Source organism: Acinetobacter sp. YH12235, assembly GCF_013417705.1.
Taxonomy (GTDB): Bacteria; Pseudomonadota; Gammaproteobacteria; order Pseudomonadales; family Moraxellaceae; genus Acinetobacter.
Genome location: NZ_VPDL01000011.1, coordinates 57,672 through 112,115 on the forward strand (window position 1 = coordinate 57,672; position 54,444 = coordinate 112,115).

General features: G+C 43.1%; 52 protein-coding genes, 1 rRNA gene and 4 pseudogenes (1 of these 57 cut by a window edge). 37 read left to right on the top strand and 20 right to left on the bottom strand.

Annotated elements, in window-relative coordinates:
* Positions 1-182: the 3' portion of a threonine transporter RhtB gene (locus tag FTV13_RS07595; RefSeq protein ID WP_166134737.1), read on the top strand. Its footprint begins 412 nt before the window's first position; only the last 182 of its 594 coding nucleotides appear in the window; the start codon falls outside the window, past its left edge; it ends in the stop codon at positions 180-182.
* A gap of 25 nt (positions 183-207) precedes the next feature.
* Here FTV13_RS07595 and FTV13_RS07600 read toward each other — a convergent pair whose 3' ends face one another.
* Complete coding sequence (locus FTV13_RS07600) at positions 208-846, bottom strand: DedA family protein (RefSeq protein ID WP_034704672.1); 639 nt, start codon at positions 844-846, stop codon at positions 208-210.
* Between the two features lie 481 nt (positions 847-1,327).
* On the opposite strand from FTV13_RS07600, the gene guaA reads away from it, so the two are divergent.
* Complete coding sequence (gene guaA, locus FTV13_RS07605; RefSeq protein WP_180011589.1) at positions 1,328-2,896, top strand: glutamine-hydrolyzing GMP synthase; 1,569 nt, start codon at positions 1,328-1,330, stop codon at positions 2,894-2,896.
* A gap of 93 nt (positions 2,897-2,989) precedes the next feature.
* Entirely contained in the window at positions 2,990-3,922 is a 933-nt protein-coding gene (locus tag FTV13_RS07610; protein WP_004780654.1) for a restriction endonuclease, read from the top strand.
* A 52-nt stretch (positions 3,923-3,974) separates the two neighbouring features.
* Here the strand turns inward: FTV13_RS07610 and FTV13_RS07615 are convergent, their stop codons facing one another.
* Positions 3,975-5,042: a GGDEF domain-containing protein gene (locus FTV13_RS07615; protein ID WP_373687237.1), complete on the bottom strand. Its 1,068-nt coding sequence runs from the start codon at positions 5,040-5,042 to the stop codon at positions 3,975-3,977.
* A gap of 315 nt (positions 5,043-5,357) precedes the next feature.
* Entirely contained in the window at positions 5,358-6,710 is a 1,353-nt protein-coding gene (locus FTV13_RS07620) for a GGDEF domain-containing protein (RefSeq protein ID WP_159124121.1), read from the bottom strand.
* A gap of 495 nt (positions 6,711-7,205) precedes the next feature.
* Here FTV13_RS07620 and FTV13_RS07625 point away from each other — a divergent pair, with 495 nt between their 5' ends.
* From FTV13_RS07625 to FTV13_RS07635, 3 genes are all read left to right on the top strand, one after another.
* A complete protein-coding gene (locus FTV13_RS07625; protein WP_180011639.1) occupies positions 7,206-8,153 on the top strand; it encodes a pirin family protein in 948 nt (315 codons plus the stop codon).
* 34 nt (positions 8,154-8,187) lie between these two features.
* Positions 8,188-8,586 carry an OsmC family protein gene (locus FTV13_RS07630; protein WP_180011591.1) on the top strand — a complete coding sequence of 133 codons (399 nt, stop codon included), beginning with the start codon at positions 8,188-8,190 and terminating at the stop codon, positions 8,584-8,586.
* 120 nt (positions 8,587-8,706) lie between these two features.
* The gene (locus FTV13_RS07635) at positions 8,707-9,357 is read left to right on the top strand and encodes a glutathione S-transferase (protein WP_180011593.1); all 651 of its coding nucleotides are present in this window, start codon (positions 8,707-8,709) and stop codon (positions 9,355-9,357) included.
* 52 nt (positions 9,358-9,409) lie between these two features.
* On the opposite strand, the gene phoR is transcribed toward FTV13_RS07635, so the two are convergent.
* From phoR to FTV13_RS07650, 3 genes are all read right to left on the bottom strand, one after another.
* Entirely contained in the window at positions 9,410-10,768 is a 1,359-nt protein-coding gene (gene phoR / locus FTV13_RS07640; RefSeq protein ID WP_004780666.1) for a phosphate regulon sensor histidine kinase PhoR, read from the bottom strand.
* Between the two features lie 24 nt (positions 10,769-10,792).
* Entirely contained in the window at positions 10,793-11,503 is a 711-nt protein-coding gene (gene phoB / locus FTV13_RS07645; RefSeq protein WP_180011595.1) for a phosphate regulon transcriptional regulator PhoB, read from the bottom strand.
* 221 nt (positions 11,504-11,724) lie between these two features.
* Complete coding sequence (locus FTV13_RS07650) at positions 11,725-12,417, bottom strand: TetR/AcrR family transcriptional regulator (RefSeq protein ID WP_179992733.1); 693 nt, start codon at positions 12,415-12,417, stop codon at positions 11,725-11,727.
* Between the two features lie 219 nt (positions 12,418-12,636).
* Between FTV13_RS07650 and FTV13_RS07655 the strand changes: the two genes are divergently transcribed.
* From FTV13_RS07655 to FTV13_RS15750, 11 genes are all read left to right on the top strand, one after another.
* Positions 12,637-13,485, top strand: a complete 849-nt coding sequence (locus FTV13_RS07655; protein ID WP_180011597.1) for an SDR family oxidoreductase — start codon at positions 12,637-12,639, stop codon at positions 13,483-13,485.
* Positions 13,486-13,670: 185 nt separating this feature from the next.
* A complete protein-coding gene (locus FTV13_RS07660) occupies positions 13,671-14,612 on the top strand; it encodes a TauD/TfdA family dioxygenase (RefSeq protein WP_171505607.1) in 942 nt (313 codons plus the stop codon).
* A 118-nt stretch (positions 14,613-14,730) separates the two neighbouring features.
* Positions 14,731-15,435 (top strand): Crp/Fnr family transcriptional regulator, encoded by a 705-nt coding sequence (locus FTV13_RS07665; RefSeq protein ID WP_180011599.1) that lies wholly within the window; start codon positions 14,731-14,733, stop codon positions 15,433-15,435.
* A 110-nt stretch (positions 15,436-15,545) separates the two neighbouring features.
* Positions 15,546-15,761, top strand: a complete 216-nt coding sequence (locus FTV13_RS07670) for a molybdopterin-binding protein (protein WP_159124130.1) — start codon at positions 15,546-15,548, stop codon at positions 15,759-15,761.
* 13 nt (positions 15,762-15,774) lie between these two features.
* Positions 15,775-17,262 carry a hypothetical protein gene (locus tag FTV13_RS07675; protein WP_180011601.1) on the top strand — a complete coding sequence of 496 codons (1,488 nt, stop codon included), beginning with the start codon at positions 15,775-15,777 and terminating at the stop codon, positions 17,260-17,262.
* Positions 17,263-17,286: 24 nt separating this feature from the next.
* Positions 17,287-18,354 (top strand): ABC transporter substrate-binding protein, encoded by a 1,068-nt coding sequence (locus FTV13_RS07680; RefSeq protein WP_180011603.1) that lies wholly within the window; start codon positions 17,287-17,289, stop codon positions 18,352-18,354.
* Between the two features lie 27 nt (positions 18,355-18,381).
* Positions 18,382-19,236, top strand: a complete 855-nt coding sequence (locus FTV13_RS07685; RefSeq protein WP_180011642.1) for an ABC transporter permease — start codon at positions 18,382-18,384, stop codon at positions 19,234-19,236.
* A 10-nt stretch (positions 19,237-19,246) separates the two neighbouring features.
* A complete protein-coding gene (locus FTV13_RS07690) occupies positions 19,247-20,008 on the top strand; it encodes an ABC transporter permease (protein ID WP_159124133.1) in 762 nt (253 codons plus the stop codon).
* An 18-nt stretch (positions 20,009-20,026) separates the two neighbouring features.
* On the top strand, positions 20,027-20,839 hold the full coding sequence (locus FTV13_RS07695) for an ABC transporter ATP-binding protein (protein WP_166138948.1): 813 nt from the start codon (positions 20,027-20,029) through the stop codon (positions 20,837-20,839).
* 337 nt (positions 20,840-21,176) lie between these two features.
* Complete coding sequence (locus tag FTV13_RS07700; RefSeq protein WP_257218501.1) at positions 21,177-21,812, top strand: ABC transporter ATP-binding protein; 636 nt, start codon at positions 21,177-21,179, stop codon at positions 21,810-21,812.
* The gene (locus tag FTV13_RS15750) at positions 21,802-21,978 is read left to right on the top strand and encodes a hypothetical protein (RefSeq protein ID WP_257218502.1); all 177 of its coding nucleotides are present in this window, start codon (positions 21,802-21,804) and stop codon (positions 21,976-21,978) included. The genes FTV13_RS07700 and FTV13_RS15750 overlap by 11 nt, the downstream gene beginning before the upstream one ends.
* A 148-nt stretch (positions 21,979-22,126) precedes the next feature.
* Here the strand turns inward: FTV13_RS15750 and FTV13_RS07705 are convergent, their stop codons facing one another.
* From FTV13_RS07705 to FTV13_RS07715, 3 genes are all read right to left on the bottom strand, one after another.
* Positions 22,127-23,494, bottom strand: a complete 1,368-nt coding sequence (locus FTV13_RS07705) for an LLM class flavin-dependent oxidoreductase (RefSeq protein WP_180011605.1) — start codon at positions 23,492-23,494, stop codon at positions 22,127-22,129.
* 162 nt (positions 23,495-23,656) lie between these two features.
* Positions 23,657-25,021 (bottom strand): MATE family efflux transporter, encoded by a 1,365-nt coding sequence (locus FTV13_RS07710; protein WP_180011608.1) that lies wholly within the window; start codon positions 25,019-25,021, stop codon positions 23,657-23,659.
* 103 nt (positions 25,022-25,124) lie between these two features.
* Positions 25,125-26,279, bottom strand: a complete 1,155-nt coding sequence (locus FTV13_RS07715) for a methionine aminotransferase (RefSeq protein ID WP_180011610.1) — start codon at positions 26,277-26,279, stop codon at positions 25,125-25,127.
* 273 nt (positions 26,280-26,552) lie between these two features.
* Between FTV13_RS07715 and FTV13_RS07720 the strand changes: the two are divergent.
* A pseudogene (locus FTV13_RS07720) lies at positions 26,553-28,718 on the top strand (type VI secretion system Vgr family protein); the annotation flags it as partial.
* Here FTV13_RS07720 and FTV13_RS07725 read toward each other — a convergent pair.
* Positions 28,708-28,827, bottom strand: a pseudogene (locus FTV13_RS07725) (IS982 family transposase); the annotation flags it as partial. The pseudogenes FTV13_RS07720 and FTV13_RS07725 overlap by 11 nt on opposite strands.
* A gap of 97 nt (positions 28,828-28,924) precedes the next feature.
* Between FTV13_RS07725 and FTV13_RS07730 the strand changes: the two are divergent.
* Positions 28,925-29,614 (top strand): hypothetical protein, encoded by a 690-nt coding sequence (locus FTV13_RS07730; protein ID WP_180011612.1) that lies wholly within the window; start codon positions 28,925-28,927, stop codon positions 29,612-29,614.
* Positions 29,615-29,667: 53 nt separating this feature from the next.
* On the opposite strand, the gene FTV13_RS07735 is transcribed toward FTV13_RS07730, so the two are convergent.
* Positions 29,668-30,588: a Dyp-type peroxidase gene (locus tag FTV13_RS07735; RefSeq protein WP_180011614.1), complete on the bottom strand. Its 921-nt coding sequence runs from the start codon at positions 30,586-30,588 to the stop codon at positions 29,668-29,670.
* 160 nt (positions 30,589-30,748) lie between these two features.
* Here FTV13_RS07735 and FTV13_RS07740 point away from each other — a divergent pair, with 160 nt between their 5' ends.
* The gene (locus FTV13_RS07740; protein ID WP_179992718.1) at positions 30,749-31,369 is read left to right on the top strand and encodes a LysE family transporter; all 621 of its coding nucleotides are present in this window, start codon (positions 30,749-30,751) and stop codon (positions 31,367-31,369) included.
* Positions 31,370-31,408: 39 nt separating this feature from the next.
* Here the strand turns inward: FTV13_RS07740 and FTV13_RS07745 are convergent, their stop codons facing one another.
* Genes FTV13_RS07745 through FTV13_RS07760 form a run of 4 tightly spaced genes read right to left on the bottom strand, consistent with a single transcriptional unit; the run spans position 31,409 to position 33,948 of the window.
* On the bottom strand, positions 31,409-31,879 hold the full coding sequence (locus FTV13_RS07745) for a DUF523 domain-containing protein (RefSeq protein ID WP_180011616.1): 471 nt from the start codon (positions 31,877-31,879) through the stop codon (positions 31,409-31,411).
* A gap of 3 nt (positions 31,880-31,882) precedes the next feature.
* Positions 31,883-32,683, bottom strand: a complete 801-nt coding sequence (gene znuB, locus FTV13_RS07750) for a zinc ABC transporter permease subunit ZnuB (protein WP_180011618.1) — start codon at positions 32,681-32,683, stop codon at positions 31,883-31,885.
* Between the two features lie 3 nt (positions 32,684-32,686).
* Complete coding sequence (gene znuC, locus FTV13_RS07755; RefSeq protein ID WP_180011620.1) at positions 32,687-33,469, bottom strand: zinc ABC transporter ATP-binding protein ZnuC; 783 nt, start codon at positions 33,467-33,469, stop codon at positions 32,687-32,689.
* Positions 33,451-33,948: a transcriptional repressor gene (locus tag FTV13_RS07760; protein WP_005233384.1), complete on the bottom strand. Its 498-nt coding sequence runs from the start codon at positions 33,946-33,948 to the stop codon at positions 33,451-33,453. Before FTV13_RS07760 ends, znuC begins: the two co-directional genes overlap by 19 nt.
* Positions 33,949-34,093: 145 nt before the next feature.
* On the opposite strand from FTV13_RS07760, the gene FTV13_RS07765 reads away from it, so the two are divergent.
* The 12 genes and pseudogenes from FTV13_RS07765 to FTV13_RS15865 all read left to right on the top strand — a co-directional run.
* Positions 34,094-34,933, top strand: coding sequence for a metal ABC transporter solute-binding protein, Zn/Mn family (locus tag FTV13_RS07765; RefSeq protein WP_180011622.1), 840 nt, complete (start codon positions 34,094-34,096; stop codon positions 34,931-34,933).
* Positions 34,934-35,103: 170 nt separating this feature from the next.
* Entirely contained in the window at positions 35,104-35,502 is a 399-nt protein-coding gene (locus FTV13_RS07770; RefSeq protein WP_166139355.1) for an ATP synthase subunit I, read from the top strand.
* A 104-nt stretch (positions 35,503-35,606) separates the two neighbouring features.
* The gene (gene atpB, locus FTV13_RS07775; protein ID WP_004780701.1) at positions 35,607-36,482 is read left to right on the top strand and encodes a F0F1 ATP synthase subunit A; all 876 of its coding nucleotides are present in this window, start codon (positions 35,607-35,609) and stop codon (positions 36,480-36,482) included.
* Between the two features lie 82 nt (positions 36,483-36,564).
* Positions 36,565-36,810, top strand: a complete 246-nt coding sequence (gene atpE / locus FTV13_RS07780) for a F0F1 ATP synthase subunit C (RefSeq protein ID WP_000424060.1) — start codon at positions 36,565-36,567, stop codon at positions 36,808-36,810.
* A gap of 39 nt (positions 36,811-36,849) precedes the next feature.
* Positions 36,850-37,320, top strand: coding sequence for a F0F1 ATP synthase subunit B (locus tag FTV13_RS07785; RefSeq protein ID WP_004780703.1), 471 nt, complete (start codon positions 36,850-36,852; stop codon positions 37,318-37,320).
* A 14-nt stretch (positions 37,321-37,334) separates the two neighbouring features.
* The gene (locus FTV13_RS07790; RefSeq protein ID WP_004970141.1) at positions 37,335-37,871 is read left to right on the top strand and encodes a F0F1 ATP synthase subunit delta; all 537 of its coding nucleotides are present in this window, start codon (positions 37,335-37,337) and stop codon (positions 37,869-37,871) included.
* Between the two features lie 46 nt (positions 37,872-37,917).
* A complete protein-coding gene (gene atpA / locus FTV13_RS07795; RefSeq protein ID WP_004780707.1) occupies positions 37,918-39,462 on the top strand; it encodes a F0F1 ATP synthase subunit alpha in 1,545 nt (514 codons plus the stop codon).
* 88 nt (positions 39,463-39,550) lie between these two features.
* Positions 39,551-40,420 carry a F0F1 ATP synthase subunit gamma gene (gene atpG, locus FTV13_RS07800; RefSeq protein WP_004780708.1) on the top strand — a complete coding sequence of 290 codons (870 nt, stop codon included), beginning with the start codon at positions 39,551-39,553 and terminating at the stop codon, positions 40,418-40,420.
* Between the two features lie 30 nt (positions 40,421-40,450).
* Positions 40,451-41,845, top strand: coding sequence for a F0F1 ATP synthase subunit beta (atpD, locus tag FTV13_RS07805; protein ID WP_004780710.1), 1,395 nt, complete (start codon positions 40,451-40,453; stop codon positions 41,843-41,845).
* A 26-nt stretch (positions 41,846-41,871) separates the two neighbouring features.
* Positions 41,872-42,291, top strand: a complete 420-nt coding sequence (locus FTV13_RS07810; protein WP_004780711.1) for a F0F1 ATP synthase subunit epsilon — start codon at positions 41,872-41,874, stop codon at positions 42,289-42,291.
* Positions 42,292-42,637: 346 nt separating this feature from the next.
* Positions 42,638-43,558 (top strand): annotated as a pseudogene (locus tag FTV13_RS15595) (aldehyde dehydrogenase family protein); the annotation flags it as partial.
* Positions 43,559-44,371: pseudogene (locus FTV13_RS15865) on the top strand (zinc-dependent alcohol dehydrogenase); the annotation flags it as partial.
* Between the two features lie 76 nt (positions 44,372-44,447).
* Here FTV13_RS15865 and FTV13_RS07820 read toward each other — a convergent pair.
* Positions 44,448-45,023: a hypothetical protein gene (locus FTV13_RS07820; RefSeq protein WP_179992710.1), complete on the bottom strand. Its 576-nt coding sequence runs from the start codon at positions 45,021-45,023 to the stop codon at positions 44,448-44,450.
* 409 nt (positions 45,024-45,432) lie between these two features.
* Positions 45,433-45,978, bottom strand: coding sequence for a glutathione peroxidase (locus tag FTV13_RS07825; RefSeq protein WP_180011626.1), 546 nt, complete (start codon positions 45,976-45,978; stop codon positions 45,433-45,435).
* A gap of 191 nt (positions 45,979-46,169) precedes the next feature.
* Between FTV13_RS07825 and FTV13_RS07830 the strand changes: the two genes are divergently transcribed.
* Positions 46,170-47,069: a DMT family transporter gene (locus FTV13_RS07830; RefSeq protein ID WP_180011628.1), complete on the top strand. Its 900-nt coding sequence runs from the start codon at positions 46,170-46,172 to the stop codon at positions 47,067-47,069.
* A 436-nt stretch (positions 47,070-47,505) separates the two neighbouring features.
* Here FTV13_RS07830 and FTV13_RS07835 read toward each other — a convergent pair whose 3' ends face one another.
* Genes FTV13_RS07835 through FTV13_RS07845 form a run of 3 tightly spaced genes read right to left on the bottom strand, consistent with a single transcriptional unit; the run spans position 47,506 to position 50,467 of the window.
* Positions 47,506-48,075, bottom strand: coding sequence for an L-threonylcarbamoyladenylate synthase (locus FTV13_RS07835; protein ID WP_034171542.1), 570 nt, complete (start codon positions 48,073-48,075; stop codon positions 47,506-47,508).
* A gap of 40 nt (positions 48,076-48,115) precedes the next feature.
* Positions 48,116-49,255, bottom strand: coding sequence for a DNA-processing protein DprA (gene dprA, locus FTV13_RS07840; RefSeq protein ID WP_180011629.1), 1,140 nt, complete (start codon positions 49,253-49,255; stop codon positions 48,116-48,118).
* A 57-nt stretch (positions 49,256-49,312) separates the two neighbouring features.
* The gene (locus FTV13_RS07845) at positions 49,313-50,467 is read right to left on the bottom strand and encodes a LysM peptidoglycan-binding domain-containing protein (protein WP_104426934.1); all 1,155 of its coding nucleotides are present in this window, start codon (positions 50,465-50,467) and stop codon (positions 49,313-49,315) included.
* A gap of 120 nt (positions 50,468-50,587) precedes the next feature.
* Here FTV13_RS07845 and def point away from each other — a divergent pair, with 120 nt between their 5' ends.
* The 4 genes from def to FTV13_RS15605 form a co-directional block, all read left to right on the top strand.
* A complete protein-coding gene (gene def / locus FTV13_RS07850; RefSeq protein ID WP_004780730.1) occupies positions 50,588-51,118 on the top strand; it encodes a peptide deformylase in 531 nt (176 codons plus the stop codon).
* A gap of 92 nt (positions 51,119-51,210) precedes the next feature.
* Complete coding sequence (locus tag FTV13_RS07855; RefSeq protein WP_180011631.1) at positions 51,211-51,621, top strand: DUF2946 family protein; 411 nt, start codon at positions 51,211-51,213, stop codon at positions 51,619-51,621.
* A gap of 71 nt (positions 51,622-51,692) precedes the next feature.
* Complete coding sequence (locus FTV13_RS07860; protein ID WP_180011633.1) at positions 51,693-53,780, top strand: TonB-dependent copper receptor; 2,088 nt, start codon at positions 51,693-51,695, stop codon at positions 53,778-53,780.
* A gap of 594 nt (positions 53,781-54,374) precedes the next feature.
* A 16S ribosomal RNA gene (locus FTV13_RS15605) occupies positions 54,375-54,444 on the top strand; the annotation flags it as partial.

Genomic DNA, 54,444 nt, shown 5'->3' on the forward strand with positions numbered 1-54,444 from the left:
TTGTTCTGATCTTTGCCATTTTTACTGGGATTGCCTTGCTGGTTGCGTTGTTCTGGATGATCTTCGGACAGGCGATTCTGGCGGGAGAGTCGGCAAAAAGAAAAGCCGACCTGATTTATAAAGGGTCGGCTCTGTTTTTACTGCTTTGTCTGGTGCCCTTGCTGATTAATTGGCTGGAGTAAATGTTCACTCAACACTTCTAGGCTTTCAGGCGATTTTATTTTTCTTAAGTTTCTGCTGAATAAAGCCAATCACACCTGGCATAACACTTAAAATAATGATGCCAAAAATCAGATGAGTGAAATTATCTTTGACGATTGGCATATTGCCGAATAGATAACCCAGGATCACAAACGAACTGATCCAGAGAAAGCCACCGATCATATTGTAAGTCAGGAAATATTTGTAATTCATACTTCCCGCACCGGCAACAAAAGGTGCAAAGGTACGTGCGAAAGGAATGAAACGGGCAAAAATAATGGTTTTACCACCGTGTTTCACAAAGAACTGCTGGGTAGCCAGCAAATGCTTTTTATTAATAAAACGTGATTCAATCTCAAATACACGTGGCCCAATATATTTACCAATATGATAATTCAGGGTGTCGCCCAGCACTGCCGCAGTGAACAGTAGCGGAATCAGTACCCATGGATCCATAGCACCCGTTGAAGCCGCAAGCGCACCTGAAGCAAATAACAGACTGTCTCCCGGCAGGAACGGCATCACCACCAGTCCCGTTTCAACAAAAATAATCAGGAAAAGAATGCCATAAATCCAGATGCCGTAATTGGTAATGAATTCGAGCAGGTGATCATCAACGTGGAGGATAAAATCAAGCAGTTCCATAGGGAAAAAACAAGCGAAAAGGTGATCAAATCCTAACAGTCTGGGGCATGAAAGTCAGTACCGAAAAGGAAAATAATTGCCTGCTCATCCCTGATGGGTGAATTAAAAATTTATCTTACAAACTAGCGGTGAATTCCTGCGAAAACAGGCTTAGCATGAAAACGTCATTAAAATAAAAATCAAAAGGTGGCTCCCATTTTCAATCCTAAACGCTATCAAATGAAGACAGTGATAGAGATAGATGAAATAAACTTTCAATAGCCACTTAACTGGCCGATCCTAAAATATTCAAATTCAAATAGCGTAAATACGCTGAATTCCGTGGAGAGAAGGGAAAGCTCTCTTGCTGAATCGAAAGCTTAATTCTATTTAAAGAAATAAACCGCTTAATTATTATGCTGATGGGAATAGTGTGCTTAAGCCTAATAAAAATGCTAGAATACGGCGCTTATCTTTCGTTTGCCTTTCATAGTTGTTTGTCATGACTACCAATACTCAAATTACTGAAGATCGTATCCTGATTCTGGATTTCGGTTCTCAATATAGTCAGCTCATCGCACGTCGTGTCCGTGAAGCTGGTGTATATTCTGAAATGTATGCCTATGACATGTCTGAAGAAGACATTCGCGCATTTAATCCAAACGGTATCATCTTGTCTGGTGGACCTGAAAGTGTTCACCTGGAAGGCAGCCCGCGTGCGCCGCAAGTGGTATTTGAGTTAGGTGTACCTGTACTGGGTATCTGTTATGGCTTGCAAACCATGTGTGAACAGCTTGGCGGTAAAGTTGAGCCAGGTAGTGTACATGAGTTCGGTTATGCAGAAGTGGATATCGTGGTACGTGACCAGCTGATTGGTCAGCTGCAAGACCGTGAAAACCAGCTGCATGTCTGGATGAGTCATGGTGACAAGGTTGCACGTATTCCAGAAGGCTTCCAGGTGACTGCAAGCACGCCAAGCTGCCCGATTGCCATGGTGTCTGATGAAACTCGCCGTTTCTATGGGATCCAGTTCCACCCTGAAGTAACACATACTTCGAAAGGTGCAGAATTACTGTCTAACTTCGTACACCAGATTTGTGGGTGTCGTGGTCTGTGGACACCAGAACATATTATTGACCTGCGTGTAGAACAGCTTCGTGCACAGATTGGCAATGAAAAAGTATTGTTAGGTCTTTCAGGTGGTGTCGATTCATCGGTTGTAGCGGCACTTCTACACAAGGCAATTGGCGATCAGTTGACTTGTGTATTTGTAGACAACGGTCTGCTTCGTTTGAACGAAGGCGATCAAGTGATGCAGATGTTTGCAGACAACATGGGGATCCGCGTGATCCGTGCTGATGCTGAAGATCGTTTCCTTTCTGCATTGGCTGGAGAAGTTGATCCAGAGAAAAAACGTAAAATCATCGGTCGTGAATTTATTGAAGTCTTTGCTGAAGAAGCGCGTAAGCTCGATGGCGTAACCTTCCTTGCACAAGGTACGATTTATCCAGACGTGATTGAATCTGCTGCCAGCAAACAAGGCAAGGCACATGTCATCAAGTCGCACCACAACGTAGGTGGCTTGCCAGAAGATTTGGCATTTGACCTGGTTGAACCATTGCGTGACCTGTTTAAAGATGAAGTACGTAAATTAGGTACGACTCTAGGCTTGCCACACAGCATGATCTACCGTCATCCGTTCCCAGGTCCAGGCCTTGGTGTTCGTATCTTAGGTGAAGTGAAAAAAGAATATGCAGATATTCTTCGTCTTGCTGATGACATCTTCATGCAAGAGCTTCGCGCAAGCGGTTGGTACGACAAAACTGCTCAAGCCTTTGCCGTATTCCAACCAGTGAAATCTGTGGGTGTGGTCGGTGATGGCCGTCGTTATGCATGGGTAATTGCACTTCGTGCAGTTGAAACCATCGACTTCATGACAGCTCGTTTTGCACATCTGCCATATGACTTGGTTGACCGTATTTCTACACGTATCATGAACGAAATTGCTGAAGTTTCTCGTGTGGTGTATGACGTTTCATCTAAGCCACCAGCAACAATTGAATGGGAGTAATTTTCTAACGAAAATTACCTATAAAAAAGAGCGCTTAGGCGCTCTTTTTTTCATTTATACTCAAGAAAAATTAATTCTTAAGCTAAAAAATATATGTCATTACCTACTTATGATCAGTTAATGCTGCCTTTGATGAAATTATTATCAGAAATAGAAGGGCCAATTAAAATTTCAGATGCCGCCAATATCCTAGCTGAGCGTTCTGGCTTACCTGAAGAAGATCTAAATAAGGTACTACCAAGTGGTAAAAATATATTTAAAGATCGAGTTGCTTGGGCAAAGACATACTTAGTCAAAGCAGGTTTAATTCATCAACCAAAACGAGCATATTGTGAAATTAGCGATTTAGGAAGAAAAATTGATTTAAAAAACTTAGAAGCAATAACTAATGAATTTCTAGCACAGTTTGATGGATTTATAGATTTTAAATTTGGAAAGAAAAACGAAGAGGGATTAGAGGTCGAAATTTTAAAAAATTTTGAAAACTCAAATAAATTACAAGAAACACAAACACCTGAAGAAACAATTCAGACTACGACTGAATTATTAAGGTTCAATTTGAAAAGTGATTTACTTCAAATGGTAAAGGAAAAGTCTCCTTCATTTTTTGAGAGACTTGTTGTAGATCTGCTTGTTGCTATGGGCTACGGTGGTTCACATCAAGATGCAGCCCAAGCAATTGGTAAAACTAACGATGGTGGAATTGATGGAGTCATCAGTGAAGACCGATTAGGGTTAGATAAAATTTATATTCAAGCAAAACGTTGGGAAAATACAGTAGGACGTCCTGATATTCAGCAGTTTAAAGGAGCTTTGGCGGATCAGGTTGCCAAGAAAGGCGTATTTATTACTACTTCTAATTTTAGTAAAGAGGCAATTGAATCTGCAAAGAAGTCGGGAATTGTATTAATTGATGGTGATAAGTTAACGTCTTTAATGATTGAATTCGGTTTAGGCGTACAAATAGAACGTAGTTTTCATATCTATAAAATTGATCAAGATCGTTTTGATGAAGATAATTTTTAACTCATAAAAAAGAGCGCTTCGGCGCTCTTTTTTATTATTTTTCAAATGACATTTAAGCCGGTTTAACCTGCCAGTTTTGAAGTTCTCCAAGCAAACCTTGGTCAAGTTCAGGATCATAACACTCGACCCGGTTCCGGCCATTGGCTTTAGCCTGATACAGGGCAATATCAGCCTGTTTAATCAACGCCATTAAATCCGTTTCACTACTTTCCAGAATGGCCGCACCTATTGAAATGGTGAAATCGAGACGATGGCCAAGTTCCAGATCGACCACAATATTCTCGATTTTGTGTCTTAAACGCTCGGTAATTTTTAACGCATCATCTAGTGAAGTTTCAGGCAGGCATGCGATAAATTCTTCACCCCCATACCGTGCCAGCACATCATGGCGTCGCATTTCATTGCGTGTAGTCTGTGCAATCATCTGCAATACCTGATCTCCAACATCATGCCCATAACGGTCATTGATCTGTTTAAAGTGATCGACATCAAAGACCAGCAAACTGATTGGAGCAGGCTGTTTGAGATTCTTTTGGATCAGCTGTTGCACCAGATATTCAAAACAGCGTCTATTATTCAGGCCTGTCAGCGAATCAGTATGGGCGAGATTTTCAAAGGTCTGACGATGATATTCATTCAGGGTATGTTGCAGGAATACTAAACGGGATTTTAGTGTAGAACTCCAGCTGATATATAAACTGAAGGTCAATACCGGCATATAGATCAGGGAAAACAAGAACATCTGATACAGATCAGCTTGGGTATTGAAATACACACCAATATAAATCACCAGTGTAATCAGACCGGAATTAATTAGGCTAGGCCAGAAGCGGATCTGTACACATAAATTGGCCAGGACAATAAATACCAGTGAAGCATATTGATAAATGAGCGTATGCGGACTTTCAGACTGGTTTAGATTAAAAAACCAGATTGCACTTGCTCCGATAATCGAGGTCGGCAACAGCAGGTCAAATACAGGCAAATTCCGGTAAAAATGATACATCCAGATGGTTATCAGCACGATCACCAAGGTATAGCCTAGTTTGGTCAGAATGAGCAAATTCATAATGTCATTCAGTACCAGAATATCGGCAAGGGTGTAGGAGGCATATGCCACCTGTGCAAATAGGTTTACCTACAACAAATATTTTAGAGTGAGCTGTTTCTGATGCCTAAAGTAGGCAGGTTTTAAAGACCCAGGAATACGAACAAGAGGATCGTGAAGGGCATCCTGAAGCAGGAGGCGAGCTTCTTCTTCATATTTATCTGGCATATCGCCTTCCCACATTAAATCCAAAGAAATGAATAAGATGAATATTTATATTTGTATGAAAAATATTCTATTCTTTTAGAAATTATTTGAAAAGCATCACAAACAGATTTAGGCCTAATTCTTAAATTCTTGTCTAATAATCTTGATTTTGCTATCAGATTACAAAGCAGACCAAGACTGTTTCGCTTTATGATGAGCGCCAGACTGCTCCTGTTTATTCAAAGGTTTAAATACATTCCAGGGATTTGGAGAGAGCGGTTTAGTCGGTTGCAGCATATTAGGATGATAGACCCTAATCCGGTTTCTTCCCGCTTTCTTAGCTTCATAAAGCGCAATATCTGCATGCTTAATCAGGTCTTCAAGCTCCTGTTGCGGAGATTCAAGTTCAGCAATACCAATAGAGATCGTGAACTGGATTTTCTGGTCGGGATTGATGTGCATCACCTGCTTTTGAATCGAACAGCGAATCCGTTCTGCAATCATCAGGCAGTCCTGTAGCTGGGTATCTTCCAGCAAGGCAATAAATTCTTCTCCACCAAAACGTGCCAGTACATCGCTAGAGCGCATTTCTTTACGGGTAATTTCAGCAATCAGTTGTAGCACCCGGTCACCCACATCATGGCCATAGTTGTCATTGATTCTCTTGAAATAATCGACATCAAACATCAATAGGCAGGTGCTGGCAGGCTTTGGCCATTGATGGATTGAACGTTCCGCCATATCCACAAAATGACGACGATTAAATAACTGCGTCAGATCATCAGTATGAGCAAGATTTTTTAAGGTTTGATAGTTCCATTCATCCAGCAAAGTGCGTAAAAAAGAGCGCCGTATGTTGATAATATTATTCCAGTTGATATAAATACTAAACGCCCAGAGAGGCGTGAAAACAACGGCGAAAATAAAGGCCTGCGATAGACTCATGAGATGAGTCACCCCAATCATGATAAACAGGGCGATAAAAATAGAACAATACAGCGCACCCTTAAACTCGGTCTGTACACAGAGATTGGTAATTAAAACAAAGATCGCAGAGGCATAGATATAAGTTGACACATGCGGGCTACTCGACAGCAGGAGCAGGCTAATCCAGGTCGCTGCAGCCACAGTCGTGCCCACAGGCAAAATCATGTCCAGAACCCGGATATTCTTTTGATGCTTAAACAGGTAATAGCAGCAAAACATGACAGCAATGACCAGTGATACCCGGATCAGGCCAGACAGGAAAAACATGTCAGGAATAATAAAAATATCGGCAAAGAAATACAGCAAAAAGGCGATCTGCGCCATGTAATTAATCTGGCGAAGATTTTGATGACGATGCACATAAAGATAGTTATAAAAGTACTGCTGGAATTGCGCAGGAATAGGTGCAGCGCGATGTACAAGCGCATCTTCAATTAACTGGCGATTTTGCAGATCACATTCGGCCAACTTTAATGATCTATCTGTGGTCGAGTTTTGAAAAGACATATTCGCCGTTGAATATATATTTTCATTCGAGGATGACATGTCCTGATCCAATCTTATTTTTATTGGGTCCTATTATGGACCAAATGAATAAAAAAAAATCTCCCTAGAATCAGGGGGTAGTACGAATTTTAAAAAGAAAACGTAACAAAATTTTTGTTTTGTAAATATGAAGCTATACGGATCACATTTTTATAGATTGCTGATTTTAATCATTTATATCAATAAAAATAGGCGTTTCACGTGAAACATGAGTATGATGAATAAGTTGATTTAAACGAACTGATGTAAGGTGCTTGAATGATTATATGATTCATCACCAAGATCTTGATTACAGGATTTGGAAGACTGAAGCCTTTAAGTATTTGAACTGTTCTGATGAGTAGCACATTTTATACGTATCGAAATATTTCCAAAGATAGATTTTGTGGGTAGACGCGGTACATTGTTCTATGAGGTAGACATCTTGTAATGATCACGGAAAGATGTCTTGATGCAGCATACAGCCAGAATGAACTTGCCGAGGTCAGCTCAACCATGTCGAATAATAATGATATTGAACTGTCAAATTCAGATGATTGTGAAAAGTATATCAATCAGTTCATACAGGAAGTTCCTTTACGGCGTGCAGAAATCGGGCAGGGAACAGTCATTAAACGCGCCTTGCCGAGTCGGCATAAACGCATGATTGGCGCCTGGTGTTTTCTGGATCATGCCGGTCCTACTCAGTTTCCTCAGGGAGATGGTCTGGATATCGGACCGCATCCGCATATTGGCCTGCAAACTTTTACCTGGATGATTGAAGGCACCATGATGCACAGTGACAGTCTGGGTAACCGGCAATTGATCCGGCCGAAACAGGTTAATCTGATGACTTCAGGCTATGGCATTTCGCATACAGAGGTTTCACCGGAAACTGAAACCAAGATGCATGCAGCACAGCTCTGGATCGCCCTACCTGATGACAAGATCAATATGGCTCCGGCGTTTGATCATTATCCGCAATTACCCGTGATCGAAGAACAAGGCATTCAATGTACGGTCCTGGTCGGGGAATTCCTGGATACACTATCACCAGTTAAAGTGCATACCGAACTTTTGGGTGTGGATCTGTTTGCTGCTGAAAGTACCCGTGCCCATTTGAGTTTAGATCCAAGATTTGAATATGGCTTTATGGCCCTTGAGGGTCTGGCAAGTATTAATGGGCATGAACTGACCGAAGATAATATGGTGATTCTTGAGCCTGGATTACAGCATGTGGATGTTGAAATTCATGCGCGTGGACGAGTTTTGCTGATTGGTGGAGAGCCGTTTGAAAGCCCTATTTTATTGTGGTGGAATCTGGTAGGTCGCGATGTGGAAGAACTGAAGCTGGCCCGTGAACAGTGGATGATGGGGCATCCGCGTTTTGGAACTATTCCTAGTTATGATGGGCCGCGCATGGAAGCACCGGCATTTCCAGAACATATGCGTGCTTCTCGATAAATCTTTCATATAACCATAAGACTAAAGGATCAGTATGGCCCGTATCGCAATTGCCAAAATACAGAGCTTAACCATACCGTGGCAGGGAGAAATCAGTCATGGTCAGCATCATTATCTGACCGATAAACCGGAATCCTTCGGCGGGCAGGATGCAGGTCCTGCACCTTATGATCTGCTTTTAGGCAGTCTGATCTCTTGCACCATGATTACGTTGCGCATGTATGCCAAACATAAGGACATTGAACTGGGCGACTTTCAGGTTGAAGCAGAATTCTTTGCCAATAAAGAAGGGCAGGAATGGATTGAACGACGCTTAAGTTTTGATATTACTCATGATTCGGCTTTGCAGCAGAAAATTCTGGAGATTTGTGCCAAAACCCCGGTGACCAAAACCCTGTTACGCAGTCTGGAGATCCGCACTAACCTGATTTAAGCTAAAAGAGGGTACGCTATATCCGGTAGGGAAAATGTAAGTAGACTGATAAACTCTTTAGTTAGAGCCAGACTTTTTGCTATGCTCACGCAGTAATAACAATAAAATCATGAGTCTAATATGCGTGTTTTACATCATCTCGAACAATCAAGATCATTTCGAATCATGTGGGCCTTGGAAGAGCTGGAACTTGATTATGAGATCAAGTATTACAAACGCCTGCCTAACTATTCTGCTCCGCCTGCTTTGAAACAGGTTCATCCTCTGGGTAAAGCCCCGATTCTGGAAGATCAGAATCTGGTACTGGCTGAGTCTGCCGCCATTCTGGAGTATCTCCAAGAAACCTATGATTCGACCCATCAGTTTCAGCCGATCAGTGCTGAGAACAAGGCGCAATACCGCTACTGGATGCATTATGCAGAAGGGTCTTTGATGCCTTTACTGGTCATGCAGCTGGTGATGACCAAAGTTCCTGAGCAAGTGCCATTTCTGGTTCGTCCCATGGCTAAAACAATTTGTGAAGGGGTAAAAAAGCAGTTTGTACAAAGCCGTCTAAAAGACCATATCCAGTTTCTGGAAGATCATTTAAGCCAGCATGAATATTTTGCCGGTCGTTTCAGTTTTGCGGATATCCAGATGAGCTTCCCACTTGAAGCCATGCAAAGCCGTACCGGTAAAAGCTATCCGGCGATTCAAGCCTATCTGGAACGAATCTCGCATCGTGCGGCTTATTTCCGGGCCTTATCCAAAGAGCAGGCATTAAAGTCTTAAAGCCTTCGCTAAAAAAGAAAAGGTGCGACTTGCACCTTTTTTTATTTTTGAATCAGTCCGGGAAACTGAGGCGTTCTTTAGGGAAAATCACCTTAAAGGTGGATCCCTGATTTTCACGGGAATCAATTTCGAGCTGGGCCTGATGCTGCATCAGTACATGTTTCACAATCGCCAGTCCCAAACCTGTACCACCGGTACGGCGGCTACGGTCAGAATCTACCCGGTAAAAACGTTCGGTCAAGCGAGGCAAGTGTTTAGGATCAATCCCAATTCCGGTATCTTCTACAACAAAATAGGCCGATTCACCATCATCATGCCAGCCCATGGTCACGGTTCCACCTTTAGGCGTGTACTTGATGGCATTGGTAATCAGGTTACTGAAGGCACTGGCAATTTCCATATCTGAGCCGATCAGGTCACAGTGACTATCAATATCCAAGTTGAGGGTATGGCCATAATCCACGTTATAGGCTTGCGCATCATCAAACAGCTGGTTCATCAGATTAGGCATGTCAATAATCTGGTTCTTGGCAATATTCTTGTCATTTTCCAGACGGGATAGCAGCAACAGGTCATTGACCAGTGCATTCATGCGACGGGTCTGGGATTGCATCTGGTCAAAGGCGCGTTTCCAGCGCGGGCTAATATCTTCCTGATCGGTAAAGGTTTCGATATAGCCGCTGAGCACAGTTAAAGGTGTACGCAGTTCGTGCGAAATATTATCGACGAAGTCCTTACGCATCTGTTCCAGATTATGCATCCGGGTCACATCATAAGCGACCAGTAAGCGGCTTTCACCGCCAAAACGGGTCATTTTGATTTGGACATAATGATCTTCGAATATCGAAGACTTCATTTTAAGGCCATCAGGTGCATCATCAATATGATGATAGTAATCAATGAAATTTGGCTGACGTAACAAACTCAGGATATTACGGCCGCGATCTTCCTGACCAATCCCTAGTAAACGTCCTGCCGCCGGATTCCACCATTCAATCTGCTGGTTTTCATCAATCAGCACTACAGCTTCTTGAAGGGCGACTAGCGAGGATTGTGCACGGTCAATCAGCTCGACCATTTCAGCCTGAACAACGCGTTCCTGACGCTGGGCCCGATAAACATTGAACAGTAAAGCGCCCCAGATTCCGTTGATATTTGGCGGTACATCATAGGGACGGTTCGAGATCCATTCATTGACCAGGTAGAGTGAACGCAACTGTGTACCAAAAAAGGCAACAAAGGCCAGAACGATACAGATCCAGAAATAACCGATGCCTAGGCCAATACAACTGGCAATGACCAGGAAGAGAAGAAGGAGACGTAAATCTTGCTTGGCAAAATCCCATAAGCTGCTGTAACGAAGTCTTTTGTGCTCGTGTGACAGTTCGGGAACAGGATAGGGCTCATACATAAAACGAGATTTACCTAAAAATAATTAACCGAGTGCAACATCGACACGGGTCGAGAAACGGTAACCGGTGCCACGCACAGTTTGTACATAGCGGTCAGCGCCATAAGGTTCGAGTACCTTGCGCAGGCGACGGATATGCACATCAATGGTCCGGTCTTCAATATAGACGTTGCCACCCCAAACCTGATCCAGCAACTGCGCACGGGTATAAGCACGTTCCGGATGGGTCATGAAAAATGCCAAGAGACGATATTCAGTGGGTCCCATGTCCAGTATAGTATTGCCAAAATTCACACGCTTACTGACTGGATCTAATACCAATCCATTAGCATCAATGGATTTTTCACCACTGAGGGCATTGGAGCGACGTAAAACAGCTTTAATACGTGAAACCAGCTCACGGGTCGAAAACGGCTTGGTCATATAGTCATCGGCACCGGCGTCCAGTCCCTGAACTTTATGATCTTCTTCACCACGCGCAGTCAGCATGATGACAGGAATTTCAGACAGGTTTTCATCACGTTTCAGACGACGACATAGATCGACACCACTGACGCCACCCGGCATCATCCAGTCCAGCAAAATCAATGCTGGACGCTGGTCCACAATCATTTGATGAGCCTGCTTGGCATCTTCTGCCTGTAAACATTGAAAGCCTGCCATATCCAGAGCAGTGTGGATCATTTCACGAATCGGCAGTTCATCATCAACAATTAGAATGTAGTCATCTTTCACAGCGCAATACCCTATTTCATGCAAACGGTGGACCGTTTTATATTTATGACAGGCTTATTACAAAGATTAATTATGACAGTATCATTGCAGAATAGGTAGTTCCGGGGCCTTTCGCAAAGATTTGTCACAATTTAAGCTGTTATTTTATAAGAGGGTCTTAATTCAAAATCTTGTAGATCACTGAGAGCTAGATCTACATAGACCTTATCCTGATTTAAAAATTATCTAACCGGATCCGCCGGTTTTTCTGTACCTAAAGTGTCTAATAAAGCAAAGAACACCAAGCTACAGGAAGACAGAATTTCTTCCAGTGACTGTTTAAAGCCGCTCATGACCCAGCGAATCGCAATTTGGGTGACATAACCATTAAGTCCGGTCGAGACCAGAGAAATCTCTCGTTCAGAACGATTCAGGTTCGGCATCATCAGCATGACAAAGGCCTGAATCATACGGTCGAAACGGCCCATGGTTTCATGAATCGTGGCCTGATTATGCAGTTCTTGAACCAGCATCGCATCGATATAAATAATTCGTGCCATACCCGGATTGTCACGTAAGGTCGTCAGCAAGGCAGTCAGACCGGCTTCGATCATTTTCTTTGGATCAGAAGAAGCCTGCATCATGGCTTGCATGACATTCTGCTGTAACTGGTCAATCAGCTTGAGGAAAATAGTCTGGAACAGATGTTCGCTTTTCTTAAAGGATTCATAAAAATAACGTTCAGTCAGTTTGGCTTCGTTACAGATATCCTTCACAGTGACCGAAAAGAAACCATGACGACCATACGCCTCGATTCCGGCCTCAATCAGCTTTTCACGACGTGCCTGCTGACGCTCAGCCATGGAAAGTCCTTTAAACTGGCGTTCCTTACTTTTACTTGCTAGTTTTTGTCCTGAATTTACTGCATCCGTCATAAAGACCATAGACTCATGTGCTTGAGATTTTAAGTATCTTATCAATAAATCCGGCTTTGACCTATGCTGAAATTCAAGCTTGAAAATTGGCCCGTAGAGACATGCTGGAATTATTGACAATATGGATTGTCAAAACTATATTGAAACAATGTGCTGTATCCCTATGCGACAGAAAAACAGGCTGTCATGGAAGGGCAGTGTTTTAATCAAGGAAATTCAATGAAAAATTTTCATAATAAAGTCGCGGCCATTACTGGCGCAGGTTCAGGTATCGGCCAGCAACTTGCAGTGCTTTTAGCAAAGCAGGGCTGTCATTTAGCACTCAGTGATGTGAATGAACAGGGTCTGGCTAAAACAGTTGAGCTGCTACAAGGTACTGATGTTCGTGTCACGACCAAAAAGGTTAATGTGGCTAATCTGGAAGAAATGCATGCTTGGGCCGCTGAGGTCGAGAAAGATCATGGCAGCGTGAATATGATTTTTAACAATGCTGGTGTTGCCCTTGGTTCTACCGTAGAAGGCGCCAGCTATGAAGAGCTGGAATGGATCGTCGGCATTAACTTCTGGGGCGTGGTCTATGGCACCAAAGAGTTCCTGCCTTTAATCAAGAAAACCGGTGATGGTCATGTCATTAATATTTCCAGCTTGTTCGGTTTAACTGCCCAGCCAACCCAGTCCGCTTATAATGCCACTAAATTCGCTGTGCGTGGTTTTACTGAATCCTTGCGTCAGGAACTGGATATGGAAAACTGCGGCGTAAGCGCACTCTGTGTACACCCAGGCGGAATCCGTACCAATATCGCCATTGCAGCGAAAATGAATGACAGTATTCGTAGTCTGGGAATGCACCCGGAAAAATCTGCACAGAATTTCAATAAGCTGCTGCGTTGTCCACCGGAAGAAGCAGCCCGTCAAATTCTGGACGCGGTGCAAAAAGACAAACGCCGTCTGCTGATTGGGAATGATGCTAAAGCAATTGATTTAATCCAGCGCCTCATGCCAACTGGCTATCAGAAGGTCACGGCTTTAGCTACCCGCCTTGGCAAGCAGAAGAAAAAGTCAGCTTAAAACGATCTGATCAAAGCCCGCGTAAGCGGGTTTTTTTATGCCCGAAAACTTAAGCAGCTAAAGTATTTTATAAATCAAAAATGGTGCATAAGAATGTCAATAAATTGACAGCGTTAGATAAGCCGATTCGGCATGATGATTTCACAGACCGAAGGTCGACATAATTATAGATAGAGGAAATGATCATGGCTTATGAATACAAACACATCCAGGTTCAACCAATTGGTGGCCGTATCGGCGCTGAAATCCAGGGCGTAAAACTGTCAGCGGATTTGGCTGATGAAGTGGTGAATGAAATCAACCAGGCATTATTGCAGCATAAAGCGATCTTCTTTAAAGATCAGCAACATCTGGATGATGTCGCTCAAGAAGCCTTTGCAGCACGTTTAGGCACGCCGTTAAATCACCCGACTGTGCCGGTAAAAGATGGCTCTGCACATATTCTGGAAATTGATTCACGTGGTGCACGTGCAGACAGCTGGCATACGGACATCAGCTTTATTGATGCTTATCCAAAAGCTTCTATTCTTCGTAGCGTGGTTGCACCCGCAGTAGGTGGCAATACCGTATGGGCAAATACAACCGCTGCCTACAATGATTTACCTGAAGAACTGAAAACACTGGCGGATAGCTTGCGTGCGATTCACAGCAACAACTTTGACTATGCTGCAAAAGTCAGTGTTCCAAAAGAAGCTTTGGAAAAATATAAAAACTACTTCAATTCAACTGAATATGAAACTGAACATCCATTAGTACGCGTTCATCCTGAAACAGGTGAAAAAACCTTGTTATTGGGCCATTTCTTTAAGAGCTTCGTCGGTTATAGCTCAAGTGAATCACGCCGTTTATTCGACCTGTTCCAAAGTTATGTAGAGAAGCTGGAAAATATTGTCAGCTGGCGCTGGAGTGCAGGTGATGTGGCGATCTGGGATAACCGTGCAACGCAACACCGTGCGATTAATGATTATGGTGACCAGCACCGTGTAGTACGCCGTGTAACTTTAGAGGGTGATGTGCCAGTCGGTGTGGATGGCCGTCCAAGCCGTGAACTGCGTAAAGATGTCAAGCAGGACATTAGCAACTTCCGCTATAACAGCGAAGACGGTATTTATGAAAAAGTTTCATAAGTAATTCTTATTCAATTGGAAACTTTGCATATAAATAGCTAAAGAATCAAGAATAAATGATTCGCCAGTCATTAATGATCCATCTAATATTTAAATAAAATATAGGGTGGATCATTTTATGAAAATTCATACTGCAAAAAATAATGTGGATTATGACATATTAAAAAATATATTTAAAAATATCTCTGAGGATAAGCTGGATTATATTTTAAAATATTCAACGATTCGAAAATATCAAAAAGGCGATTTGATATTAAATAAAGAAAATTGCCATACTGCTTTATATATATTGCTTGATGGGATTATCCAGATTGGATATTTAAGCCCATCAGGTCGTTTTCATGCCTTTAATTATTTCTCGGAAAAGCATCTGATTAACCTGCTTCCTTGCCTCAATACACAAGTGATTGATTATGATTATTATGCTTTTAATCAGGTCAAGGTCCTGCAAATTCCACAGCATATATTTATAGAAGAAATAAATGATAACAATCACTTAAAGCAGGATGCTTTAAATATTCTCAGCCGTCGGATGCAATATCTGATCCAGCAGGTTAAATTCCTGCAAGTCGCTAATTTACATCAAAAAGTATGCAAGGTTTTGCATGACCTTTCGATTCAGTACGGTCGATCTCATCCTCTGGGAACTGAAATTAAACTCAAGATCTCCCAGCATGATTTAGCAGATTTACTCTCTGCTTCACGCCAAACCATTAATAAAGAAATAAAGAATCTGGCCAGTCAAAATATTCTAGATTGGCAATATGAAAATATCGTGATTAAAAACAAAGAATATTTAAATTATCAGATTAACTGGATTTAAAATAATATTTTTGGATTTTATAAAATAATATATCAAAATCTATTTATACTATTTTTCTGCATATTAAAAATCATGCATATTAATTCCAACCAAAACAACAGGAATTAATAATGACAATTCAATCTATTAATGTGCGTAACCAGTTAAAAGGTACTATTCAGGAAATTGTAAAAGGTGATGTGGTTTCTGAAGTCGATGTGGTGACTGCTTCAGGTATTTTCACTTCGGTAATTACGACACGTTCTGTAGAAGAGCTGGATTTGCAGATAGGAAGTCAGGTGATTGTACTGATCAAATCGACTGATGTTTCACTGGCAAAACTGTAGGTGTGTCGATTGTATGAAGCAATATTTTAAACAAGGGGCAACGGTACTGACTCTGCTAAGCGCGAGTATTGGCTTAACGCATGCAGATGCGGAGGTAGGTCAGTTACAACAACAGGTCAGTCAACTCGAGCAGTCATTAAAACAATTAAAAACCCAGTTAGCGCAGATTCAGAATCAGAACGAAGCCGTTACAGAAGCCACTACTGCTGATGAGGCTGAACTATCTGCTGATGCAGAAACTGAATCTGATGATGACCAAAGCTTTGTGACACGTGCCGAGTTGCAAGGTCTGCAAAGCGATCTGGAAAACTATAAATATCAGGTACAACGTGACCGCGATACCAAAACGGCATTATCAACACGTCAACTGCTGATTAATGGAGTCGTGCAGGCCAAAGCTTCTTATATCGATGAAGCACAGCGCACTCCACCTACGGGTACCAATACCGGGATGGCAGTTCAAGACCGCCACTCTTCGTTTGATTTAGGTGCAGTCCAAATTGGTTTTATTGGCAATCTGTATAAAGACTATGAAGAAGGCAAAAACCTGGATTTCAATCTGCGTTTTGGTACTTCTCCACAGACAGGAACCAATAACAGTTATCTGAACTTATTGGATGCGCAACTGACTTATCACGTATTGCCAACCTTAAGTGCCGACACGGGGCGCTTGAGCGTTACTTTAGGTCAGCAACTGTTACCATTTGGCCAGGAAGTTCAGGCCACTGAAGACCTAAAACCTACCATTAACAATGCCTTGTTCAGTTTGCCGGGCCTAGGTTATGGACTGGCACTGCGTGAAGTCGGTCTGATTGTGCGTGGGGATGCCTTACCAACCGTGGACTATGGATATAACTATCGCTCGCCAATGATCAGCTATGCCTTTGGCTTGGTGAATGGTAATGGAGCCAATAAATCGGATGACAATGATGACAAAAACTTTATTGGACGTTTGCGTTATACCTTGCCTGCTGAATATAACTCATGGCTGCGTGAACTGAGTTTTGGTCTGTCCTGGTATCAAGGCAAGAGCAATCTATTTGAAATTGATGGAACTAGTGCGGCCTTTGCTGGTAAAGGCGATGTGCTGCGTAAAGGCTTCGATATTTACTATAACCATCATCCATTCGGTGTGACCTATGAATATGTGCAAGGTGAAGATGACACCTACATTTCACAAACCGCACAGACCTATAAGCGTGAAAGTGAGTCGCATACAGGCACCTTGTTCTGGAACTTCGGTGAGCAGTTTGTCAAAGGCTTCCGTAATCAGGGCCGTTATGACGACTGGTGGCCAAAGTCTTACCAGGCCTTCTATCGCTACGACACCATTGATCGTGACAAAAATTTAGCCGATCAAACGGTTGATATTCACAGTCTGGGCCTGAATGCATTCTTTGCGGAAACCACCAAGTTTCAGATCAACCTGAACCATGTCAACAACGACATTACAAACAAGAGCTATAACGAACTGGTCGCACAATTCCAGTACGGATTCTAATTTTATATTTTGAGGAATTTTCACATGTTTAAATGGTCAAAAGTATTCTTTGCCGGCCTTCTCTCTACAACAACACTGCTGCCAGCGATTCAGACCTCTGCCGCAGAGGCGAAACCCAGCGTGATCCGTTTTGCTTCGCCGATGGTCGGTACAGGTAATCGCCCTGTAGGTTATGGTAATTACTATGCGACTGCACAGACCTTGGGTTTATTTGAAAAAGAATTCCAGAAAGATGGCATCAAAGTACAATGGAATAACTTTAAAGGAGCGGGTCCTGCGATTAATGAATCTTATGCGAATGGTCTGGTCGATATTACCTGGATTGGTGATTTGCCTGGACTGATTGGCAAAGCCAGTCGTCTGGACACTAAACTGGTCGCCATGGCTGGCTCACAGGATAATACTTATCTGGTGGTAGCATCGGGTTCTCCGGCTAAATCGATTGCTGATTTAAAAGGGAAACGAATAGGCTTCTTTAAAGGAACCAATCTGCATTTATCGATTATTAATGTGGTCAAAAAATACGGATTCAGTGAGAAAGACTTCCGTTTTGTCAACATGGATGGCCCAGTGGCGTATTCCGCTTTAGCCAGTGGTGATATTGATGCAATCTGGAGCAGTAGCTATATTTTTCCTGTAGTCGATCGCGGTATTGCCAAGATTATTTATAGTACCAAAAATGAACCTGATCTCTATAAAACCTCAGGCTATGTACTGGTGAATTCCAAGTTTGAGCAAAAATATCCTGAAGTGGTTCAGCGTGTAGTGAATGTGCTGGTCAAACAAGCGGCTTGGGAAAGCAAGCCCGCTAATAAAGATGCCCTGTTTAAACTCTGGGCAAAATCTGGAATATCGTATAGCAACATCAATAAAGCCCATATTGGGGTAGATCTGAAACGTCATAGTGCCCCGATTTTTGATGCCTATAACGTGTCACTCATTAAGCAGAAGCTTAAAGCGGGTCAAGATTTGAAACTGATTCGCGGTAATGTCGATGTGGATAAATGGATTGAGTCTAAGTATCTGAATAATGCGCTGAAAAGCCATAATTTACAGAGCTTCTGGAAACCTCTTAAGGCCAATGGACAATAACCACTATGCCATTGAGGAGGAAGAGTGATGTTACAGGAAATCGAGCTTGAAACAGCCAAGATACCGACACAGGACAGTGCTGCATCCAGATTGAACCGAAAAAGTATTCTGAATTTTTTTAAACAGAATCAGGTGTTCATATGGGGAATCGGAGCAATTTTCCCCATCGCGTTGCTCTATCTGTGGCATGTGTCGGTAGAACGGAACTGGGTGAATCCTTTATTGCTTCCTGCACCTGAACTGGTCTGGGTGGCCCTGAAAGATCTGTATCAAACTGGCGAACTGTGGAGCAATTTGAGTGTCAGTCTGAGCCGAATTGGCTATGGGTTCAGTGCCGGCATTGTACTGGCACTGGTCTTAGGTCTGACCATGGGATTATCGCGTCGAGCAGAAGCCTATATCTGGCCCACATTCAAAGCCATTAATCTGGTACCTGTGATTGGCTGGATTCCACTGTTAATTTTACTGGTCGGGATTGATGAAGCCCTCAAGATTATTCTGATTGCTAAAGCCGCGCTGGTACCGATGACCATCAATGTATTTAAAGGCGTGCGCAATATTTCACAGCAATTGACCGAAGTCGCGGAAGTTTATCAGTTGAGCACCTGGTCCAGATTTAAAAATGTGGTTCTGCCGGGTGCTTTTATCAGTTTTATCGGTGGTCTGCGTTTATCTCTGGCAAGTTCATGGGGCGCTCTGGTTGCAGTAGAACTGCTAGCTTCGAGTGAAGGGATCGGCTATGTGATGGTCTATGGCCGTCAGATTTTCCAGCTCGATGTGGTGATGGCAACTGTAGTGGTGATTGGACTGGTGGGATTTGGCTTTGACGTCATTATCCGCCTCATACAAAAACAGTTCCGTGGTTGGGATCAGGCTAGATAGGGAAAATGTCATGAAAAAAATAGATTATCGCGGCTGGGTCATTCCTTCGGTTCTGTGGGTTGCCTGGTTGATCGTGACCGCAAAACAATGGGTTGATCCTGCTTTGCTGGCACCGCCAGCTGCTGTATGGCAAGCCTTTGTAGAAAGCTGGCAGGCAGGCGAGGTGACAGAAAACATTATCGCCAGCCTACTTCGCAACACGGCAGGGTTTATTGCCGGTGGAGTGATGGGTGCAGTGCTGGGTTTGGCCCTGGGTCTAAATGTCTGGCTGGATCGAATCTTTTCTCCAACACTGAATGCCATTAAACACGTGGCTGTATTTGCCTGGATTCCACTGATGATCATGTGGTTTGGACACGGTGAAGTTTCAAAAGTGATTTTTATTGCCTTAGTGGTGTTCTATCCGGTGTTCTTTAATACCTATGACGGGGTCAAGAATGTGCCGGTCAAAATTAAAGAAGTGGCGCAGATCTTCCAGCTCAGTCCGGTACGTACTTTTTTTAAAGTGATTTTACCCGCAGCAGCCCCAAGTATTTTTGCCGGTTTGAATATTGCGCTGGTATTTTCATGGGTGGCGACTGTGGGCGCGGAGTATTTTTTTGTGTCCTCGGTTGGCGTGGTCAATCCAATCATGGACGGACAGAACCTGTTCCAGATGGAAGTGGTGCTATATGGCATGGCCATTATTGCGATTGTCGGGCTGTTATTTTCCAAGGCAGCACAATTCTTTGAAAACTATAACTTACGCTGGCGTCAGGCGGCCAATAAATAAAAGATGTGAGATAACAACATGAATCAACAGGTGAATATTAAGGGTCATGTCGAGATCCAGAAACTCGACAAGTTCTTCCCTAAAGATGGGGAAGAGTTGCAGGTATTAGATCAGATTAATTTGAATATCCAGCCAGGCGAGTTCATTAGTATTGTCGGTAATAGTGGCTGTGGTAAATCAACCTTATTGCGGCTTTTGGTGGGCCTTGATGCCGAGTTTCAAGGCAGTATTTTGATTGATGGCAAACCGATTCAGGGCACCAGTCTGGATCGCGGTATTGTGTTTCAGGATCACCGTTTGTTCCCTTGGCTGAGTGTCGAGCAGAATGTGGCTTTAGCGCTGGAAAAATCAGGCCTGAGCAAAGCCGAAAAGCAGGAACTCATTGATTATCATCTGGAACTGGTGCAATTGAGCCAGTTTAAAACTGCCTATCCAAGTCAGCTGTCTGGGGGGATGAGCCAGCGTGTGGCAATTGCGCGTAGTCTGGTGAATCGTCCACAAATTTTATTACTGGATGAACCTTTTGGTGCCTTGGATGCCTTGACTCGGGCCAACTTGCAACAGGAATTACAGCGGATCTGGCAGTCGGAAAAGATCACCTCTATTCTGGTCACCCATGATGTAGAAGAGGCGGTATTGTTAGGTGATCGCGTAGTGGTAATGCAACCCCATCCGGGACGAATCAAACGTATTGTGAAAGTGGATCTGGAACGTCCGCGTAAACGTGAAGACTACCGTCTGGCGGCCATTAAAAATGACATCTTGCTTGACTTCCAGGATCAGGTCGAGCTTGTGCCGCATGAATTAGAACAATATAAATTGGCCTGGTAAGCAGAGCCATTTGAATACCCGCATTCGCGGGTTTTTTATTGCCCTAAGCATTGTTGCGATTTGGTTGTTCGGAATATTTTAAATAACGTTTTCTAGAAGAAAAGAAATTTTAAGTTATTGAAATATATAATTTTATATCTAACTATTAAAATCTATACATGCTTTTGATAACCAAATAAAAAATCAAGATAACTCCTTACCCTAAACTCTTTTATAGTCAAAAGAGTCCTATTTTCAGCAGATCTAAAAGAGACAGAAATTTATCCAAGTTCATAAACAGGATAGATCCAGTCTAGAACAATCATTAAATATGTATTGCAGCAAAAGGTGAGGAAAAATGACGGAGCACTCTCAATGTAGAATCACGATTCAAAATTTATATAAAAGTTATAGCACCGCACCAGATCAGCAGACCCAAGTCCTCGAAGATATTAATCTGGATATTCATGCAGGTGATTTTGTCAGTGTGATAGGGCATGCTGGCTGCGGTAAATCCACATTGTTACGCTTACTGAAGGGCTTAGAGCAGCATCAACAGGGACAGATTCTGATTCAGGGAAAACAGCCAGCTGAACATCTTCCAAATCTCAGTATTGTCTATCAGGATCATCGACTGTTTAACTGGCTCAGTGTGACGGAAAATATCCGCATGGCTTTACATCAAATCCCTTTAAGTAAAGAAGAGGAAAACCGAAGAATTCAGGAACAGCTGGAATTGCTGCAACTGACGCCGTTTAAGGATGCTTATCCATCGCACTTGTCTGCTGGCATGAATCTGAAAGTGGCCATTGCCAAAAGCCTGGTTACTCAACCGGATATTTTATTATTAGATGATCCTTTTGCTGGACTGGACGCGCTAATGCGTCATCATCTGCATGAAGAATTACAGCGAATCTGGAAAACCAAAAAAATTACCGTGATTTTAGCAACCCAAGATATTGCTGAGCAATTCAGTAGTCGTGATGCAGGCTAATCCTGGGCGAATCGAACAGGTTTTAAAAGTACCCTTATCTTATCCACGTAAGCGCCAGAATACGCGACTACAGCAGTTGAAAAAAGAAATTCTAAAAGCATTAAATTTTTCAATCGTGAAGGATCAACAGCCGCTACTCACAGGCTCTGGTCAGTTTTGCTGGTAGGCTAGGGGCTTCATTCGTTTCAAGTTATACAGAGATCAACAGCAATAAACCTCGCCCATAGTTGTCATTTCCACTAGCACCAATTACCCCAGTGCTTAACTTAAAGAAATAAAAAATGCCCTATCGGGCATTTTTTATAATGGATGGTTTAAGAGGCAACCGCAGTATTTTGTTGCGTAATCACATACTGATTTTCTGGCCGTTTCAGCCCCAGATTTTCACGTAAAGTTGTACCTTCATATTCAGTCCGGAATAGACCACGACGTTGTAGTTCTGGCACGATGAAATCTACAAAGTCATCCAGACCGGCAGGTGTCGTCGGTGGTAATACATTAAAGCCATCCGCAGCTTCATTTTCAAACCACTCCTGTAATTGATCAACCACCTGTTCAGGCGTACCAATCAAAGTCCAGTGACCACGGGCAGACGCAATATATTCATATAGCTGACGAATGCTGAAGTGATGCTTAGCTGCAATCTCAAACATTATTTGTTGACGGCTAGACTTGATCTCAATGTCTTCTAGAGGAAATGGAGCATCCAGATCATAGTTTGAAAGATCAATATCACCTGCCAGACCAGACAGTAAGCCCAAACCGACATCTGGATGAATCAGACGATTCAGCAATTCATATTTTTCTTTGGCTTCCTGTTCGGTTTTAGCCACAAATACAGAAACTCCTGGCATTACTTTTAGATCATCCGGATGACGGCCATATTTAGCCAGACGTTCTTTGACATCACGGTAGAAGGCTTGAGCATCAGACAGGCTTTGCTGGGCAGTAAAAATCACTTCGGCATATTTGGCGGCCAGTTCACGACCATCTTCAGACTGACCTGCCTGGACAATCACTGGATAGCCTTGTGGTGGACGAGGGACATTGAGTGCACCCTGGACATTAAAATATTTGCCGCTATGCAGTGGTTCGTGCTGTTTAGATGCATCAAAGAAATGACCGCTTTCTTTGTCATAGAGGAATGCATCATTTTCCCATGAATCCCAGAGCTTCTGTACAACTTCAATAAATTCATCCGCGCGCTCATAACGGACTTTGGCATCCGGATGTGCACTAAAACCAAAGTTCCGCGCGGTTTCAGCAGATATGGTGGTGACAACATTCCAGGCGGCACGACCCTTACTGATATGGTCTAAAGAGGCATATTTTCGTGCCAACAGATACGGTTCTTCATAGGTGGTAGAAGCAGTGGCAATAAAACCAATATTTTGGGTGACGGCTGAAATCGCTGCGAATAAGGTGACTGGTTCAAAGCCCACGACTTTATCGCTATAACCGACATTCTTATTATGTTTGGAAGCGCCATGACTCCAGTTGACTGCCAGACCATCTGCAAGGAAATAGGCATCAAACAGGCCGCGTTCAGCAGTTTTTGCCAATTCAATCGCATAATCAATGCTTAAATGATCCTGAGGACGAGACTCAGGATGACGCCAACCTGCCGCATGTTGCGAAGTCGTCGGGATAAAAGCACCCAGTTTAATTTGTCGTTTAGCCATGAGAAGACCTTGTGTTTTTATACAATACACTGCTTATAACAAGGATCTTCATGCCTGAAAAATATAATAAAAATAAATCCATATAAAAAATATGGATTAAGCAGGAAATACGCTCTTTAGAGGTGGTTTACTAAGGTTTATCCAGTAGTTCAGGCCGGAAGATTAAACCAGTGCCTCGATGGTCTTTTTCTTCCAGATAAACTGGTAATACAAGCCTTGCATAATACAAAGACAGACAAAGGCAAGGGCATAGCCATACCAGATCCCTTGTAAACCCCACCAGCGGCTGAACATATAGGCAGCTGGTACTTCAATGCCAATAATGGCAATGATATTGATCAACATAGGGATTGTTACTGTGCCACTGGCCCGCATGATCGAAGCGAAAATTGCACTAGCACCAAAGAACAAAATCGACCATAGGACAATGAAGAGAAGTTGCTGACCCAATACCACGACCTGTGGATCAGTGATAAATAGTGCCATGAGATATTTAGAAAACAGATAAGCCAGAATTACCAGACTACCTGTGAACAAGATATTCATACTTAAGGCAGTTCGGGTCACTTTATTGAGCAAATCATTTTTACCAGCACCAATGGCCTGTGCCCCAAAGACAGAAGCTGCAATGGCAATAGAAAGAGCAGGGAACTGAATATAATTCAGTACCTGATTCACGGCACCATAGGCCGCCGTCGCTTCTGCACCATAACGGTTGACCAGACCCACAATGACCAGACCAGCGACTGAAGTCGTCACCATTTGAACCCCGGTTGGAATACCTAAGCGCAGGATAATCTTGCTGAGCTGGGGCTGATGACGGATATCTTTGATCAACGCCCAGTCTGGTCTTAGAGGATGACGCTTATAATTTAAATAGAGAATGAGAAATAACAGAACAGCCAAGTTGCCCAGAATGGTTGCAATTGCTGGAGAGATGACCCCCATCTTAGGAAAACCGAAATAACCGGCGATTAGGACTGGTGTTACTACCAAGCCCACACCAATCGTTAGGGCAGAGGCAAATAGTGGTGTAGTACTGTCTCCGACCCCACGTAAAATTGAAGTATAAATAATATAAATAAAAATCAGAGGACTACCGGCCAGCATCCATTGCACATAAGGCAAAGACAGGTGCATCACATCCGGATCTGTACCCAAGAGTTGCAGGATATTTTCAGCAAAAAATACACCCAATAGGGCAATCAGGCTGCCACCAATCAGTGTCATAAACAGGGTAGAGCCAACTACACAGCGCACTTTTTCCAGGTTTCTGGCACCCCAAGCTTGTCCTACCAGAACCGTAGAACCTGCAGAGAGACCAATCACAAAAGCCATCAGACAGAACAGAATCGGGAAAAATACTGCCACAGCGGCAATTGCTTGCACGCCGAGCATTTGCCCGACAAAAAAAGTATTAATCGTACCGGACAGGCTTTGCAGGATGTTGGTAACGACCAGCGGTAACAGGAAAATAAAAAATGTTTTCCATAAATTCTGCTGGTGAACCAATGCTTGCTGTGCCATATGACATCCTGTTCTTGATTTTTCATATATTTATCAGGACTAAATTATCCTTGATCCGCATCAAGAACGCCTTAGCTTTTCAGTAACCAATAAGTCTATTTTTTTAAACTTTGGAAAGAATCTGTGCCGCTTCTATTAAGGTTTCATCTTTTTTGGCGAAGCAGAAGCGTAATAAGTGTAAATCTTTAGGCGGCTCCTGATAAAACGCTGATACCGGAATCGCTACAATGCCATGCTGTTCAGCCAGATAGTGACACATCGACAGTGCATCCAGATCAGGACGAATTTCACTGTAATCCAGATTCTGGAAATAGGTACCTTGAGACGGCGTCCAGTGAAAACGGGAATCTGTAAGTGCATGATTAAACAGGTCCCGTTTGGTCTGATAAAAACCGGACAGCTCATGGATATGTTCAGAATGTAGCTGCATATATTCAGTCAAAGCCACCTGAATTGGCGTTACACCACAGAAGCTGACAAACTGGTAAATCTGTCTGAACATCTGCATTAAGGCTGGCGGTGCAACACAGAAACCAGTTTTCCAGCCGGTCACATGAAAGGTTTTACCAAAAGAACCAATCACAAAACTGCGTTCACGGAGTTCCGGAAATGATGCTGCAGAATGATGACGAACTTCATCAAATACCAGATGTTCATAAACTTCATCAGACAGAACTACAATATTGCGATCACGAATCAGTTCAATCAGCTGTTGCCAGTCTTGCTCTGTCCATACCGTTCCGGTGGGATTATGCGGTGTATTCACTACAATCATGCGGGTACGGTCATTGATTGCATCTTTGACCTGATTCCAGTCCACAGAAAAACCAGGATATTCCAGAGCGATATGTACCGGTTTGGCACCGACCAGCTTCACGCTTGGCGCATAGCTGTCATAACTGGGATCAAAAATAATGACTTCTTCACCCGCCCGTACCGTTGCCTGAATTGCACAGAAGATTGCAATCGTTGCGCCAGGAGTAATGGTGATTTCATCTACCGGGTCTAGAATGAGCTGGTCACGATGCTGATAAAGGTCAGCGACCAGCCCACGTAATACTGGTAAACCATCACCCGGTGCATATTGATTAAAACCATTTTCAGCCGCCCGACTGAGGGCTTCAATCAATTGCGGTGGAGCAGGAAAATCTGGAAAACCTTGTGACAGGTTAATTGCTCCGAGTTTTTGTGCCAAGGCCGACATAGTACTAAAAATAGTAACGCCCAGATTGGGAAGTTTAGAATGTAACTCAAGCATGTCCTTGGCCTCTGGCTTATCCTGTAATCGAGGATGATGTAGGAGATATAAAGTATTCGGCTTTCAGTGTAGCAGTAAGTGAATCAGCAAATAATCAGAAAAATCGAAAAGGTTGAAACAGAATACATCTTCTATTTCATAAGCATAGAGGATATAAGGTCAGGTTAAGGCTATTCGTGGTTAATTCATGTGAAATAAATACCAAGATGGATTGTTCTAAGCTTATTCCCTAAAATCAGTGCGATAAAAATAACCTCAAATAATAATTATAAAATGCTACAGAGTATTTATACGGTGCTTGAAGGCTTGGGTCTAAGCTCACAGAAGCGTGCACTTCATCTCCGATTTTCCAATGAAATTTTAAATTCTCAGGTTCTGATTCAGCGTATTGAAGGCAGGCACTGGATCAATGAGGGGCTACATGCTGAATTACTTTGTCTATCCACTCATCCCTATATTGCTTTAAAACAGTTTATTGGCTGTCAGGTTGCTGTTGATCAGGTCACTGATCAAGGTGAGCTTTTCCGGACTACAGGTATCATTACCGCAGCTAAACAGGGGCATAGCGATGGTGCTTTAAGTGTCTATCAGCTGACTCTCGAAGATGCGACTTCACTTTGGCATAAACGCCGTAATAGTCGTGTGTTTTTGAATAAAAGTGTCAAAGAAATCAGTGAAATTTTGTTTGCTGAATGGCAAAAGCGAAGTGGCTTATTTGCGCAAAGTTTAAGTTTGGATCTTTCCGGACTAAATCGTGAATATGATGTACGGCCATTGGTCATACAGTCCAATGAAAGTGATTATGACTTTCTGACCCGCCTATGGCGTAGTGAGGGTATTAACTGGCTGATTGATGAAAAGGAATTAATCATTTCAATATCAGCTCGAACCATTCAGCCACAAGTCCTGCGTCTTGTTGATGAGCAGCAATATTTTCAAGCCTTAAAGCGCCGTTCCATCCGCTTCCATCGCAGTCATGCAACTGAGCAATTCGATACTATCACCAGCCTAATCGCTGAGCGACAACTTGTACCAAACAGTGTTGCATTGCAACGCTGGCAAGCTATAGATCTGGAGCAGGAGCAAAACCAGCGATTGGTGAATATTCAGCAGAGTAGTGTTCAGGATCATACTAGTTTAAATCTGGAAGATGTCTGGAACATCAGCCCAGCTTGGACCAGTGACCTAAATAGAGAAGATCAGGCTACATCATCCAGTCCAGCTCAACTGGATCAACTCAGTCAGCAACTTAGTCACTATCATGCCATGCAGTCCAAATATTTTAAGGCCAGCAGTAGTGTTCGTGATGCCCAAGTGGGTTACTGGTTTGAACTGCATGATCATCCCGAAATTGATCAACATCCGTGCAATGAGCGTGAATTTTTAATTTTGGGCAAACACTTCTATAACCAGAATAATTTACCAAAAGACATTTTGCTACAGGTGGATCAGCTCATGCTGTCCAGTCGCTGGAAAGTTCTGGATGACGAGAGACAAGGCAATGAGCTGTATTTAATTCGTCGAGATATTCTGGTGATACCTGAATATCATCCACTACAACATCGGCCAATGGCCTATCCACAACGGGCGAAAGTGGTAGGGCCTGAAGGTGAGACTATTTATGTCGATGAATGGGGACGCGTGAAGGTTCGTTTTTTATTTACCCGTAGTGAAGATCATCAGCATGATGGTGGTGCTGGCGCCAATGGTAATGACACTGATTCGGCCTGGGTAGATGTGCTAACGCCATGGGCAGGTGAAGGTTATGGCGCCCGATTCCATCCACGTATCGGGGAAATCGTAGTGATTGATTTCTTCGAAGGGGATATTGATCGTCCCTTTATTGTTGGATGTATTCATGAAGCTGAACGTTATCAAACTATGTTTGATAAGAAGGGCCAATTGCCACTCACTAAAAAACTAAGTGGTATCCGTTCTCAAGAGGTGGGTGGCGAAGGTTTTAACCAGCTTCGCTTCGATGATACAACTGGACAGATTAGTGCACAGCTGCAAAGTAGTCATGGGGCCAGTCAGCTAAATTTAGGAAATCTAAGTCATCCAAAAGAAGATGAGGCTAGCGACGGGCGTGGTGAGGGCTTTGAGTTAAGAACAGATCAATGGGGAGCACTTAGAGCGGGAGCTGGCTTGCTTCTCTCTACCTATAAACAAGAAAATGCCAATGCCAATCACTTAAATGCCAGTCCTGCGAAAAGCCAGCTTGAATCTAGTTTGAATCATAGTAAAGCCTTAAGTGAGATTGCCAAAAATCAGCAAACAGATCCCTTAGAAGGGTTAGATCATCTGAAAAAATTTCTGGATCAGATTGAACAGCAAGATCAAAGCAAGGCTGAAACCTTTAAACAGGCTTTAATGCTGCTGTGCGCACCGAATTCAATTGCACTCTCAACTAATGAAGATCTATACCTTTCAGCTGATCAGTTCGGACTCTGGAGAAACGACGACTTTGTTTAAGGAAATTCCAGTAGGTTGCTTCAAATTTAAGAAAGAAATCATCAATTACGCAAAATAATTCGGTACTATTAAACATCGGGACTAGAGTTTTAAGTTTTATGTGGTAACTCAACTGATGGCTCTAGTCCTCTTATTTTTCAAGTCAATTTTTTATCCGCGATTCGGGTTAAAATATGAAAATACTTAAATCTATAGTAATAATTAGCAGTAGCTTCTTTTCACTATTATGTCACGCAAAAAATATAGATTGGAATGATTACCAGCAAAGTGCTACCCAAATTAAAGAACCAGTTTTATTTCTGGATCAATTTGGTAGATTCTCTCAATTAAATAAAAATTTAAAATTAAGTTTAGTTGATTATGGGGATAAAAACAAAAAATATTCTGGTGGAGATTACATTCTTAAGAGTTATGGCGTCGAAGTTTTAAATAATCAAAAAACTTATATTTTATATCAAGGTACTATGCCTTTAAAATCAACTGTAGATTTAAAAATACTTTATCAAGATAAAAAAATAGTTGCCTTTCGGATAAGGGAATTTAGTGAATTAGATTATGTGAAAAGACCTTATAAAAAATTTATATCTAACTTTTTTATATATAATAAGTTATCAAATTTAGTTATTGAAGCTCCAGTAGTAAATTCTTCATCTGCTAATTTAGAAAGTGATTACGGGAGTATATTGGCTGGTGATAATTTTTCTTATATTAAAGAAGAGAAAAAATATTTATATAATGCCAATATTAGGGAAATTAACAGGAAAATTAATGACTATAAATTGATTTTAGATTCAGATTTAAAGTGCTTAACATTTACTCTAGGGTGTGAAAATATTAATTATAGAAATTTTCTTAAAAAATAATTTTTTAGATTGCTACATTATGGAGAATGTAGCAATCACCGACCTTATAAATTTTACCCTTCCAAAATCTCTTCCAACAACTCCTCACTCGGTGCAAAGTAATACGCACCATCCATTGGAGTCACGAAGTGTAGCAAGCGGTCATGGATCCCATCGCCTGATGTACCAAACATGCGCACTAACATGGTATCAATGATTTTCAGGTCTTTGGTATAAGCAATGAAGAATAGACCTTGGTCACCACGACCATCTCCATAAGGTAGAGAGTGACGTAGAATTTCCATTTCCTCGCCTTCCTCATCTTCAACGACAGTACGAGCGATATGCGCATTGGCAGGTTTTACTTCATCCTCGAGCTCAATCGATTCAAGTTTGGTACGACCCATCACTTGTTCTTGAGCATCGACTTTGAGTTTTTTCCATTTATCCAAGTTATGGGCATAACGCTGCGCAAAAATGAATGAACCGTCTTGGAAAATGCCAGCATCTTCACCAAGTAAAGCCACTTCAGCTCGATCATCCGGGAATTGCGGATTTTCAGTCCCATCAATGAAACCGGTAATATCACGGCCATCAAAGTAACGGAAGCAAACACGCTCATCTAGTACTTCAACCTGATCGCGAATACCTTCAAAGAAAGACTGACTCAAGGCGAAACAGATATCGGCACGCGCACTGGCAATATGGATCAGCACATCTGCCGGTACCACAGGCATATTAAATGAACCTTGAATTGGCTCTAATTGTTTAAAACCAGCAGGTGCCTGTTCATACAATTTTGACCAGAGTTCAGGACCAAAAGCGACAGCCGTTTTAATTTGCGCATTCGGATGTTGGGTAATCAGGCGATCGCGTGTCGTAAATAGCTCTTTTAATCGTTCCTTAAAATCTTCGATACTGAGATTTTTCAGACGTAAAACAATAAAGCGAGCATGATCTGAAGGTAATGGCAAAATTACAGATTGGGCTGTCATTCATGGCTCCTGTAATAAATTTTCTGTATCCAATCCTGCTATTGTGCCTGAAGCGCTATAGAGTGAATAGTATGCAGTCTGATGTTTAAGCAATTTTTTTGGCTGAAAATATTGGAAAAGTCATATAATTAGATCCTGAATTTGAATGAGTTAAATCTCTATGTCCTATCAAGTCTGGTTTGCTTATATGTTAGCCTGTTGGGTGATCAGTATTTCCCCAGGTGCGGGAGCTATTGCTTCGATGTCGAGCGGACTGAATTACGGTTTCCGACATGGATACTGGAATGCGCTCGGCCTGCAACTCGCCCTATTGGTTCAAATTGCTATTGTGGCTGCCGGGGCAGGGGTATTGTTCGCGACTACACCTTGGGCATTTCTTGCTGTGAAATGGTTTGGGGTTGCTTATTTACTGTATCTGGCCCTTTTGCAGTGGAAAGCACCAGCGCAGTCGATTGAAATTAAACATGAACTCGCACGAAAATCAGCTGGGAAACTCGTCATTCACGGTTTTCTGGTCAATATGAGTAATCCCAAGGCAATTGTATTTTTGCTGGCAGTATTACCGCAATTTCTGGACTTATCTAAACCGCAATGGATTCAATATGTGATTATGGCCGCGACTATGGTAACGATTGATCTGATCGTAATGGCAGGTTATACCGGTCTGGCTGCCAAGGTTCTGCGACTTTTGAAATCGCCAAAACAGCAGAAAGTCATGAATCGAACTTTTGCCAGCTTGTTCGCCGGAGCTGCGTTTTTATTGAGTTTGGTGCATCAGTAGGGAAACCTCTCCTTAAAGGAGAGGGAATTCAACGATCTCTTAAAGAATCATCTGTAAAAATTCATCTTCAGTCATGACCTCAATATCATGCTGTTTAAATAATGCAGCCGTTACGCCATCACCCTGAATTTTATTGCCAGTAAATGAACCATCATAAATCAGCTTGCTGCCGCAAGATGGACTATTGGCTTTTAAGACTGCATGGGTGACTTGAAATTTCTGTGCTAGTTCCAAGGCAGCATAAGCTCCCTGTATAAAAGCAGTAGATATATCTTGTCCTTGAATATCTGTTACTTGAGCTAAACCTTTAAGAACTTCTAATCCTGTACCGCCTTGAATTTCTGCGGCGGGTCGGGGGATAGGCAAACTACCACTGACTTCAGGGCAAATTGTGACATATTGATCTGGTAGCAAATGATCGACCAACTCTTTTACCAGACAGTCGCGACCATCATAACGAACCTTGTGTCCGAGCAAGCAGGCACTAATTAGATAAAATTTACCTGCCATGTCTTAAGCCAGTTTTTTAAACTTCTGCAAGATAAAAATAGCAGCAAACAGCACTGACATGGTCAGCACAATGGTCAGACCTGTTGACGTATTCAGACCTGCACTTGACCAGAGCCCAACCGTCACACCAATTTGTGCAATCACAAAAGCCCAGATCACCATTTGACGAGGCGAGTTTGCCAGTAGGCGAGCCGTCAAAGCTGGAATGACTAGAAGTGCGCCCATCAAGAGTGAACCGACCGCACGTAATGCCAATACAGTAAACAGTGCCAATAACAGCATAAAGATTAGACGTTGCAGTTTTGCATTCACCCCTTCACTGATCGCCATATCAGGATCAATCGCAATTTGGATTTGCGCCTGCCAGCTTTTATACAGGACAGCCAAAGCCAAGATAATCACGACGGCAAAAGTAGGAAGATCTGTCCATGAGATAGTGAGTAGATCACCAAATAAATAGCTAAGCAGTTCCGGTCTTAAACTCGGTAAATGCTGAATGAATAACAGGCCTGAACAGAGCAGGGTGGCGGAACAGAGTGCCAACAATGCATCATTCGGCAAGCGTGGATCATATAATACCCAGAGTACAGCGACCAGCAAGATAGCGATAAAGCTGACCCCCATCCAGAGTGGCAGGCTCATCGCACCGGCAATGGCAACACCGAGCAAAGTACCATGTGCCATCGTATCTGCAAAGAAAGACATACGACGCCACAGCATCAGACAGCCGAGTGGTGCGGTCAGGAACACCAAGAGTGTTCCCATAATCCATGCAGGTAATAGGAGAGATAACCAATCCATCATGGCTTAAGCTTCCGGCTCGGGGTGAATGTGGGGACGTGAATCGTGCTGACAAGGTGTCGCGGAGTCACCATGGGCACAGTGATCATGATGATGTTGGTAGAACACCCGGTTGGTACCAAAAATGGCTTGATATTCTGGATGTTGCTGTACGCTTTCTGGCAGGCCGCTACAACAGATATGTTTGTTCAAGCAGACCACACGATGTGTACCTTGCATTACCCATTGCAGGTCATGTGAGACCATTAAAATGGCACAACCATATTTTTCTGGCAGGCTGCGCACATATTCATACAGTTCGGCTTCGGACTGAATATCCAGTCCCTGCATTGGCTCATCCAGTACTAGAATATCCGGCTGACGTAATAAGGCGCGTGCTAGCAGGACACGTTGACGTTCACCGCCGGAAAGCTGTTGTACTTTAGAATTTTCCAGTTTGGCAATACCGGTATCACGGATAATTTCAGCTTTAATAGCTGAAGGGCATTTTTCTAACGCCAGCAGATCTTTGACACGTAGCGGTAAACTATGTGAAGGATTGAATTTTTGTGGCACATAAGAGAATTTCAGCTTGCGCGCCGTTTTGATTTCACCGGATTTCGGTTTGACGATCCCAAGCATGGCCTTTATTAAAGTCGACTTACCGGCACCGTTTGGACCAATCAGCGTAACAATCTCTTTCTCCTGCAAAGAGAAATCAATCGCCTTTAAAATGTCACGATCATCAATATTGACCCAGATCTTGGAAAGCTGGATCAAGGGTGATGCATTCAAGCTTTGTTGCGACACTGCTGACAGATTCCTGAAATTTCGATAATGCTGTGGTGTGCACTAAAATCGTCTGAAGCCGCCAAGGCATCCAGTTGTTCTAATAAACCTTGTGCAGATGCTTCTTTGACTGCTTTACATTCAGTACAAATCAAGAATGCCGCCTGATGGCCTTCACGCGGATGGCAGCAGGGAATATAGGCATTAATAGAGGTCAGGCGGTGAATAAAGCCTTTTTCTAATAAAAAGTCGAGTGTACGGTACACCGTTGGTGGGGCAGCGGGACGGTCGCTGGCATTTTTCATTTGTGCCAGCAGGTCATACGCACCCATCGGGCCGCTTGCATTCAGAATCAGTTCCAGTACCTCTTTGCGTAAAGGAGTGAGGCGTGCGCCACTTGCCGCACAAAGACTCTCTGCTTCGGCCAGACGTTGCGCGACATTTGGATGGTCGTGTACGCCGTGCAATGCATTGTGGTGTTCGTGCGAACATGAACCCATAGTTCACCTCAGGTGCGAAACTGAAAATTAAAAGATTTCAAATCTTAACATGAAGCGCCCAGAGTTTCGATTGGGCATAGGTATTTTTGTAATTTTGTTATATTATAACACTATTAAATTTGTCCTTATATAGCGATTTCTCTTCATGTTCCGTTTCCTTGCCCTGTGTAGCCTGGCTTTGTTCAGTACCATTAGCTGGTCGCAAAGTCTGGTGGTTTCAACGCAGCCGATTTATCTGATTGCCAAGACCATTACTCAAGGCGTGGAACAGCCGACTTTATTACTGGCCAATCAAAGCGGTCATGATGTCAGTCTGACCCCGGCACACCGTAAAACGATTCAGGATGCCGGCCTGGTGATCTGGTTAGGGCAGGCACATGAAGCGCCGTTGGCAAAAGTGTTGAACAATAACAATAAAAGTATCGCGATTTTAGATTCGGGTATTCTGACCACTTTACCAATGCGTAATCCACGTGGGCAAGCCTTAAAAGATACCGTCGATACCCATGTCTGGCTCGATCCCAACAATGCAGTACGTATCGGTTTCTTTATTGCAGCCTTACGTTCTCAGCAGCTGCCTGAGCATCGGGAGGCCTATTGGAAAAATGCGCGTGACTTTGCCCAAACCATGTTTTTGACTGCACAGCGTTATAGTTCTACAAGTAAAGCTCAACCTTATTGGTCCTATCATGATGCCTATCAATATCTGGAACGCCCATTGAATCTGAAGTTTATGGGAGCTTTAACCGATGACCCACATGTGTCACCAACCGTGGCGCAAATCAAATATCTGCAAGACACTCGTGTGCAGAGCAAAATGTGTCTGCTGGCAGAAGCGCATGCTGGTGAAAATCAGTACCGAAAACTGAAACCGATTGTATTCCAGAGTGTTGATGAAAGCATGAGTGGGGCAGGGGACTTTATCCAGGCCTGGCAGAAATTGGCCGAGCAAACCCGTAAATGTGTGTTAAATGCCCATCAATGATTTAAAAATAATCAAGTTTTGATTAGTTTGCCAGCATTTGATCTGTTGAAAAAAACACGACTAAGGTCGGGAAAAGATTGCATGTTCAGGGGTGTAACTCTATAATGCCTGCGATTAAAAATAATCATCAGCTAAACTTGTCAAGCATGCTTGCTGTGAGTGAATAAATAATGAGCCGAACTAGTCGCTTGATTGACCGACGATTAGCGAAAGCTTTAGTCCTCTTACAAGCATTAATGATTCCTGTTTCAGCCTTGATTGGCTGGGTCGTGAAAGACTCAACCGTAGCCTTGAGTGCCGCTTTGGGGGCGTTCGTCTGCTGGCTTGCGAGTTGTTATTTTTCATGGCAATCATTTCGAGCGGCAGGAGCCCGGGCATCTAAGCAGGTTCTTTCGAACATGTATAAAGGCTTGATGGGCAAGTTTGCAATTGTGATTGTTGGTTTCATTTTAATTTTAAGCAATGTCAAGCCGTTATCCCCGGTTGCGTTGTTTTGTGGTTTTATGCTCGTTCAAGCCATGTCGTGGGTCGCTCCTTTTTGGGTGTCACGTCTACAAAAGCGAGTTTAAACACAACAAAAAATTGAAAAGTTTTTTTAGGAGCAGGCGAGATATCAAGCAGCACGCGATATTCGTTTGTTCTATAGTTTTTTGACATTGACCAGGTGTGATTTATGGCTGCTGAAGAACATGCCCTTACTTCGACCGAGTATATCAAGCATCACTTGACCAATATGACCTATGGCAAAATGCCAGACGGTACATGGAAATTGGCCGAGAACGGTGCTGAAGCTCAACAGATGGGGTTCACTGCTATTCACTTGGATTCAATGGGTTGGTCAATCGGCCTTGGTATCATTTTCTGCTTGTTATTCTGGCTCGTAGCGAAAGCTGCAAACTCTGGTGTTCCTACCAAGTTCCAGTCTGCAATCGAAATGATTATCGAGTTTGTTGACTCAAGTGTACGCGATACCTTCCATGGTAAATCGCGTTTGATCGCTCCACTAGCGCTAACCATCTTCGTGTGGATTTTCCTCATGAACTTGATGGACCTTATCCCGGTTGACTGGATTCCTTATGTCGCTCAACACGTGATTGGTGGCCTGTTTGGTATTGATCCACACCACGTATACTTCAAGATCGTTCCATCTACTGACCCTAACATTACCCTTGGTATGTCATTGTCTGTATTTGCACTTATCTTGTTCTACAGCATCCGTGAAAAAGGTGTTGGCGGCTTCGTTGGTGAACTAGCACTTAACCCATTTAACCCAAGTAACCCAGTTGCAAAAGCGATCCTTATTCCAGTGAACTTGATTCTGGAATTGGTAACCTTCCTTGCACGTCCAGTTTCATTGGCTCTACGACTATTCGGTAACATGTATGCGGGTGAGTTAATCTTCATTCTTATCGCGTTATTACCGTTCTGGATCCAGTGGGCGTTATCTGTGCCTTGGGCGATCTTCCACATTCTTGTTATTACGCTACAAGCATTCATTTTCATGATGCTGACTATCGTATACTTGAGCATGGCAAGCGAAAAGCATTAATGGTATTGCCTAACTGTCACGGGATGGTTGGGCACAATTTTTTAACTTAATTTGGTATAAACCTAACCTCTGAGGAATTATCATGGAACTCACTTTAGGTCTAGTTGCAATTGCATCTGCTATCTTGATCGCTTTCGGTGCTTTAGGTACTGCGATTGGTTTTGGTCTTCTAGGCGGCCGTTTCCTTGAAGCTGTAGCTCGTCAACCAGAATTGGCTCCACAACTTCAAACTCGTATGTTCTTAATCGCGGGTCTTCTTGATGCTGTGCCTATGATCGGTGTTGGTATTGGCTTGTTCTTCATCTTCGCTAATCCATTTGTAGGTTAATCAGCTTAATTCCGAAATTCACTATTTGAGGAATTTGCAATGAATATCAACCTCACATTGTTTGGCCAAGCGATTGCGTTTGCGATTTTCGTCGCATTCTGCATGAAGTTTGTATGGCCACCACTAATCAATGCGATTAGTGAACGTCAGCGTAAAATCGCTGATGGCTTAAACGCTGCTGAAAAAGCGAAGGCTGACCTTGCAGATGCGCAAGCACAAGTGAAAGCTGAACTGGACGCGGCAAAAGCACAAGCGGCTCAATTGATCGAACAAGCGAACCGTCGTGCAGCGCAATTGGTCGAAGAAGCTCGTACTCAAGCGTCAGCTGAAGGTGAGCGTATTCGTCAACAAGCTAAAGAAGCTGTTGATACTGAAATCAATGCTGCTCGCGAAGAATTACGTCAACAAGTGGCTGCTCTTGCAGTTGCTGGTGCTGAGAAAATTCTTAGCCAGCAAGTTGACGCAGAAGCTCACAATGCCATGCTGACTCAGCTGGCTGCTAAACTTTAAGAGAGAGGCAGATTATGGCTGAACTCTTGACGTTGGCACGCCCATACGCTAAAGCAGCATTTGCTTACGCTTCTGAGCAAGGTGCAACTGACAATTGGTCAACAGCACTTAACTTGCTCAGTGCTGCGGTGCAAGACGAAGCATTTTCAGCTTACTTAAATCGCCCTGAGCTTACGCCTGCTGAGCAGGTGAGTATTTTTGCCAAAGTTTTAGGTGAAGACCAAACTGCAGCAGTGTCAAACTTTTTGACATTGCTTGCTGAAAACAACCGTTTGGCTTTGCTTCCTGAAATTCAAGCAGAATACGAACAGCTCAAATCACAGAATAACAATACTGTGGATGTTGTGATTGAATCAGCATTCCCATTGACTTCTGTACAAGAACAAATTCTTGCTCAAGCGTTAGAAAAACGTTTCGCTGCGGCAGTAAATGTTTCTGTAGAAGTGAACCCAGCGTTAATTGCGGGTGTGGTTATTCGTGCAGGCGACCAAGTGATAGATGATTCTGCGCTTAATAAGCTTGAAAAAATGCGTACTCGTCTTCTAGCTTAATTGCATATAAGAAGACTGAACTTTAAAAAGATTGAGGTATAGCGCAATGCAACAACTGAATCCATCCGAGATCAGTGCGCTCATTAAACAGCGTATCGGCGATCTGGACACCAGCGCGACCGCTAAAAACGAAGGTACCATTGTTATGGTATCCGACGGTATTGTGCGCATTCACGGCCTTGCTGATGCAATGTACGGTGAAATGATCGAATTCGACGGCGGCTTATACGGTATGGCACTGAACCTAGAACAGGATTCAGTGGGCGTCGTTGTTTTAGGTAACTACTTAAGCCTTCAAGAAGGTCAAAAAGCTCGTTGTACAGGTCGTGTATTAGAAGTTCCGGTTGGTCCTGAACTTCTTGGTCGTGTCGTAGACGCTTTGGGTAACCCGATTGATGGTAAAGGCCCTATTGATGCAAAACTTTCTGATGCTGTTGAAAAAGTAGCACCAGGCGTAATTTGGCGTCAATCAGTGGATCAACCTGTACAAACTGGTTATAAATCAGTAGATACAATGATCCCAGTAGGCCGTGGTCAACGTGAGTTGATCATTGGTGACCGTCAGACTGGTAAAACAGCTATGGCGATCGACGCGATCATCGCTCAGAAAAACTCTGGCATTAAATGTATCTACGTTGCAGTTGGTCAAAAACAATCAACTATTGCAAACGTAGTACGTAAGCTGGAAGAAACTGGCGCTATGGCGTATACAACTGTTGTAGCAGCAGCTGCAGCCGATCCAGCAGCAATGCTGTTCTTGGCTCCATACTCTGGCTGTACAATGGGTGAATACTTCCGTGACCGCGGTGAAGACGCTCTGATCATCTATGATGACTTGTCTAAACAAGCTGTTGCTTACCGTCAAATTTCATTGCTTCTTCGTCGTCCACCAGGTCGTGAAGCTTATCCAGGTGACGTGTTCTATCTACATTCACGTCTACTTGAACGTGCTTCTCGTGTATCTGCTGACTACGTTGAGAAATTCACTAACGGTGAAGTTAAAGGCCAAACTGGTTCATTAACTGCATTGCCGATTATTGAAACTCAAGCAGGTGACGTATCTGCATTCGTACCAACCAACGTAATTTCGATTACTGACGGTCAGATCTTCCTTGAAACATCATTGTTCAACGCGGGTATCCGTCCTGCTGTGAACGCGGGTATCTCTGTATCTCGTGTTGGTGGTTCTGCGCAGACTAAAGTCATCAAGAAATTGTCTGGTGGTATCCGTACTGCACTTGCACAGTACCGTGAATTGGCAGCGTTTGCTCAGTTCGCTTCTGACCTTGACGAAGCAACTCGTAAACAGCTTGAACACGGTCAACGCGTAACTGAGCTTATGAAGCAAAAACAATATGCTCCATACTCAATCGCTGACCAAGCTGTATCAGTTTATGCATCTAACGAAGGCTACATGGCTGACGTAGAAGTGAAGAAAATCGTAGACTTTGACGCTGCGTTAATTGCTTACTTCCGTTCAGAACACGCTGCGTTAATGCAAAAAATTGACGAGACTGGTGCTTGGGATAAAGATATCGAAGCTGAATTCAAAGCTGGTATTGAAAAATTCAAAGCGACTCAAACTTACTAATTTAGCAACTTGCTAGATTGGTGTTGGTTTGGTTCACGGAATCAACCTTCGAGGGCTCGTAAGGGCCTTCGAATACTAGGTTAAGCGTATGGCAAATTTAAAAGAAATTCGCGCCAAAGTAGCTAGTATCAAAAGCACGCAGAAAATTACTCGCGCGATGCAGATGGTAGCAGCTTCTAAGATGCGTCGTGCGCAAGAGCGCATGGCACAAGGCCGTCCGTATGCCGAAAATATGCACCGTGTAATTGCTCATTTGGTACAAGCGAATCCTGAATATAAACACCGTTATATGGTTGAACGTCCTGTTAAGCGCGTTGGCTATATCATTGTGTCTTCAGATCGTGGCCTTGCTGGTGGTTTGAACATTAACCTGTTCAAGAAAGTGGTAAAACACGTTCAACAGCAACAAGAGCAGTCAATTGAAGTTCAATTTGCTTTGATTGGTCAAAAAGCGGTTTCGTTTTTTAAAAACTACGGCGGTAAAGTGCTTGGTGCGACCACTCAAGTGGGCGACACTCCAAGTCTTGAACAGTTATCTGGTTCTGTACAGGTGATGTTAGACGCTTATGATAAAGGCGAATTAGATCGTATTTATCTGGTTTCTAACGGCTTTGTCAACGCCATGACTCAAAACCAAAAGATCGAACAGCTTGTTCCTTTGGCAGCTGCTGAAGAAGACAAGACGCTTAACCGTCAATACGGTTGGGATTACATCTACGAGCCTGAAGCTGAAGAGCTTTTAAATGGCTTGTTGGTTCGTTACATCGAGTCTGTGGTGTATCAAGGTGTGATCGAAAACATCGCGTGTGAGCAGTCTGCTCGTATGGTTGCAATGAAAGCTGCAACTGATAACGCGGGTGAATTGATCAAGAACCTGCAACTTATTTATAACAAGCTGCGTCAAGCCGCGATTACTCAGGAAATTTCTGAGATCGTTGGTGGTGCCGCTGCCGTTTAACATATATTAGTTTGAATTGAGGAGACAGCAATGAGTAGCGGTCGTATCATTCAGATCATCGGCGCGGTTATCGACGTCGAGTTTGAACGTAACAGCGTTCCTAAGATCTATGACGCTCTCCAAGTTGACGGTACTGAAACTACATTAGAAGTTCAGCAACAACTTGGTGATGGCGTAGTTCGTACTATTGCAATGGGTTCTACTGAAGGCCTTAAGCGTGGTTTGAACGTAACTAACACTAACGCTCCGATCTCTGTACCAGTAGGTACAGCGACTCTTGGCCGTATCATGGACGTTCTTGGTCGCCCGATCGACGAAGCTGGTCCTGTTGCGACTGAAGAGCGTTTACCAATTCACCGTCAAGCGCCTTCTTATGCAGAACAAGCGGCTTCTACTGACCTTCTAGAAACTGGTATTAAAGTCATCGACTTACTATGCCCGTTCGCGAAAGGTGGTAAAGTTGGTCTGTTCGGTGGTGCCGGTGTTGGTAAAACTGTAAACATGATGGAGTTGATCAACAACATCGCGAAAGCGCACTCAGGTTTATCTGTGTTTGCTGGTGTTGGTGAACGTACTCGTGAAGGTAATGACTTCTATCACGAAATGAAAGACTCTAACGTTCTTGACAAAGTAGCAATGGTCTACGGTCAGATGAACGAGCCACCAGGTAACCGTTTACGCGTAGCGTTGACTGGTTTGACTATGGCTGAGTACTTCCGTGATCAAAAAGACGAAAACGGTAAAGGCCGTGACGTACTATTGTTCGTCGACAACATCTATCGTTATACACTAGCGGGTACTGAAGTATCAGCACTTCTAGGCCGTATGCCATCTGCAGTAGGTTACCAACCGACTCTTGCAGAAGAGATGGGTGTTCTTCAAGAACGTATTACATCTACTAAGTCTGGTTCTATTACGTCAATCCAAGCGGTATACGTACCTGCCGATGACTTAACAGATCCATCGCCTGCAACTACGTTCGCTCACTTGGACGCAACTGTTGTATTGAGCCGTGACATCGCTTCTCAAGGTATTTACCCTGCGATTGATCCACTTGACTCTACTTCACGTCAGCTAGATCCACTTGTAGTTGGTACTGAGCATTACGAAATCGCTCGTTCAGTTCAAAACGTTCTTCAACGTTATAAAGAATTGAAAGACATTATCGCAATTCTTGGTATGGACGAATTGTCAGAAGAAGACAAACTTACTGTATACCGTGCACGTAAGATCCAACGTTTCTTCTCTCAACCGTTCCACGTAGCTGAAGTGTTTACTGGTGCTCCTGGTAAACTTGTACCGCTTAAAGAAACGATTCGTGGCTTTAAAGGTCTTCTAGCTGGTGAATACGATCACATCCCAGAACAAGCGTTCTACATGGTTGGTGGTATTGACGAAGTGATTGCTAAAGCTGAGAAACTTTAATTAGTTCCCTAATTTAGGAGATTCTCATGGCGACTATGCAATGTGACGTTGTAAGTGTTCAAGAGTCTTTGTACTCAGGCACTGTAACTATGCTAATTGCTAAAGGTGCTGGCGGTGAGTTAGGTATTATGCCTGGTCACGCTCCGCTGGTAACTTTGCTCCAACCTGGCGCGATCCGCGTTATTTTGGAAAACGGTACAGAAGAATTAATCTATGTATCTGGTGGTGTTCTAGAAGTTCAACCGCATGTTGTTACGGTTCTTGCTGATACAGCAGTCCGTGCAGAAAACTTGGATGAAGCTGCAATTATTGAAGCGCGTAAACACGCTGAACAATTGCTAGCAAATCAAAAGAGCGATTTGGACTCTGCTGCTGCTTTGGCTGCTCTTGCAGAAACTGCTGCTCAGCTGGAAACGATCCGCAAAATCAAAAACCGTGCAATGTAATTGCTGGTTTAAGATTGAAAAAACCACCCGAAAGGGTGGTTTTTTTATATAAAAACTATTTTGAAAAAAGTTACCAGATTTTAGCCTTATGAATAATTATTTTAAGAAAACTATATAGCTCTAATTTGTACCACTCGATATAACTTTTACCTGCGCTGCGTAATCTTTTGAACCAATCTGTAAGCAAAGTCATAGTCAGAAAAAAACAATGCTAAGTTGATATGGCGTCTTTAAGCTTTTCAGATTTATTCAATAAAAAGTTTCACGCTTCTACTACCTCTGTCACGACGCAAATCACGTTGTTATCCATTTATAAAAATTGAATTGGCCAAGCAGGGATCTAATTATGAGTTATCAATCCATTAACCCCTTTAACAACCAGAAATTAAAAGATTATCCGTCACACACTGATCAAGATATCCAAAATGCCTTGGATACCGCAGAAAAAATCCTGAAGTCGGATTGGACTCAACAAGTAGATACCCGGATTGAGGTACTTAGCAAACTGGCAAACAATATGCGGGAACGCAAGTCAGAACTGGCTAAAATCATGACACTGGATATGGGTAAGCTGATCAAGCAGAGTGAAGGTGAGATCGAAAGCTGTGCCAAAATTGCTGAGTATTATGCAGATCATGCCAAAGAGTTTTTAGCGCCAGTTTCTTATGAAACGGAACTAGGAGAAGCATGGGTAGAGCATCATCCCTTAGGCATCATCATGGCAGTTGAACCGTGGAATTTCCCATTTTATCAACTGATGCGGGTATTTGCGCCGAACTGTGCCATTGGTAATCCGGTTCTGGCAAAACATGCTGGCATTGTACCGCAATGTGCGGAAGCCTTTGAACAACTGATTTTGGATGCAGGTGCACCCAAAGGTGTCTGGACCAATCTGTTTATCAGTAGTGATCAGGTCGCTGAAGTAATTGCAGACAAGCGTGTGCGTGGTGTAGCACTCACAGGTTCAGAAGGTGCGGGCAGTGCTGTCGCTGAACAGGCCGGAAAACATCTTAAAAAATCAACGCTGGAACTGGGCGGTAATGATGTCTTTATTGTGCTGGATGATGCTGATCTGGAAAAGGCCATCAAGATAGGCTGCCAAGCACGGGTGAACAATACCGGTCAAGTCTGTACAGCAGCCAAACGCTTTATCCTGCATGAAAAAATTGCAGAAGAATTTAAGGCTGGCATGATCAAGGTATTTGAAGGGTTAAAAATTGGCGATCCGCTTGATCCTGAAACCACACTGGGTCCACTGTCTTCCGCTATAGGTGAAGGCATTGACCATTTAAAAATAGGAGATATTGTCGGTATTCCATGGCTGTATTCGGCTTGTGGCCATTGTGAACATTGTTATGCGGGCTGGGAAACCCTGTGTAGAAAACAGCAAAATTCGGGGTATTCGGTCAACGGCAGCTTTGCTGAATATTGTCTGGCCGATGGAGATTATGTAGGAGTAATTCCGGAGGGAGTAGACTTACTTGAAATTGCACCTATTCTCTGTGCAGGCGTCACTGTCTATAAAGGTCTGAAAATGGCTGATGCCAAAACAGGAGACTGGATGGCAATTTCGGGCATTGGCGGTCTGGGTCATATTGCTGTTCAATATGCCAAAACCATGGGATTTAATGTTATTGCCATAGATGTGGATGACTCAAAACTGGAACTGGCCAAAAATCTGGGTGCTGATGTGGGCATAAATGCACTGAAATCCGATGTAAAAGAAGAAGTGATGAAAGCCACTGGAGAAGGTTGTCATGGGGTATTGGTAACAGCAGTCTCTCCCAAAGCTTTTGAACAGGCAGTCTCGATCGTGCGTCGGGGGGGAACTATGGTGCTAAATGGTTTACCACCAGGCAAGTTTGACTTGCCGATTTTTGATATGGTACTTGACGGCATTACGGTGCGCGGCTCGATAGTGGGTACACGACTGGATCTCAAGGAAGCATTGGATATTGCTGCCCGGGGTAAGGTTAAGGCACATATTAATGTTGAGCCGCTGCAAAATATCAATGATATTTTTCAGCGTATGGAACAAGGGAAAATTGATGGCCGGATCGTGATCGATATGCGACTTTAATTCCTCATTGAGGGAAAATAAAAGCCAATCTGGTTCTTGCCGGATTGGTTTTTTGATGAAAGGGATTGAATGAGTTTTAACCTTGTTTCTGCTCGGGATTCTGGATCAGCAAGCCGGCCAGTTTGATCATTTCGGCTTGAACATTGACCATCTGCGATTCAATCTTTTTCAAGTCCACTTGGCTAAAATCCACCTGACCATTCAAGAGGGGAGAAGCCAGCACTTGCTGGTTTGCAGACATCATATTATTACGAATCTGGTCAATTTCCTGACTTTTTAAGTTCAGGTTACCCAGCACCTGATTAAAACTGCTGAGTTGCTGTTGAAGCTGGGTCGCAGTGGATTGCAGCTGCTGGGTATCTTTGGCTTCGACCGCCGTTTGCAGTTCGGTCTGGGTCTGTTTTAACTGTTCCACATAACTGCCGGCCTTGAGCTGCAAGTCGGCGACATCCCGAACCATATAAAACATATTGCCAGATTTAAGTTCAGTTGGTGTTGCCGAGCCTTGTTGCTGAGAGGTTGGTTCCAGATCTGACGTTGTTGTATCTGCCTGTTCAGTGGGTGTTTCGACAGCCTGTTCGCAGCCCATCAGTAAAATTCCCGAGCTAAATAATGCGAAAGGAAGGACAGCATTGGCAAGAATTTTGGACATGGAATCAGGGTCTCGATACAGGTGATAGAATTTGGATAGTATTTAATATAAGGACAAACTATGGAGATAAAAAAGATTGTTGCAAACTCATAACAATTCTTCTGGATTTTAAATAATTAGCCAGACAGAAGTGAGAAAAATCTAATAAAAATGAATAAGTAAATATTTTATTTTAAGCGGGGCGGCTCGTTTGGCCGGCGATTAACTTGAAGACTTTATTGTGTGGAATTTCATTCGACTATTATTTTCCTGCGTCCTAAGCAATTGCTGATTGTGCACGGATTGGTTGAGTCTTTACAAATGTAGGTGAATATCAACTTAGTGAAATAAGAGTTTTAAATAGAAATAAGTACCCATTATGAAAACAGATACTTATTTTAATCTTAATGCTTATTGGGAGAGCAGAGCGTTATTTTGCCAGTTCTGCATTCACCGCATCTACAATGCGTGGATCATCTGCAGTAATGTCTGGTGCAAAACGTGCCACCACTTCGCCATTTTTATTGATCAGGAATTTTTCAAAGTTCCAGAGCACTTCCGGTGGCTGGTTAGGGGTCAGGCCATAATCGACCAGATCTTTCCACCAAGGACCTTCGCCAATACGTTCCGGTACAGCCTGTGTAAGATTGGTATATAAAGGATGCTTGTCTTCGCCCGCCACAGAAATTTTTGCGAATAACGGAAAGTCGACTTTATAATTCACCGAACAGAATTCCTGAATTTCCTTTTCACTTCCAGGTTCCTGTTCCAGAAAATCATTGGAAGGGAAGCCTAAGATTTCCAGTCCTTCGGCTTTTTTATCATCATAGAGTTTTTGCAAGCCTTCGTATTGTGGAGTGAGGCCGCATTTTGATGCCACATTTACCAGCAGTAAGACTTTGCCTTGATACTGGTTCAGCGTCGTGTCCGTTCCTTGAATCGTTTTTACCGGAATGTCATACACAGAAGTGCTCATCGGATTTCCTTTTTATTAAATGAATGAGGGCTATTTGTTTTAACGGGTATTTAAATACAGTACAAGTCAGAATCAGTGAAATGCTTACTGGCCGGCTACAAATAGCATTAATTTTAGTTGAAAAATCAATTATGCTTAGGTACTTGCCAAGAGGGTATAGATTAACAATAGATAAAGACAGGGATGAAGTTATGACGCAGCAGCAAAAAACAATGTGGTGGGCCATGCTGCTTCCATTGACTGCGGTCCTGATCTGGTCATTGAATATGACCGTTAACCGTTATGTAGCGGATTATATTTCTCCCTTAAGTATCAGTTTTTATCGCTGGGTTCTGGCTCTGCTGATTTTAACGCCGTTAATGTGGCCCAAGGTTCGCAAAGCCTGGCCAGAAATTCGACCACATCTGGGGCATCTGGCTGTCTTAAGTGCATTGGGCATGGTGTTGTATCAAGGGCTGGCTTATACCTCAGCACATTATACCAGTGCCACCAATATGGGCCTGATTAATGCCTTTATTCCGATTTTTACTATTATTGTTGGGATCTTTGTTTTACATGTTCGCCCCACCTTAATGGCAGTGATTGGCAGTATTTTGTCTTTTATTGGTCTGATGTATGTGATGGGGCAGGGGCAATGGGCACATTTACTCGATGCAGGAGATCGTTATATTGGTGATCTGCTGATGCTGATTGCGGTATTTTTCTATGCCTGTTATGGCGTTTTGCTCAAAAAATGGCAGATCCAGATTCCGCTATTGGTTAGTCTGTATATGCAGATTTTTTTGGCCGTTCTCTATCACATTCCTTTAGTGTTGTACTCAGGCTTGGATGCCATTAATAGCAATAATGCGGCAAGTATTATTTATGCCGGAATTTTTCCTTCTATTGCTGCCCCATTCTTATGGATGATGGCTGTACAACAACTTGGCCCAAACCGCAGCAGTATTTTTATGAATCTGATGCCGGTCTTTACGGCGTTAATCGCTTATTTATGGTTATCTGAAGCCTGGACGATCTACCACAGCATTGGTGGTGCCATTATTCTAGTAGGTATTTTATTGGCGCAATATCCTGCTAAACCCAAGGTGTAAGCGATCAAACACAGGGTCGAAGTTTTATTTGTTTAATATTTGAACAAATAATTACATTATTTTTACAGTATTATTCCTTAAATTTAGTGATTATGGATATAAAAATAAATTATTAAAAATTAACTTCATTTCAAAACTGAAACAAAAATAGCAAGATATTTTGAATTTTGATTAAATTTTAAATATTTTTAATAGAAAAAATGTATTAATAAATTGTTTTATTATATTTGCTGTTGTGACGAATTTCTCGCATAATGCCCGCATCGAGAATGATGAATCAGAAAAAACCTAGATTTATCAAACTCCCAGAGATTTACAGACCCTCTGGATGTGATAATACACATCCTTTTTTATGCTCAACCATCCCTATATGGTTGAGCTTTTTTTTGTCTTAAAACTTTAGTCGGCTTGAAAAGAAAAATGACTGAGCAAAGGCTCAGTCACGAATAATTTCACCTGTTACAGCATCAATAATCCGGCTTGGTTTCTGGCTCAGTCCCAGATCGCCATTCAGATAATTCAGGTCCTGACCAAAATAACGCATGGCATCTTGCAGGGAACGTGCAGGTTCTAAGCCGGCAGGATTGGCACTGGTTGAAACAATAAAACCGCCAAAAGCCTGACACAAGGCTACACAAAGAGGATGAGTGGTCACGCGCACTGCCACTTTAGGGTGTTTGCCTTTAATCCAGCCTGGAATATCGTCATTGGCAGGGAGTAACCAGGTGGTTGCCCGGTCTGTAGGTCGATCATTACTCCAAGACTCAATTACTTTTTCACGCATTTCTTCACTTAGATCCTGAAGTAAATGTTCCACTTGTGAAATATGAGCTGCGAGTAAAATCACGCCTTTTTCAATCGGGCGCTGTTTTAAGGTTAAAATCTGGTGAAATGCCTGTTCATTATAGGGGTCGCAACCTAAACCCCAAACAGCCTCTGTAGGGTATGCCAAGACCTGTCCAGCTTTGAGACATTCAGCTGCTTCGGCAACAGAGGTGGTGATCATGTGTATACCTTATCAAAACAAGAAGTGTCTATTGTGAACCTTATTTATGTGGACGACAACGTAGATACATGCCGGCTTGCTGGGTGCAAAAGCCAAGTAGCTCCAGTTCCATCAATTGACTGGTGAGAGAAGAGACATCCTGTTGCAGATGATGACTGAGATGATCCAGATCCTGTCCAACCCAGTCCAACTGGTTATAAAGTCTGAGCAGATGGGGCGGTATGTGTGTAGGAAGTTCATCCGCCATGTCATGCTGTACTTCATTTTGTAAGGCCTGCCATTGGGTCGCCAGAGCCAGTTCTTCAACCACCTGTTGCGGGTGGTCAATCAGAATCGCGCCTTCACGAATCAGCTGATGGCAACCCTTATGATATTCACTATAAATATGTCCCGGAATGGCAAATACAGTCTTGCCTTGTTCGGCAGCTAGTTTGGCCGTAATCAGAGAGCCGCTTTTTAAGGTCGCTTCAGCCACAATGACCCCGAGACTTAAACCGCTGACAATCCGGTTACGCCGTGGAAAGTGATGCTGCAAGGGTGGAGTCTCTGGTAGAAACTCAGTAATGACTGCACCACCATGCGCAATAATTTCTTGGCGCAGCTGTGCATGTTGAGAAGGATAGGTCTGATCTAGTCCAGTCCCCATCACTGCAATGGTACCCTGATGTTTCAATCCTGCCCGATGTGCTGCTTCATCTATACCTTGTGCTAATCCACTATTAATATAGAAACCCTGTTCACTCAAATAAAAGGAAAAATCATAAGCTACTTGCCGGCCATGAGGACTCGGCTTGCGACTTCCCACAACTGCAATTTGGGCTTGTAGCAGGGTATCCGGCTGACCTTGACCAAAAATAATTGGTGGTTTGTCTACATAGTGGCTGAGTTGCTGCGGATAGTGCAGATCATGATAGAGCAGGATGAAATCACTATCTCGTTGAACTTTTTCCAGACAGCGCTGAAATTTCTGTTGTGATTCTGGAAGCGAGAAGTCTTTCAAGCGTTGGATATGATTGGCATGAATGCCAAGCGCCTGCCAGGTGGGCACCTGATCAGGCTGTATGGCTGTGGTCAGACTTGAATAATGCTGACTGATTTTATAGAAGCTCGAAAGAGAATGCTGAACTAGATACCATAACGTCAGTGTTTCCAGTTGCACGCGTGATAACGAGTTCAGCATATCGAGACCTATATATGTGTCTTCTTATTCTTTCAGTTGTAAAATTAGATCAAACTATTATTCATCTAACAATGGCGCTTGAATATTGGCACCTACCTTGATAGGTAACTCACTTTCCAGCACATAAGCATAGCTGAGCTGATCAAAAGTTTTAAAGACCATCACATTACCAATGCGCTCACCTGGAAGCTGTACGCGTTCCTTGGTTTTCGGATCAGTCACGACTTCACCTTTCTGGTTTACGCTGAAGACATGACCAGTCTGAACCCCATGTGCCGTACCACGGTCAATCGTCACGACACTATGACGCGCAGCGGTACCAATTGAACCCAGTACACGCACAATCTGACCACCAGCAACCGTATTTTCTGCATTCACTGGATAGAACAGGGTAGGCAACATCGGATCGTATTCTGGCAGGACACGGTCACCACGACGCACTTCGGCATTGTAGCTGTCGGTTAATTCCAGCGTGGTGACATCACCTTCGCCACGTACTGCAATTCCGGAAGCAACCTGTTGCAACTCTAGAGCAGCCGTGTATTTCTTGCCATTGGCATCGGTAAAGACATAAGGGTCTGCCTCACGATATACCGCATAACGCTGGCCAACCACCAGACCATTACCGCGGGCATAAACTTTCTGACCTTTACCTGCCAGTACGCGCTGGTCTGCAGTGCCGAGAATGTAAGGCGTACCCTGAACTGAATCCGCTGCCACAATGGTATAGCGTTCCAGCCATTGCTGGATGTGCGCTAATGGAATCACTGGAATCGTATTATTTAAAGATTCAACGCGAACCTGTGGCTGTAGCGAAGTACTGCCAATATAACGACTGATGATGCCTTCACAGCCATCACCTTCGTCTTTACCAATGATTGGACGACCTTGATAGTCACACATCAACAGGCGGTCACCCGGGAAAATCCAATGTGGATTTTTCACGTGCTTGTTACTGGCCCAGATTTCTGGCCAACGCACCGGATTTTTTAAGAAACGTTTTGAAATATCCCACAATGTATCGCCTTTTTTGACCACGTAGACATTGGGCGCACTGGCTTTTAAAGCAGGTGGATTGACGTTACGGGCAGGAGCTGCCTCGGCTGAATACATTGTCCCCATACTCACTCCGACACAAACTGCCAGTGCGAGCATTTGATTTTTTAACCCCAAGGCACTAAAAAATGGCATGCCCTTCAAAACCTTTTTCATTATCATAATTCCTAAAATTATGTGCGTAGTTGCGTTATAATAACGATCTTACACACATTTTTTTGATGAAGCATTCCCTTCATTTGGTTTTTTGATCAATGGCATAATTGAGGACGCAGTATGGCCTTATTACCTATTTTAAGTTTCCCGGATCCCCGTCTTCGTACCATTGCACAACCAGTCGAAGAAGTTACTGATGAAATTCGTCAGCTCGCTGCAGATATGTTTGAAACCATGTATGAAGCGCCAGGCATCGGACTCGCCGCGACCCAAGTTGATCGTCATATTCAGCTGATTGTGATGGACCTGTCTGAAAACAAAGATCAACCCATGGTGTTCATTAACCCCAAAATCACACCATTGACTGAAGAAACACAGCCTTATGAAGAGGGCTGTCTATCAGTTCCTCAAATATACGATAAAGTTGAGCGTCCGTCACGCGTAAAAATCGAGGCAATTGGTCTGGATGGTCAACCCTTTGAACAAGAGGCTGATGGACTTCTCGCTGTGTGCATCCAACATGAAATGGATCACTTAAATGGTAAACTTTTTGTGGATTATCTGTCGCCATTGAAACGTCAGCGTGCCCGTGAAAAAGTAGAAAAACTGGTTCGCCAGCGCAATAAAGAAAAAGTTGCAGTTAAACGCTAGGACTCTTTTCCCAAGCAATTTTTATGCTTCAACAAGCCCAATTTTGATTGGGTTTTGTTATACTTAGCCCAGACAAATTCAAGGGTTTGCCTATGGTTCTGCGGGGAGGTCTGCTACTTTCCTTTGTAGCGGTATTTCTACAGATGGCTGTATTCTTACAGCCTTTGCTGCCGAAGCAATATCAGGTTGCTCCGGTCTGTGAAACCATCACGCGTGCCCTTTTAGTTTCCTCTCATGTTCATTCTGAACATCCTGCTCATCATCTTGATCAGCATCCTATTTCCTCGGACTCCATGGCGCATGAACACGATGCCAGTCATCAGTGTCAGTACTGTACTGTCTATGGCAACCTGGTTTTGCCGCCTAAGCTTGAAGTGAAAGAAGTCCTGGATCGAATTCAGGTCAGACTCTTGGCTTTTGAACAAGCCTTTAAGCATGTCTGGTTTATCCTTCAGCGACTCTTTTTAATCCCGCAGGGACGGGCACCGCCACTGTTTGCATAAATCCACGTTGTTTTGCCTGGGTCTTGAATGACTCGGACCGTGTTTAATTTATGTATTCAGTGAGATTGAAAATGGCTCAGCCTAAATTCTTGTTACAGCCCCTTGCGGCTGCGATTTGTGTTGCCTGTTATTCATCAGTGGTTATGGCCAATGAAAGCATGCCTGTACAAACCATGGCGCCGATTGTGGTGACTTCAACTGCCGGTAATGATGCCAATGGTCTGATTGTTCGTGCTGATCCCAAACAGCCGATTCAGCCAGTGCCAGCAACCGATGGTGCAGATTATCTGCAAAGTATTGTAGGTTTTAGTTCGGTCAATAGCGGAGCTGGCACCAATGGCGATGTGACCTTTCGTGGCATGTTTGGTTCACGTATTAAAATCCTGACTGATGGCACTGAAAACCTCGGTGCCTGTCCAAGCCGGATGGATTCGCCCACTTCATATATTTCTCCAGAAAGTTATGATCGTATTTCAGTGATTAAAGGCCCGCAAACGGTTCAATATGCCAATACCGGTTCGGCAGCAACCGTCATTTTTGAGCGTAGCCCGGAACAGCTTGATCAGGATAAAAAATATCGTGGTCAGGCCAGTGTACTGATGGGATCTTTTGGTCGTCTGGACCAGAACATTGAAGCTGCTGCTGGTGATGAAAAGAAGTATATCCGCCTGAACACCAATCGTTCGGTATCAAACAGTTATAAAGATGGTGATAGCCAAACTGTACCTTCAGATTGGGAACGCTGGAATGCAGATTTGGCACTGGGCTGGACGCCGGATGAAGACACTTGGGTAGAACTGACCGGTGGTAAAGCGGATGGTGAGGCAGTTTATGCTGGCCGTGATATGGATGGATCACAGTTTGCCCGTGAAAGCCTCGGCTTACGTGTTGAAAAGAGAAATCTGACGGATGTGATTCGGAAAGTTGAGGCACAGATCAACTATAACTATAACGATCACATCATGGATAACTTTAGTCTGCGGCCTGTACCGATGATCCATGACATGGCAACCCATAGCATGAAAGTCAATCCATCCGCTATGCAGGTCACACGCCGTACTTTAAATTCCCGTATGGCGATAACAAGTGAATGGGATCAAACCCAGTTAATTGCGGGTGTGGATTCTCAGCGCAATACGCATGCTGGAGGAATGACTTCAACCAATATGAATATGCCGCTCACGCCAGATATGAAATTCCAGTCTTATGGAGCTTTTGGTGAGTTGAGCCATGAACTAAATGACAACCATAAACTGGTTACGGGTGTGCGGGTCGATCAGGTTGATATTGATGCCTTAAAAACTGGTCAAAGCCGTCAGGAAATCTTGCCGAGTGCCTTTATCCGTTTTGAAAATACTCATCCAGAGCATGATGGCGGTAAAACCTATATTGGTCTGGGATACGTCGAGCGTGTGCCGGATTATTGGGAATTATTTAAAACCGATTATCAGGGTGTAACTGCAAATACATTTAAACAGTTAGATACTGAAAAAACCTTACAGCTTGATCTGGGCTATCAACATCATCATGGTGCCTTCAATTCATGGGTATCGGCTTATGCTGGTATTGTTCAGGATTTTATTCTGATGACTTATCCTGAAACTGCAAATTCAGGTCATGACCATCATATGGGTAGTGGCATGCAAGGAATGCAGTCGGTAAAAATGAATGGTGCAGATTCAAGAAATGTTGATGCGGCGATTGCTGGTGCAGAAGCCGGAATTGGCTACCAGTTTACCGATGCTATTCAGGCTGATATTAGTGCTATGTATGCTTGGGGTAAAAACACGACAGATCATACGCCGTTGCCGCAAATTGCACCTTTAGAAGCCCGGGTGAATCTGCGTTATATCCAGGAGAATTATACCTTAGGGGCTTACTGGCGTTTGGTGGATGGCCAAAACCGTATTAGTGAACATGAAGGCAATATTGTTGGTTATGACCATAAACAGAGTGCTGGTTTTGGCACATTGTCTTTAAATGGCACCTATCATGTGAATGAGAGTGTGGATCTTTCAGTCGGTGTCGATAATGTCTTCGACCAGACTTATACAGAACATTTGAATAAAATGGGGAGTTCAGGTTTTGGTTTTGCTTCAGATGAGCAATTTAATAATATCGGCCGAAACTACTGGGCACGCGTCAGTATGAAATTCTGATTTGACTAAAGTGAATACGAAAAGCAGGGCTTAGGCTCTGCTTTTCTTGTTTTTAAGGAGATTAAAATAATTAAATTCAATGGCTTATGATAAATATATATTTCTAAATAAAATAATGAACATTTTTCTTAAAATAGTTTTCATAAATAAAACAATAATTTATGAATTTGTTGGATTAGAAAATAAACACCTGATTCAAGAGTTTTGAAAAAGGTGTTGCAAGCCCTCTGAAATGCTGTAGAATGCACATCCATCGGCGGTGATGAAGATCAAAACTCCTGATAAAACAGTAACTTAGCATGAAATGGTTGAGTTAGGTTTTAGAAAGAAAGTTTAAAAATAATTTTCATTACTGGTTGACTTTCTAGAGATAGAGAGTAATATAGCCGACCTAGCTTGCTACTGACGAAGTAGCAAGAAGATCATTAAGAGATTATGAAGAACAACTTGTGTGGATTTTTACTGGTTGATTGATCGAAATTATTTTCATTGATTGATTGGTTTAAATTACTCGAAGTTTATTTGAGCGAAATTTAAGTCAGAAAATTGATGAGCCAAGTTTAAGAACTTTACTTATAAAGTTCGAAATGATTTTAACTGAAGAGTTTGATCATGGCTCAGATTGAACGCTGGCGGCAGGCTTAACACATGCAAGTCGAGCGGG

What these genes read in the sequence shown, in the direction of transcription:
- FTV13_RS07860 (WP_180011633.1), top strand. Translation starts at nt 51,693, where the DNA reads ATGGCTCAGCCTAAATTCTTGTTACAGCCCCTTGCGGCTGCGATTTGT.
- atpA (WP_004780707.1), top strand. Translation starts at nt 37,918, where the DNA reads ATGCAACAACTGAATCCATCCGAGATCAGTGCGCTCATTAAACAGCGT.
- FTV13_RS07670 (WP_159124130.1), top strand. Translation starts at nt 15,546, where the DNA reads ATGACAATTCAATCTATTAATGTGCGTAACCAGTTAAAAGGTACTATT.
- FTV13_RS07830 (WP_180011628.1), top strand. Translation starts at nt 46,170, where the DNA reads ATGACGCAGCAGCAAAAAACAATGTGGTGGGCCATGCTGCTTCCATTG.
- znuB (WP_180011618.1), bottom strand. Translation starts at nt 32,683, where the DNA reads ATGATGGATTGGTTATCTCTCCTATTACCTGCATGGATTATGGGAACA.
- FTV13_RS07700 (WP_257218501.1), top strand. Translation starts at nt 21,177, where the DNA reads ATGACGGAGCACTCTCAATGTAGAATCACGATTCAAAATTTATATAAA.
- FTV13_RS07655 (WP_180011597.1), top strand. Translation starts at nt 12,637, where the DNA reads ATGAAAAATTTTCATAATAAAGTCGCGGCCATTACTGGCGCAGGTTCA.
- FTV13_RS07715 (WP_180011610.1), bottom strand. Translation starts at nt 26,279, where the DNA reads ATGCTTGAGTTACATTCTAAACTTCCCAATCTGGGCGTTACTATTTTT.
- FTV13_RS07740 (WP_179992718.1), top strand. Translation starts at nt 30,749, where the DNA reads ATGTCCTATCAAGTCTGGTTTGCTTATATGTTAGCCTGTTGGGTGATC.
- FTV13_RS07660 (WP_171505607.1), top strand. Translation starts at nt 13,671, where the DNA reads ATGGCTTATGAATACAAACACATCCAGGTTCAACCAATTGGTGGCCGT.
- FTV13_RS07735 (WP_180011614.1), bottom strand. Translation starts at nt 30,588, where the DNA reads ATGACAGCCCAATCTGTAATTTTGCCATTACCTTCAGATCATGCTCGC.
- def (WP_004780730.1), top strand. Translation starts at nt 50,588, where the DNA reads ATGGCCTTATTACCTATTTTAAGTTTCCCGGATCCCCGTCTTCGTACC.
- FTV13_RS07710 (WP_180011608.1), bottom strand. Translation starts at nt 25,021, where the DNA reads ATGGCACAGCAAGCATTGGTTCACCAGCAGAATTTATGGAAAACATTT.
- FTV13_RS07610 (WP_004780654.1), top strand. Translation starts at nt 2,990, where the DNA reads ATGTCATTACCTACTTATGATCAGTTAATGCTGCCTTTGATGAAATTA.
- atpB (WP_004780701.1), top strand. Translation starts at nt 35,607, where the DNA reads ATGGCTGCTGAAGAACATGCCCTTACTTCGACCGAGTATATCAAGCAT.
- FTV13_RS07675 (WP_180011601.1), top strand. Translation starts at nt 15,775, where the DNA reads ATGAAGCAATATTTTAAACAAGGGGCAACGGTACTGACTCTGCTAAGC.
- FTV13_RS07785 (WP_004780703.1), top strand. Translation starts at nt 36,850, where the DNA reads ATGAATATCAACCTCACATTGTTTGGCCAAGCGATTGCGTTTGCGATT.
- atpG (WP_004780708.1), top strand. Translation starts at nt 39,551, where the DNA reads ATGGCAAATTTAAAAGAAATTCGCGCCAAAGTAGCTAGTATCAAAAGC.
- FTV13_RS07635 (WP_180011593.1), top strand. Translation starts at nt 8,707, where the DNA reads ATGCGTGTTTTACATCATCTCGAACAATCAAGATCATTTCGAATCATG.
- FTV13_RS07730 (WP_180011612.1), top strand. Translation starts at nt 28,925, where the DNA reads ATGAAAATACTTAAATCTATAGTAATAATTAGCAGTAGCTTCTTTTCA.
- FTV13_RS07665 (WP_180011599.1), top strand. Translation starts at nt 14,731, where the DNA reads ATGAAAATTCATACTGCAAAAAATAATGTGGATTATGACATATTAAAA.
- FTV13_RS15750 (WP_257218502.1), top strand. Translation starts at nt 21,802, where the DNA reads ATGCAGGCTAATCCTGGGCGAATCGAACAGGTTTTAAAAGTACCCTTA.
- FTV13_RS07770 (WP_166139355.1), top strand. Translation starts at nt 35,104, where the DNA reads ATGAGCCGAACTAGTCGCTTGATTGACCGACGATTAGCGAAAGCTTTA.
- phoR (WP_004780666.1), bottom strand. Translation starts at nt 10,768, where the DNA reads ATGTATGAGCCCTATCCTGTTCCCGAACTGTCACACGAGCACAAAAGA.
- FTV13_RS07620 (WP_159124121.1), bottom strand. Translation starts at nt 6,710, where the DNA reads ATGTCATCCTCGAATGAAAATATATATTCAACGGCGAATATGTCTTTT.
- guaA (WP_180011589.1), top strand. Translation starts at nt 1,328, where the DNA reads ATGACTACCAATACTCAAATTACTGAAGATCGTATCCTGATTCTGGAT.
- FTV13_RS07765 (WP_180011622.1), top strand. Translation starts at nt 34,094, where the DNA reads ATGTTCCGTTTCCTTGCCCTGTGTAGCCTGGCTTTGTTCAGTACCATT.
- FTV13_RS07625 (WP_180011639.1), top strand. Translation starts at nt 7,206, where the DNA reads ATGTCGAATAATAATGATATTGAACTGTCAAATTCAGATGATTGTGAA.
- FTV13_RS07820 (WP_179992710.1), bottom strand. Translation starts at nt 45,023, where the DNA reads ATGTCCAAAATTCTTGCCAATGCTGTCCTTCCTTTCGCATTATTTAGC.
- FTV13_RS07630 (WP_180011591.1), top strand. Translation starts at nt 8,188, where the DNA reads ATGGCCCGTATCGCAATTGCCAAAATACAGAGCTTAACCATACCGTGG.
- FTV13_RS07760 (WP_005233384.1), bottom strand. Translation starts at nt 33,948, where the DNA reads ATGGGTTCATGTTCGCACGAACACCACAATGCATTGCACGGCGTACAC.
- FTV13_RS07600 (WP_034704672.1), bottom strand. Translation starts at nt 846, where the DNA reads ATGGAACTGCTTGATTTTATCCTCCACGTTGATGATCACCTGCTCGAA.
- atpD (WP_004780710.1), top strand. Translation starts at nt 40,451, where the DNA reads ATGAGTAGCGGTCGTATCATTCAGATCATCGGCGCGGTTATCGACGTC.
- FTV13_RS07650 (WP_179992733.1), bottom strand. Translation starts at nt 12,417, where the DNA reads ATGACGGATGCAGTAAATTCAGGACAAAAACTAGCAAGTAAAAGTAAG.
- FTV13_RS07745 (WP_180011616.1), bottom strand. Translation starts at nt 31,879, where the DNA reads ATGGCAGGTAAATTTTATCTAATTAGTGCCTGCTTGCTCGGACACAAG.
- FTV13_RS07685 (WP_180011642.1), top strand. Translation starts at nt 18,382, where the DNA reads ATGTTACAGGAAATCGAGCTTGAAACAGCCAAGATACCGACACAGGAC.
- FTV13_RS07835 (WP_034171542.1), bottom strand. Translation starts at nt 48,075, where the DNA reads ATGATCACCACCTCTGTTGCCGAAGCAGCTGAATGTCTCAAAGCTGGA.
- FTV13_RS07825 (WP_180011626.1), bottom strand. Translation starts at nt 45,978, where the DNA reads ATGAGCACTTCTGTGTATGACATTCCGGTAAAAACGATTCAAGGAACG.
- atpE (WP_000424060.1), top strand. Translation starts at nt 36,565, where the DNA reads ATGGAACTCACTTTAGGTCTAGTTGCAATTGCATCTGCTATCTTGATC.
- FTV13_RS07690 (WP_159124133.1), top strand. Translation starts at nt 19,247, where the DNA reads ATGAAAAAAATAGATTATCGCGGCTGGGTCATTCCTTCGGTTCTGTGG.
- FTV13_RS07680 (WP_180011603.1), top strand. Translation starts at nt 17,287, where the DNA reads ATGTTTAAATGGTCAAAAGTATTCTTTGCCGGCCTTCTCTCTACAACA.
- FTV13_RS07790 (WP_004970141.1), top strand. Translation starts at nt 37,335, where the DNA reads ATGGCTGAACTCTTGACGTTGGCACGCCCATACGCTAAAGCAGCATTT.
- FTV13_RS07855 (WP_180011631.1), top strand. Translation starts at nt 51,211, where the DNA reads ATGGTTCTGCGGGGAGGTCTGCTACTTTCCTTTGTAGCGGTATTTCTA.
- FTV13_RS07695 (WP_166138948.1), top strand. Translation starts at nt 20,027, where the DNA reads ATGAATCAACAGGTGAATATTAAGGGTCATGTCGAGATCCAGAAACTC.
- dprA (WP_180011629.1), bottom strand. Translation starts at nt 49,255, where the DNA reads ATGCTGAACTCGTTATCACGCGTGCAACTGGAAACACTGACGTTATGG.
- FTV13_RS07810 (WP_004780711.1), top strand. Translation starts at nt 41,872, where the DNA reads ATGGCGACTATGCAATGTGACGTTGTAAGTGTTCAAGAGTCTTTGTAC.
- FTV13_RS07845 (WP_104426934.1), bottom strand. Translation starts at nt 50,467, where the DNA reads ATGAAAAAGGTTTTGAAGGGCATGCCATTTTTTAGTGCCTTGGGGTTA.
- FTV13_RS07705 (WP_180011605.1), bottom strand. Translation starts at nt 23,494, where the DNA reads ATGGCTAAACGACAAATTAAACTGGGTGCTTTTATCCCGACGACTTCG.